Raw genomic sequence first — 56423 nt, 5'->3', positions numbered from 1 at the left:
TTGGCGATCGCGTCGATGTCGGAGGGAATGCCGAGGGTCACGACATCGGCGGGGATGCCGTCGATGACTGTACGAGCCTGCGCACCCGAGCCGCCATGGGCCGCGCGCACGGTGACCGTCTCGCCGGTCTTGGCCTTCCATTCTTCGATGAAGGCCGCGTTGATCTCGCGGTAGAGTTCGCGCGTCGGGTCGTAGGACACGTTGAGAATCTCGGTCTGCGCCCGGGCGCTGCCGGCCGATACGAGGCTGGCGGCCATGGCAAAGCCGAGGAGGGCTGCGCGCCGGTGGAGCTTTTTGCCCAGCTTGATCGGATGTCCGTCGAACACGTCGTCTCGTCTCCACATCGCGGGTCTTCACCCATCCATGAGGAGGAAGTGTTCTTTTTAAAGAACGATGTCAAGCTCGGCGCTATGCGCGATATGTCGACTTCAATCCCCTCCTCGGGCCATAGATAGGCCGATTAGCAAGTTTTTTCTCCCACTGCTCGGACATGCGAGAAGGAAGATCCATCAGTGCTCCGTTCTGAAGAAAGAACGTTTGGTGCAACGACGCGGGTGCGGCCGTCAGGCGGAAGCCCATTCGACCGCCAGCCAAACGCCGCGGGCCACGATGAACCACCAAGCCACGGTAACGACGAGAGCGCCGAGCAGACCGAGAACGGCGAAGCGGCGGCGAACCGGGCCTAGAAGGAGGCCGACAGTGTTCTTCATACAGGGCCACTCCTGATCTGGCAGAGAGTTCGGTCTCGACAAGGACCTTCAGAGCGTCGCCACAGGCGTGGCGGCGTGCCATCGCGACACATTCCGCGTCAGCTCGCACGGCTTTCGCTCCGCAGTGGCAAACGGTGAGCCACGGTTGCAGGCATTGCCATGGCGAGCCCCCTGACTCTGTCGCGCGACAGGCGCTTCAGGCTTCGGATTTGCAGCGAGGCCGATCACCGTCCCAATTTCGGACGATCCGATCTGTCCTGGAGAAAGCTTTTGGAAATGCCGCTGCCGGCCCTCGCGATGAACGCCTCGAGCGACGATGCGCGACCGATTCTCTTCGGTCTGCTCGCCGACGGGTCCGCCGAGACGCGCTTCATCGGCCTCAAAGATGCCCAGTGGGGCGACGGCCGTGCGGCGTCGGCGCGGCCTCGCTTCTCGCCCTCGGGCGACTGGTACGGCCGCTGGGCGATACAATCGCTGCACGGTACCCTGGGGCCGTACGCTGCGCCGATGGATCGCGGCGTGCGGCCGGAAGACATTGTGGTTCTAGGACCGCGCCGCCACGTCCGACGCTCCTGAGGCGGCCGGGCCGCGGCAAATCAACGAACCCATCCGCCGCGCTATGCTCGGTCGGTGGCATCGCTTAAGCTCTGGCCATGGACAACCAAGAGCTACGCGAGTCGCGGGCGGCCCTGATCCTGATGGCGGTGGCAGTGCTTGCCGTGCTGCTGTTCGGGGCCGTGACTCTGCTCGTGCAGGCCGCCGGATAGGGCATCGTGCCGAACGATGGCGCCGGTCTTTTTGAGAGACGATCTGTGCCGCGCCCTCACGGACGGTCTCTGGAGCATTGTCCTTGCATCGTCTTTTTCCGAAAGCCGGTGGCCACCTTTCGGGACGATGCTTTAATCCGCGAGCGAGCGGAGCTGCCGGTCGAGCGCTTCCAGGGCGCGAGCCTGATCGGGCTCGGGCTCGGGGCCGCTGACATAGGCGAGCGTCACCCGGGCGATGCGCAAGGCCGTCGCGAGATCGCGACCCTCGCGCTGCGCCTGCTCGATCACGGCGGCGACATCCGCCATCACCTGGGCGTTTCCCTCGTATCCCCGCATCGTCTCAGGGTCATCGATGTCCCGGCCGCGACCTGTGCGGCACCGCGTTCCCTAACATTTTCCGTCCTGTGATGAAACGCTTGGGGGGGCGACCCCTGTGCACCGCTCCGTCGCGCCGGCATAGTTCTGGCTCAACGAGACGGAGCATGGGCCCATGGACGAGGAGCAGGCAGCCGGCCACGGGGTGTTCGACGTGGCCGAGAGCGTGCGTCGTCTGCCCGAGACAGCGACGACGATGGTCGCCGATCACCGGTTCACCGACGACGAGACGGCCAGCGCCCGCGTCTTCCGGGTCTACCGGCCGACGCCCCCGCACTATCACACCACCTGCGATGAGTATCTCTACGCGCTCTCCGGGCGCTGCCGGATGCAGTTCGGCGATGCGCCGCCGGTCGAGGTCGGGCCGGGCACGCTCGTGTTCTTCAAGCGCGGCGTGGTGCATTCGGTGCCCGAAATCCTGGAGGAGCCTGTGGTGTTCCTCTCCGTCGATACCCCCCGCCGCGAGCCGCGCGACATTCGGTTCGTCGAAGCCGGCACCGGCACGCCGGAGAGCTTCATGCGGCAATCCGGGTAAGAGTGCCTCACAAAACTCCCGGTCACGACCGTTCTCGCTCTGGCGAGAACAGCGCGACGGGCGTCTCGTGAGAGACACGAAATCTCACAGCACGTCGCTGCCGGCCGCCGCGGCGGGCCGCGCCGTCTCCGCCGCCTCGGCGGCGCTCTGGAACAGGCGCTCGCTCGTCAGCTTCAGGAAGTAGAAGCCGAATTCTGGGTTCTGGTAATAGAGCTGCTTGACCTCGGAATAGGACAGGCAGCGCGCGGTGCCCGCCTCCACGCAGGCAAGCGACCCGGTCCGTTGGTTGCCCGGCGAGAGCATGCCGAGTTCGCCGACGATCTGGCCCGGCCGGATGTCGAGGCCCTGCTCGGCGATCCGGAAGCGTCCGCTCTCGATCAGGTACATCTCGTGCGCCGGGTCGCCCTTGAGGAACAGCACCTCGCCGGCCCGGAAGCGCCGCAGGGTGCCGAAGGGTTTCAGCCAGTCGAGGGAGAGGTCGCCGGAGGCCGCCCGCTCGGTCTCGCGCACGAGGCGGACCATCTCGTAGAGCCGCCACGCATTGAACGGGATCTGGATCGCCTCCGTCAGCATCACCGGCACGCTGCCGATCAGGAAGCCGTAGGTGATGACGGCGCAGCTCGCACAGAGCGCCACGATGCGCAGCGGGATCATCGTCCCCATCGCCGAGGAGGCGACGGTGAGTGCCGTCCCCAGATAACCGATCCCCTCGACCCAGTTCATCGTGATGCCCCCGCTCTCGGCCGGCCCTGGTCCGGCGGGCGCTTGCGCGCGCCTGTCGCACCGGCGGTTCGCGCATCCGGGCGGGGGATGCAAGGGGAAGCGGGAGGGGAGCGGTGCGGGAGCGCTCAGGCGCTCGCGCGACGATCCGGCAGGCACGCCGCGTCGGTGAGGGTGCCGGCGACGTGGTCGGCGGCGCGAAGCCCTTCTTCGTAGGCGCCGCCCGCGGTGCCCCATTGCGCACGGGAATTGGCCTCGCCGGCAAACCAGATCCGCTCGCCGACCGGTTCCTGGAGCATTGTCCGGGCCGCAGCGTGGCCGGGGGGAACCACCGCCCAGGAGCCGCGCGACCAGGGGTCGTGCCGCCAAGCGGTGACCGCCGGAATCGCGAGGTCGGCAAGAGCGCCGCGGCCGAAATGCTCCGCCAGCACCGCGCGGGCGAGGCGACGCGCCCCGTCGGGACCGGCCCCGGCGGCATCGAGGGCGCGCGTCAGGGCGGTGTCCAGCTCGAGATAGTGGAAGGGCGCGCCGTCGATCCGCGTCAGCATTCCCGGCGGCTTGGAATGTCCGCCGACCACGCTGGCGAGCCGGTCGCATCCGCTGAACGGGGCGGAGGGCCAGTGCAGCACGACGTGCTCATAGATGCCCGAGAGGAAACCACCGATGGCCTCGCGGGCGCGGTCGGGCAGGGGCGGCTCGAAGCGGAAGGCCTCTTGAAGCACGAACACCGGCACGGTGACGATGGCGGCCCGCGCCGCGATCTGCCCGCCATCGGCGAAATGCGCCCGCACACCCCGTCCCGACCAGTCGAGGCCGGTGACCGGGCAGCCGAGCCGGATCGGCAGTCCGAGGGCGAGCCGTGCCAGATAGGCGCCATAGCCGCCCGCGATGAAGAAATTGTCGCCGTATTCCAGACTCGGCCAGTCGTGCAGCGAGACCTCGTCGAGGGGCCGGCCCGAGACCAGGGCATGAACGAGAGCGATGCGCGCGCCCCAGGGGCCGAGATGGCGGGGCAGGGCGCGCGACGCCGGCCCGTCCTCGCTGCGGGCGGCCGCGTGCGTGATCGCCCGGTCGGCGACGCCGAAGGCGCGGGAGAAGGCGGCCTCCTCGGCTGGCCGTCCCGGACGGCGCCCGATCCAGAGATGCTCGTGCTGCGGGGCACGCCGCAGCGGCTCGCCGCGCGCTTTGCCCAGAGCGACGAGGGGATTGATCGGCCCGGCATGCAGCCAGTGCGCGCCGAGATCGACGGCGTGGCCCCGCAGCCGGGTCGTCATCGCTCGCCCGCCGACCCGGTCGCGTGCCTCGAGAACCGCGACGGACAGCCCGCGCTCGGTGAGCCGGCGGGCGGACGCGATGCCGGCCGCGCCCGCACCGATCACGATGACGTCGGGGGCTGTCGGCAGCGGCGCGAGGCGCGGCGTGACCGTCTGGCGGAAGCGGGCGTGCTCGGGGACGATGAGCATGGTCTCGATGCGAATCTGGGAAGGCGGCCCTGATGTCGTCCGCCGACCCGGCCGCGGCAAGCGCCTGCGTGATGGCTCATCGTGCGGGTGCGGTGCCGTTCGGGTCGAGCACCTCCACCGTGCTGGATCGGTCGCCGCCGGGCCGTGGACTCCCGGTCAGGGTGTAGATGCGGCCCTTGTAGGTCACGGCGCCGAAACCGTGCCGAGCGGTGGGAAGCCGGGCCAGAGCACGCCAGAGATTGGCCGGCAGGTCGAAGGCTTCGACCTCGTCGTAGGTTCGGCGGTTCGATTCGCCGCCGATGACGAAGACCTCGCGGCCGAGCACGGCGGAGGCGACGCCGCTGCGGGCGGTCGGCAGGGGCGCCGCCTCGCTCCAGGCGTCGCGCGCCGGATCGTAGACCTGGTTGGCCGAGAGATTCTTGCCCGAATCGCCGTCGATCCGGCCGCCGCTGGCGACGAGGCGGCCCTCCACGGCCTGCACCGCGAGGTGGTCGCGGGGCGTCGGCAGGTCGGCCGCCTTGCTCCAGCGATCACTGACCGGATCGTAGATTTCGTGGCTGCGCACGTTGCCGCGCCCCGAACCGCTGCCGCCGACCACGTGGATCCTGTCCCCGAGCAAGGCCGCTCCGCCGGCCGCCCGCGGGGTCGGCATCGGCGCACGGGGCTCCCAGGCGTTCCTCGCCGGGTCGTAGGCCCAAACCTTGTCGCTCGCCTCCCAGCCATTCACGTAACCGCCGAAGACGTAGATCCGACCGCCCTTCTCCGCCGCCATGGTATGGTGGACGGGGTAGGGGAAGGGCGCGCCCTTGTCCCACTTGTCCGCGGCGAGATCGTAGATCAGCAGTTCGGTCGCGCCGTTGTAATCGCCGATGACGTAGGCCTTGCCGTCGAGCGCCGCGACCGCAACCTCGGAACGCTCCGCTGGGGCGGAACTGGCGCCGGCCCAGGCGCCGACCTCGTGGGCGGTGGCGGGTGTGGCGGCGAGCAGGGCGGCAAGCGGAAGGAGACGGAGGAGGGACGGGCGTGCCATGCGCGGGGCTCCGGCGGATCTCGTTCCCGGAGCAACGCGTCAATCGCTCTCAAGAGCCCGGCTTTGTCGGCATTCCTCCGGAAACGACACTTGCGCCGCGGGAGCAGGGCGGCGAAAACCCAGCCTGGGCGGGCAGATCATCGAAAAGGACTGAAGGGCGCGATGCTCATGAAGGCCGCCGCCGCTGCCCTGCGGCAGGTATTCTCGCCCGCCCTGCGCGGAATCCTCTTCAAGTCGCTGGCGCTCACGGTCGGGCTGCTGGTGGTCGTCTGGTTCGGACTGACGCGCCTGATCCAGGCGTTTCAGGCGAGCCACCACATCTCGGCCGATTATCCGTTCTTCGACACGCTCGCCTTCTTCCTGGCCGGCGCCGGGCTGTTCGTGGCTTTGGCCTACATCATGCCCGCGGTGTCGATCCTCGTGGCCGGCTTCTTCCTCGACGACGTCGCCGAGGTCGTGGAACACAGCGACTTTCCTACCGACGCGCCGGGGCGGGCGCTGCCCTGGGGGCAGGCGCTCGGCTCGGCTCTGCGCTTCGCCGGCCTTGCCCTGCTCGTGAATCTCGTCGCGCTGATCCTCGTCTTCGTGCCGGGGGTGAACCTGTTCGCCTTCTTCGGCGCCAACGCCTACCTGCTCGGACGCGAATATTTCGAACTCGCCGCCGGCCGGTTCCGGCCGCTGCCGGAGGCGCGGGCGATGCGTGAGCATTACGGGTTCACGGTGATCGCTGCCGGTTGCCTGCTCGCCGGCCTGATGATCGTGCCGATCATCAACCTCATCACGCCGCTCTTCGGCGTCGCTCTGATGGTCCACCTGCACAAGGGGCTCGAGCGCAGGGCACTGCCCGGCCCGACGAGCACGGACACACGTCTGCCGAACCGGCGCTGAGCCGCGCCGCGGTCATCGAAAGCGACATCGTCACGAACCGAGGCCGGGGCCCTGGCCGGTCGTGCTGCGTCCGCGACGCGCAGCAGGCCGTTTCCCGTGATGCTTCAACCGCTTCCGATGAGGAAGGTGCGAGACAAGTCGAGGCCCGAATTTAATCCCTGACGGTGAGTGTGGCTCGGCACGTCATGCCAACGAATGAGCGTCTATATCAATACTACCAAAGGAGAAGTGCACTTTTCCTGACGGACCAATCGCAAGAAAGAGAATTATCTTTCAATGAATACAAAGTCCTTCGCCATTGCTGCCGCCATCATCGTCGGCATTGCTGCCCCGACCTCATCCGCCATGGCCTTCGACTACGAAAGCCGTCGGACCGCGCCCTACGACGTCGAGACCACGGGCTCGCTCGGTGTCCATGACAGCCCGAAGTACACGAGCTGCCCGATGAGTTCGGCGGCCGAGGGTAACGCGAACCAGCAGAATTTCCCGGTCAAGCAGTATGGCCAGACGGCCGGCGGACCGCGCTGCTGAAGCAACGATGAATGAAGTAAGGCGTGAGGCTGTCGTAATATCGTGCAAATCCCGAAATCGTTCGGAATTTTATCGATAGATGAGTCGGCGTTAGCCTCACATCCTCGCGATTAGAGCCGATCTTCTTCGTTTCGACCCAATTTTTCATCTCTTCTGATGGAATGGTCCGGCGTCCCCGTCGTTGATGGAGGTGCCGGGCCATTCTGGCCTCTTACCTGTCTCTCACCGTCTCCCGGCCATCCCCGCCACGCCGTGGGATCGGCTCGTCCGGAGGCTGTCAATGATCGCAAGGAGTTGACTGCGCATGCAGCTGAAGCCCGTGTCCTACGCCATGATTGCCGTGTTCGCCTGTGGCCTCGTGATGACCGTTGTCGGATCGATGAACGTCCTCCTCGGCGGCATGTGAGGACGGGGCGCGGCCGATCTGTTTGATTTCGTCTGGCGATCCTTCGGGACAGCGGAGTTAAGCCTCGGCGGGATCCCATCGCGCCAGCGCGATGGGCTTTCTTCAAGCGCCGGGCGGGCTGAACGAGACGCTTCCCGCTCGTATTAGACGGAAACCGCTTCAGGCGTCCGATCGGCGCTGCCGCAGCCCGGCATCCCGGTCGAGGCGCAGCAGCAACGCGACGGGGATCAGACCCGTCATGACGATCAGCAGCGCGCTCGCGGCACCGTCCTCGTAGGTGCCGCGGGCGGCCTCGCCGTAGAGGTGCGTGCTCAGGGTCTCGACGTTGAGCGGTCGCAGCAGCAACGTCACCGGCAATTCCTTCGCCATATCCACGAAGGCGAGCAGCGCCCCGCTCAGGACGGCGGGCCATGCCAGCGGCAATTGCACTGCGAGCAAGGTGCTGAAACGCCCACGCCCCAGCATCCGCGCCGCATCGGGAAGAGTCGAGGGGATGCGGGCGAAACCCGCTTCCGTCGCGCCGACCGAAATGGTGAGAAAGCGCAGCGTGTAGGCGATGACGAGCGCCGCGCCCGTGCCGAGGCCCACGGCCGGAACCCAGCCGAGCCCCGCGCCGGCCAGATGGCTCACCCCTGTATCGAGTAGGGCGAGCGGTGCGAGCAGCCCCACCGCCAGCACCGTACCGGGCATCGCGTAGCCGAGGCCGGCCGCCCGGATCAGCGCCGTCCCGCTTCGCCGCCCCAGCAGGTGCGGGGAGGCGGCCACCAGCAGCCCCACCGCGACCGTCACGAAGGCCGCGGCGCCGGCGTAGAGCACGGTGTTGAAGGCCTGCGCGGCCAGCGTCTCCGGCAGCCCCGTGGCCCGCAGCCGCTGCCAGGCGGAGCAGGCGAGATAGCCCGCCGGCAGGCCGAAGCCGAGGAGAACGGGGGTGAGTCCGAGGGTGAGGGCGAGACCCGCCCGCCAGCCGGAGAGGACCCGGCGCGCGGTCGTCCGGTCGCGATGGCCCGTGCCGGCATAGCCCCGGCCGCCGCGCGCGAGCCGCTCCAGCGCGACGAGACCGACGACGCCGACCAGCATCACCAGAGCAATCTGCGCGGCGCCGGGCAGGTCCGAGCGGTTCACCCAGGTCGCGTAGACCTGCACCGTCAGGGTGCGGACCCCCAGGAACTCGGCCGCGCCGACATCGTTGAGCGCCTCCATCAGTGCGAGGCCTGTGCCGAGGGCGATGGCCGGCCGGGCCAGGGGCAGCGCGACCCGGAAGAAGGTTCGCACCGGCCCGGCGCCGAGCATCCGGGCGGCCTCCAGCAGCGTCCCCGCCCGCATCAGGAACAGCGCCCGTGTCGGCAGGTAGACGTAGGGGTAGAGAACGAGGCCGAGGAGCAGGATGCAGCCCGGCAGCGAGCGCAGATCGGGGAAGCGGAGGTCGCGCGGGCTCGACAGGCCGAGGAGCGCCCGCAGGCCGCTCTGCACCGGCCCGAGCGGGTGCATCAGGTCGAGATAGGCGTAGGCGACGACGTAGGTGGGTACGGCGAGCGGCAGCAGCAGGGCCGCATCGAGGAGCCGGCGGCCGGGGAAGGCGAAGGCCGAGACGAGCCACGCCGTTCCGGTGCCGAGCCCGATCACCAGGAGTCCGACGCCGGCGAGCAGCAGGCCGGTGTCGCGGATCGCCTGGGGCAGGACGTAGGCCGCCAGATGCGGCCACAGCTCGCCGGTCCCCTCGGCCGCCGCGACGGCGAGCGAGACGACCGGCGCCAGGAGGATGACGGCCAGCAGCGCCGCCGCAGCATGAAGGAGGCCACGTGCGGGCTTCATGGATGCGTCTTGGGTCCGTTCCTTCGGCCGGCCGCCTCGGGAACGGACCGGTATCAGTTCAGAGCGGTCAGTTGTCGAAGCCGACCTTGTCCGCCAGCAGGCTCGCCGCCTTGCGGTTGCGGGCGATCTCGACGAGCGGCGTCGTGTCGAAGGTCAGGGGACCGAGAGCCTGCAGCATCGGATCGGCCGCGACGCCGGCCTTGACCGGGTATTCGAAGTCGGCCTTGGCGTAGAGCGCCTGCGCCTCGTCGGAAACGAGATATTCGAGGAGCTTGACCGCCTCCTCGCGATGCGGCGCGTTTTTGGCGACGATGGCGCCCGACACGTTCACGTGGGTGCCGCCGCCCTCGAAGGTCGGCAGCACGACCTTGATGGCCTCGCCCCATTTCTGCTGGTCCGGTCCGCCGCGGCCCGAGCGCATCAGCCCGACATAGTAGGAGTTGGCGAGTCCGATCTCGCAGAGGTCGGCGGCGATGTCGCGCGCCACGTCCCGGTCGCCGCCGGCCGCCTTGCGGGCGAGGTTGGCCTTGAGCCCGCGCAGCCAGCTCTCCGTCTTCTCCGGGCCGTGGCGGACGAGGAAGGCCGCGATCAGCGCGGTGTTGTAGGGGTGCTGTCCCGACCGGAGGCAGATCTTGCCCTTCCATTTCGGGTCAGCGAGCGATTCGTAGGTCGCCGCGTTCAGGTCACCGAGCGCCTTGTCGGCGTAAAGCACGCGGGCGCGCATGGAGAGGGCGAACCAGCGCCCGTCCCCGTCACGCAGGGGCGCGGGAACAGCCGCCTCCAGAACGGAGGACCGGACCGGCTGCGCGAGGTCGCGGTCGACCAACTCGATCAGGTTGCCGATATCGACCGTCATGACCACGTCGGCGCTGCTGCGGGCACCTTCCGCGGCGATACGCTCGGCCAAGCCCTTCTCGACGAACACGGTGTTCACCGTCACGCCGCTCTTGGCGGTGTAGGCGTCGAGGAGGGGACGGATCAGGCCCGGCTCGCGGGTGGTGTAGAGATTCACCTCCGCGCCCTGTGCTTGGCCAGCCAGAGCAAGGGCGAGGCTGAAACCCACGAAACAACCGAACTTTCGCAGCCGCAACATTCAATTCCCCCGAGCATCGTCGATGCTCGTTGGGTGTTATAGACGGTCAAGTGGGCCGACAAGTCTGATGATTTATAGTTATTCCAGATAAAATGAGGGCATCAGGCGGGCTCGGTCTCGCGAAAGACCAAGACCCTTCCTTCCACGAGGCCCAACTCGACGATGTCATCCGTAATCTCATCCGGTCCTGCGGTGAGGCGCAGGGGCGCGTCGAGGCCCGCGACTTCGACGACGATGCGGGAGCTCGCTCCGGCAAAGCTGCGGCGCAGGACCCGGCCCGGCACGCCTTCGCCGCGCGGCACGATGCGGATCGCCTCCGGCCGTAGGCAGGCTTGTACGGCGCCGTCGGGCGCGGGGGAGGGCAGGGCGACGCTTCCGAGCGGCGTCGTCAGGCGGCCGCCGGAGACGAGGCCGGCGACCATCACCACGTCGCCGAGCGCCCGCGCGGCGAAGGGGCAAACGGGTGCGCGATACAGCGCTTCGGCGGTGTCGCACTGGACCAGCCGACCCTTCCGCATCAGGGCGATGCGGTCGGCGAACTCCACGGCCTCGGCGGCGTCGTGGGTGACGAGGATAGCGCCGATCCCGTCCTGGCGCAGGACGGCGAGGGTGTCGGCGCGAACCCGCTCGCGGGTGCCGGCGTCAAGATTCGAGAACGGCTCGTCGAGCAGCAGCAGCCGGGGGCGCGGTGCGAGGGCGCGGGCCAATGCCACCCGCTGCGCCTCACCGCCGGACAGCGTCGCCGGATAGCTCGCCTCGCGACCCGCCAGCCCGACCTCGGCGAGGCGCTCTCGCGCCACCTCCCGCGCCTGCTTGCCCGGCAGATGACGCAGCCCGAACCGGACATTGGCCAGAACGGTGAGATGCGGAAACAGGGCGTAATCCTGAAACATCAGGCCGACGCCGCGGGTCTCCGGCGGTTCCTCGCCGCCGCGACCGGCGACGGACCGGCCATCGATGCGGATCTCGCCGGTATCCGGCGCATCGAGCCCGGCGACCAGCCGCAGAAGGGTGCTCTTCCCGCAGCCGGAATCGCCCAGTACGGCCAGGATCTCGCCCGCCGACAATGACAGCGACACGTCGTCGAGCGCAAGCGTCCGGCCGTAGCGCCGGCTCACGCCGCGGATGTCGAGGCGCGCGGATTCAATCGACGCGTCGTCATGGATGTCGATTGGGGGAGGGACGGGCTTGCGGCGATGAAACAACGGTGGATCCGACGAACGGGCCAGAACCGGGGGCTCGCCCGGCGATCCGCTCTCCCTGGCACAGCTTCCACATGAGGGCGAGAGCCCGGTTCGCGCTTCTCAAACAGGCCCAGCCGTGCTATCGCCGCGCTGCAACGCCGCTCCGCGCGGAAAGAACCTGTGCAACCGGTTCTTCAGTGTGAGTTTCGGTCTGCGGGTGTAGCTCAATGGTAGAGCAGCAGCCTTCCAAGCTGAATACGAGGGTTCGATTCCCTTCACCCGCTCCACTCCTCCCCATCGTTCGGCCTCACGGGCAGGTCTGAGAGGGCGGCTTCGAGCGAAGCGCGATCTTCGGCATCAGATGACCGACGTGCGAAGCGGATCGTAGGTGGCGCGGTAGCTGCGCGGGCCGACGACCGGAAGCAGCAGGTTTCTCGCCCAATCCGGCCACCGTGCCGTGCGCGACAGGCGATCCGTCATCCGCTGGACATGCTCGACGCGGGGACGGCGCAGGCGCTCGTACTCCGCTCCGACACCGGTCCAGTCGTTTCGCTCCGCCAGCAGTCGGGCCAGCACCAGCGCGTCCTCCAGCGCGAGTGCCGCGCCCTGGGCCCAGACCGGCGCGGTCGCGTGGGCTGCGTCTCCGAGCAGGACGACACGGTCGCGTGCCCAGGCCGCGATGCGAACCTCTTCCAGCGGCGAGTGGTAGATCGCACCCAGCCGCGCGACGGCCGCATCGAGCGTGTCGCGAACGAGACGTGGGAAGGCGGCGAAGGCGCCGCGGATCGCCGCCGAGTCGGTGCTGTCGCTTCGCTCCGTGGTCGCTGAAACCCAGACATAGGCCTCGCCGCGATCGACCGGGATCAGCAGGAAGAGCGCTCCGGTTCCGGCCCAGAGGGTCCAGGCTTCGATGCCGGGATTGGGTGTCATGAAGCGCCAGCTCTGGCTGGCCAGCATCGCGGCGCCGAGCGCCCGATCGCCGAACAGGTCGCGGCGAACCGTCGAGTGCACGCCGTCCGCGCCGACCAGCAGGCCGCCCGATTCGATCGTGCCGTCCTCTCGCTCGACCCGAGCCCCCTCTGTGCCCAGCTGAATACCGGCGATCCCGGCTCCCTGCTGAATGTCGTCGTCCGGCAGGTCGCGCTGCAGGAGGCACAGCAGGTCGGCGCGGCGCAGGCAGTGGGAAACGGTCTCGCCGCCCCAGAAGGCTTCCTCGTCAACCGCGAAGAGAAGACGCCCGCGCGCGGTGCGGTACTCGCGGCGGCGCACCGGCGAACCGGTCTTGCGCAGCCCGTCGAGCAGGCCGAGCCGGCTCAGCGCCTGCACCGCGTTGCCGGGCAGGTTGATCGCGAGCCCCGCCTCCGCCTGCACCCCGCGCCGCTCCAGCGTGAGCGAGGGGATGCCCCGCTGATGCAGGGCCCGCCTGAGGGCGAGCCCGGCGATGCCGCCGCCCGCGATGAGCACCCGGCCGGCCTGTTGCGTGTCCATGCGGCTGCGTGCCCTTCCCGCCCATGCGCCGGGGTGGGCCTTGGGGGCCGTCCCGGTTTCGGGAGCCCGATTGACGCCGGATCGCGCTTCGCTGCAAGCCCGCCCGTGTCTCGGCGGCCGGCGTCCCGTTCAGTGCGGTGCCCCGCTCTCCCGGCGGGTCTCGTAGGGCCACTTCCAGCCCTGGATCTCGGGCATGTCCTCCCCGTGCTCGCGGATGTGGAGCTTGTGCGCGGTCAGGCGATCGCGAAAATCCTGCTTGGCCCGCGCCGCCCGCGTGACCAGCCCCGGCACCCGGTCGATCGCCGCGATGGCGAGGTGGAAGCGGTCGAGTTCGTTCAGCACCACCATGTCGAAAGGCGTCGTCGTGGTGCCCTCTTCGATGAAGCCGCGCACATGCATGTTGGCGTGGTTGGTACGGGCGTAGGTGAGGCGGTGAATGAGATAAGGGTAGCCGTGATAGGCGAAGATCACCGGCTTATCGCGGGTGAACAGGCTGTCGAACGCGGCGTCCGAGAGCCCGTGCGGATGGTCCCTGTCCGATTGCAGCGTCATCAGATCGACCACGTTGACGACGCGGATGCGCAGGCCCGGCACCGATTGCTTCAGCAGATCGACGGCGGCGAGGGTTTCGAGAGTCGGCACGTCGCCGGCGCAGGCCATCACGACATCGGGTTCGAGGCCGCTGTCGTCGGTGCCGGCCCAGTGCCAGATGCCGATGCCGGCCTCGCAATGCAGCCCGGCGGCGTGCGCGTCGAGCCATTGCGGCTGCGGCTGCTTGCCGGCCACGATCACGTTGATGCGGTCGTAGGTCTTCAGGCAGTGGTCGGCGACCCAGAGCAGGGTGTTGGCGTCCGGCGGCAGGTAGACCCGGACGATGTCCGACTTCTTGTTGGCGACGAGGTCGATGAAGCCGGGATCCTGGTGGCTGAAGCCGTTGTGGTCCTGCCGCCAGACATGGGAGGTCAGGAGGTAGTTGAGTGAGGAGATCGGCCGCCGCCAGCCGAGTTCGCGCGACACCTTCAGCCACTTGGCGTGCTGGTTGAACATCGAATCGACGATGTGGATGAACGCCTCGTAGCAGGAGAAGAAGCCGTGGCGGCCGGTGAGCAGGTAGCCTTCGAGCCAGCCCTGGCAGAGATGCTCGCTCAAGACCTCCATGACGCGGCCCTCGTGGGCGAGGCTGACGTCGTAGGGCTCGATGTTCTCGATCCAGACCCGGTCGGTCGCCTCGAACACGGCGTCGAGCCGGTTCGAGGCGGTCTCGTCCGGGCCCATGATGCGGAAATTGCGCGCCTCGGCGTTGAGGCGGACCACGTCGCGCAGGTAGTGCCCGAGCGTGCGGGTCGCCTCGCCGACAGCCGCGCCGGGCTGTGGCACCGCAAGCGCAAAATCCTGCCAGCGCGGGAGCCGCAATTCGCGGCGCAAGAGACCGCCATTGGCGTGCGGGTTGGCGCTCATGCGCCTTTTGCCCTCGGGCGCCAGCGCCGCGAGCTCGGAGCGCAGGCGCCCGGTTTCGTCGAACAGGGTTTCGGGCGCGTAGCTCCGCATCCAGTCTTCGAGGATCTTGCGGTGCCCGTCATCGGTGCGGGCGTTGCCGACCGGCACCTGATGGGCGCGCCAGAAGCCCTCGACCCGCTTGCCGTCCACGGTCTTCGGCCCGGTCCAGCCCTTGGGGCTGCGCAGCACGATCATCGGCCAGCGCGGGCGGCGAAAGCCCATGCCGCCGCCACGCGCCTCGGCCTGGATGTCCCGGATGCGGCTCACCGCGCGGTCGAGCGTCGCGGCCATGGCTCGGTGCATCGGCTCGGGCTGGTCGCCCTCGACGAAGAACGGTTCGTAGCCGTAGCCGGTGAACAGCGCCTCCAGCTCGTCGTCGCGCATCCGGCCGAGCACGGTCGGGTTGGCGATCTTGTAGCCGTTGAGATGCAGGATCGGCAGCACTGCGCCGTCGGTGACCGGGCTCAGGAACTTGTTGGAGTGCCACGAGGCGGCGAGCGGCCCGGTCTCGGCCTCGCCGTCGCCGACGACGCAAGCGGCGATCAGGTCGGGGTTGTCGAACACGGCGCCGAAGGCATGGACGAGGGCGTAGCCGAGTTCACCGCCCTCGTGGATCGAGCCCGGCGTCTCGGGGGCGACGTGGCTCGGGATGCCGCCGGGGAAAGAGAACTGCCGGAACAGCTTGCGCATGCCGTCCGCATCCTGCGAGACGTTCGGATAGATCTCGCTGTAGGTGCCCTCCAGATAGGTGTTGGCGACGATGCCGGGCCCGCCATGGCCGGGACCGCAGATGTAGATCGCGTCGAGGTCGCGCGCTCTGATCACCCGGTTGAGGTGGACGTAGATGAAGTTGAGGCCCGGCGTGGTGCCCCAGTGGCCGAGAAGCCGCGCCTTGATGTGCTCCGGCTTCAAGGGCTCGCGCAGCAGCGGATTGTCGAGCAGGTAGATCTGGCCGACGGAGAGGTAGTTCGCCGCCTGCCAGTAGCGGTCGATCAGGGCGAGTTCCTCGGCCTCCAGCGTCGGGGCCGGTCGCTGCGCGGTCTGGGGCTCGGTCACGGGGCTTCTCCTGGCTGGCGGGGCGCATCCGGGTGACCGGAGCGCGGCTTGGAGCATCGTCCCGAAAGATGGTCACCGGCTTTCGGTAAAAGACGATGCAAAAACAAGGGAATAGCGCGTCGTCGGTCAGACCCCGAAGATCACGCGGCGGAAGCGGGCGAGGGCGAAAACGAAGTAGACGCTGCCGAGAACGGCGAGCGCGAGCAGTTGCGGCCAGACTACGGACAGGCCCGCGCCGCGGTAGAGGACGGCCTGGGCCAGCGCGACGAAGTGCGGCGTCGGGCTCACGATCTGCACCAGGATCTGGAGCCAGTACGGCATGCTCTCCATCGGCGTACTGCTGCCCGAGAGCAGCTGCATCAGCAGCAGGATCGGGATGACCAGCAGGCCGAACTGGCCCATGGAGCTGGCGATGGTGCCGAGCAGAATGCCGAGTGCGGCCACCGCCAGCGCGTAGAGACCGCCTCCGAACAGGAAGAGCGGGATCGAGCCGGCGATCGGCACGCCGAGCCAGCCCTCGACGACGAAGACCAGGGACAGACCGGCGCCGACGAGGATGACGAGCCCGTTGGCGATCACCTTGGCGAGCATGATCTCGACGGGCACCAGCGGCATCACCAGCAGGTGCTCGACCGTGCCCTGCTCGCGCTCGCGGATCAGCGCGGCGCCGGTGAGGATGACGGTGAGCAGCGTGATGTTGTTGATCACCTGCATCACCGAGGTGAACCAGCTCGTCTGGAGGTTCGGGTTGAACTTCGCCCGCGTCACCACCTGCACCGGGGCGGTGTCGGTGAGGTCTCTGCGCGCGGCGAAGCGGGCGACCTCCTGGGCGATGATGGTCTGGAGGTAGACTGAGCCGTTGCCGGCCTGGGTCATCGCCGTGGCATCGACGCCGAGCTGGACTTCGGCCGGACGGCCGGCGAGCACGTCCTTCTGCAGGCGCGGCGGCAGCTCGACCGTGAAGACGAGGCGGCCTGTATCCATGGCGGGGTCGATCTCGGCCGGAGTTAGCGCGATGACGCTCTTCACCAGCGGCGGGTTGAGCGCGCTGACGATCTGCCGCGAGAGGTCGGACTGATCCTCGTCCACCACGCCGACGGTCAGGTTGCGCACCTCGGTCGAGGCGCCGGAGGCGACCGAGTGGACGGCGAAGGTGAAGGCGTAGACGACGAGGAACAGCATCACCGGATCGGCGCGGATGCTGCGCAGCTCCTTGACGATGAGGCGGAACACGTTGGCGGCATGCGTGCCGAAGCCCAGCGGCGCGGGGGCGGCGGCTGCTTGGTCAGGGGCGACGCGCTCGGAAGGGCCGCTGTTGCGGACGGGGCCCGCCATCTCACGCCTCCTGCTTGCGCAGGAGGAGCTGCGACAGGATCAGGAACAGCAGCGCGAAGCCCGCCAGCACGAGGATGTTGCGATCGAGTTCGGCAAAGGGCAGGCCCTTGGTGAAGGTGCCGGCGGTCACCGGCTGGTACCAAGCCGGCGGGAGCGACAGCCCGATCAGCCGGGCACTGCCCGAGAGCGACGAGATCGGGACGAGGAGTCCCGAGAAATTGACGGCCGGGATGATCGACAGGAGCGCGGTGGCGAAGACCGCCGCGACCTGGGTCTTCATGAAAGTCGAGATGAATTGCCCGAAGCCGGTGGTGGCCGAGACGTAGAACAGCGTTCCGAGGCAGAGCGCGGCGAATGAGCCTTTGACCCGCACGTCGAAGACGAAGAGCGCCACGAGGACCAGCAGGCCAAAGCTGATCATGGCGATGCCGATATAGGGAAGCTGCTTGCCGAGCAGGAACTCGAACTTGGTCACCGGCGTCGAGCGGAAGTTGGCGATCGACCCCGTCTCCTTCTCGCGCACGACTGCGATGGCCGACATGATCGCCGGGATCAGGATGAGCAGCAGCATCATCACGCTCGGCACCATGGCGTTGACGCTGCGAAAGGCCTGATTGTAGCGAAAGCGCGTCTCGACGCTCACCGTCTTCGAGGCGTCGATGCCGAGGCGCTCGATGGCGAGCTGGTGGGCGTACTGGTTGGCGAGCCCCGTGACGTAACCGCGGCTGGTCTCGGCCCGGAACGGCATCGCCCCGTCGAGCCAGACGGCGACCTCCGGCGCGCGGCCCGATTGGAGGTCGCGGCCGAAGCGGGGCGGAATCTCCACGGCGATCTGGACGCTGCCGTTGCGGAAGCGCCGGTCGAGTTCGGTCGCGGAGCGGATCGGCGCCTGCTCGCTGAAATAGCGCGAGCTGGTGAAGGCATCGACGAGCTGACGGCTTTCCGGGCTATTGTCCTGGTCGAAGGCCGAGAAGCGCAGGTTCTCGACGTCGAACGAGATGCCGTAGCCGAAGGCGATCATCAGCAGCATCGGGCCGATGAAGGCGAAGGCGATGCGGATCGGATCGCGCAGCAGCTCCATCGTTTCGCGCCGGGCATAGGCCCAGAGGCGCCGCGGATCGAAGCGGTGGCGGTGCGGGGCCGCGCGGGGTGGCGCCGGGGAGGGCGGGGCGTCCGGTTCGGCCGCCTCTTCCGCCGTCTCAAGCCCCGCCTTCTCCGCCGCCTTCGGGTCGAGCCCGGCGGCCTCGGCCAAGTAATCGATGAAGCATTGTTCCAGCGAAGTGCTGCCGCGCTCCCGCACCAGCTCGGCCGGCGTGCCCACCGCCAGAACCCGGCCGGCATGCATCAGCGAGATGCGGTCGCAGCGCTCGGCCTCGTTCATGAAGTGGGTGGACAGGAAGATCGTGACGCCCTCGTCGCGCGAGAGGTCGATCAGCGTGCGCCAGAAGGCGTCGCGGGCGATGGGATCGACGCCCGAAGTCGGCTCGTCGAGGATCAGCATCGCCGGCCGGTGTAGCACGGCGACCGCGAGTTGGAGCCGTTGCTTGATCCCGAGCGGAAGGCTGTCGGGCCGCGCGTTCTTGACCGGTTCGAGTTCGTAGCGCTCGAGCAGCTCCTTGATCCGCACCGGGCGGTCTTGCGGCGGCAGGTGGTAGAGCTGGGCGTGCAGCTCGAGGTTCTGCAGCACCGTCAGCTCGCTGTAGAGCGAGAAGGCCTGGGACATGTAGCCGACGTTGCGCCGGGTCTCCATGTCGTTGTCGCCCACGGGGTGGCCGAACAGCTTGGCGCTTCCTTCCGAGACCGGCAGGAGGCCCGTGAGCATCTTCATCGTGGTGGACTTGCCGCAGCCGTTGGAGCCGAGGAAGCCGAAAATCTCGCCGCGAGCGATGCGGAAGCTGACGTCGTCGACGGCGGTGAAGCTGCCGAAGCGCCGCGTCAGGTGCTCTGCCTCGATTGCCGGCACCGCGTCGAGCCGAGGCGGCCGGGGCTTCAGCACCACGGGCCGGTGCTGCGCCTGCTTCTCCGGCGGGAGGAGGGCGATGAAGGCCGCCTCCATGTCGGGCTTGCCCGTCCGGGCCAGCAGGTCGGCGGGGCTTCCGCTGGCGATGACGTGGCCGTCATCCATGGCGATCAGCCGCTCGAAGCGCGAGGCCTCGTCCATGTAGGCGGTGGCGACGATCACGCTCATGCCGGGCCGTCCGGCCCGGATCGAGCCGATCAGCTCCCAGAACTGTCCGCGCGAGAGCGGATCGACACCCGTGGTCGGCTCATCGAGGATTAGGAGGTCGGGATCGTGAATCAGGGCGCAGCAGAGACTCAGCTTCTGCTTCATGCCGCCCGACAGCTTGCCCGCCGGGCGGTCCTCGAACGGGTCGAGGCCGGTGGCGGTGAGCAGGTCGGTGATGCGCCGCCGCCGCTCCGAGGCGCCCTGGCCGAACAGGCGGCCGTGGAAATCGATGTTCTCGAACACGCTCAGCGTCGGGTAGAGATTGCGGCCGAGCCCTTGGGGCATGTAGGCGATGCGCGCCGCCTCCCGCGTGCGGTGGCGGCGCTCCGCCATGTCTCCGCCGAGCACCATGACGCGGCCGGTCTGGATTCGGCGCACGCCGGCGACGAGCGCGAGCAGGGTCGACTTGCCGACGCCGTCCGGCCCGATCACGCCGACCATGCGGCCCGCCGGAAGGTCGAGCGACACGTCGTCGAGCGCGCGCGTCCCGCCGTAGCGATGCGAGACGTGCTCCAGCCGGGCGATGACGGCCGCGTCGCTCATGCCGGCCTCACGGCAGCTTCACGGCGAGGTCGGGCGGCCATTTCGCATCGGCCTCGGTGCGGACGAAGCCCATGCCGCGTACGCCCGTCTTCACCCGACGATGGTATTTCTTCAGGATCTTGGGATCGATCTGGAGCTTGATTCGAAAGGTCAGCTTCTCGCGCTCCTCCTCGGTCTCGACGCTCTTGGGCGTGAACTGCGCCTCGGCGGCGACGAAGCTGATCGTCGCCGGGATCACGTATTGGGGGATCGGATCGAGGATGATCCGGGCATCGTCGTTGAGCGCCAGCGGCCCGGCCTGCGCGGCCGGCAGGTAGATCGTCATGTAGACGTCGGCGAGGTCGAGCAGGGTCAGGATGCGGGTGCCTGCGCCGACCACCTCGCCCTCCCGCGCCAGCCGGTACTGCACCCGCCCGTCGCGGGGCGCCCGCAGCACGAGATCGACGAGAACCGCCTGCAGCCGCTCGACATCGGCCTCGGCGCTCTTCACGGCGAACTTGGCCTGCTCCTCCTGCGCCTTGGCGGCCTCGAGCCCGGCCTTCGCCGCATCCGCCTTGGCCTTGCGCTGGTCGAAGATCTGCTTGGTGAGATAACCCTTGCCGACGAGTTCCTTGCCGCGGTTGTAGTCGGCGTCGGCGAAAGTGAGGTCGCTGGTGCGCTGGGCGATCAGGGCGACCGCTTCCGCGAGGCTCTTCTTGGCCCGCAACACCTGAGCCTGGGCGCCGCGCAACTGCGCCTCGGTCTCGGGTGAGGAGATCGTTGCGACCACCTGGCCCGCGCTCACCTCGTCGCCTTCCTTGACGAGCAGCCTGGCGATGCGGCCGGCATATTTCGCCGCGACGTCGACCTGCGTCGCCTCGATGCGTCCGTTCGATTTGGCGATGCCCTCAGGCATCTTCTGGCCGCGCAGCCTGTCGATGAGCTCTTTCAGGCGCGATTGCGCCTCGGCCGGCGGGGGGACGGCCACGATGAGACCGGCGGCGATTCCGATCGCGAGAAAGGCACCGCACATTCGCAGGCCCGGCGTCGTCTGCCTCATGCCGTCGCTCCCGGCGCGGCGCGGCCCAGCAAGCGCAGCGTGTGTCTCGCGATCATGCGCTCCTCGTCGGTCGGGATGATCCAGATCTGCGCCCGGCTGCCCGCCGCATCGAGTCTTGCGATGCCGGAGCGGTTGGCGTCATTGCTCAGGATCAAACCGGCCCAGCCCAATTCGGCGACGATGCGTTGTCGGATCTCGGGCGCGTTTTCTCCGATCCCGGCGGTGAAGACGAAGGCGTCGAGGCCGCCGAGCGTCACGGCGAGCGATGCCGCCGCCTGCGCCACCCGCCGGCAGAAGAAGGCGACGGCCATGGCGGCTTCCGGCCGGTCGCTCGCCAGCAGGGTCCGCACGTCGCTGCTGAGGCCCGACAGTCCGAGCAAGCCGCTCTCGTGGTAGAGCATGTGCCCGACCTCGGCCGGGGTCATGCCCTTGTGCTCGATGAGGTGCAGCACGGCGCCGGGATCGAGCGCACCGCAGCGGGTGCCCATGGGCACGCCGTCCAGGGCTGTGAAGCTCATGGTGGTCTCCGCGCTCCTTCCCCCCTCCAGGGCGCAGAGCGAGGCGCCGGAGCCGAGATGGGCGACCACCACGCGCCCCTGCGCCGTCTCGGGTGCCAGATCCCGCAGGCGCCCGGCGACGTACTCGTAGGACAGGCCGTGAAAGCCGTAGCGCCGGACGCCCTCGTCATGGAGGAAGCGGGGCACGGCGAAGCGGTCGGACAGCTCCGGATGGCCGCGATGGAAGGCGGTGTCGAAGCAGGCAACCTGCGGCAGGTCGGGCCGGCGCTGCCGCAGTACCCGGATCGGATCGAGATTGCCGAGCTGGTGCAGCGGCGCCAGCGGGATGAAGCTTTCGAGCCTGCGCAGCACCGCGTCGTCGATCAGAACCGGCTCCGCGAAGTCCGGGCCGCCGTGGACCACCCGGTGCCCGACCGCGACGATCGACTCGGCGCCGCGGTGGTGGGCGAACCAATCTTCGAGGTGGTGCTGCGCGGCCGAGGCGTCTGGTACGTCGCCGGGCGTGAAGCGGCGCTCTTCCAGGACGGCACCGCTTCCGTCCTTCACCGTCAGCAGAGGCGTGCCGCCGATGCCGCTCATCCCGCCGCCCAGGAGGGGAACCGGGTCCGCACCGTCGATGCGGTACAGCTTGAACTTGATCGACGAACTGCCGGCATTCACGACCAGGATGCTGTCGTTCATGTCAGCCTCATGCCGGAGGCGTCGATCTCGTCCGTTCGGGTTCGGGGCGTCGCTTCGCAAGCTGGCCGCCGGCTTTCGGGATCGGCGTGAGGCGCAACGTCATCGGGTCGGCTCCGTCCGTCGATCACCGGCACGGCCAGCCGTGAGAGGGCCGATCGAAGCCGATCAATGATTCCAATATTTTCCGCGATGAGGCAGATGACGGTGGGCTCCCAGAAGAAAATTTGAGGGCTGTTGAGAGAAATCTAGGATTATGATCTCACAGCAAATGATGAATAATCACCGATCGCGATCAACGTCGCTCGGTTATTCGATCTTCAACCGCTATTGACACCGTATGGTTGCGTCGATTGTATGAGATGATTGGTCGTGACCCACGGGTATTGCGAGCGGCGTCTGGATCGACGCTGCTCAGGTTGCATGCTCGTAGGCAGTGCCGGCTTGGCCTCGGCCCCAAGGCGGTGCCGATCTGTCCACGTGGGCGGACAGCAGGAGGCCGGCGCTCGGGGACGGGTGTCAGCCCTTTGTCGTCAACGAGACCGCCGGGCCGGCATCCCCCGAGACGGAGCGAACGGACGATCGATGCTGCGCCCGCGCCTGAATCCGCCGACCGATATCTTTCCCCCGAACCCGTGGGCGATCGAGGCCGTCCGCTATGTGCGCGAATTGACCTGCGACTTCGCCGGGCAGGCGGAGACGATGTTCGCCCTGTCGAACGGCTATCTCGGAATGCGCGGGATCGCCGACGAGGGAACACCGGTCCACGAGGCGGGGACCTATCTCAACGGCTTCTACGAGCACCGCCCGATCTCGTACGGCGAGCGCGCCTACGGCTTTCCCACCGTCGGTCAGAGCATCCTGAACTGTCCCGACGGGACGGTCATGTCACTCTCCGTCGACGACGAGCCCTTCGTCCTGGCGGAGGCCGAGATCCTCTCCTATCGGCGCATCCTCGATTTCCGGACCGGAACCCTGAACCGGGACGTGGCCTGGATGACGCCCTCGGGCAAGCGCCTGCGCCTGCGCACGCTCCGCCTCGTTTCCCTTGCGCACCGTCATCTCGCCGCGCTCGAATACGCGTTGACGATCGAGGGCGCGGAGGCGGAGGTGGTGATCGCCTCCGAGTTGCGGAACGACCAGCCGCTCGCCGCCGATACCAGCGATCCGCGCTTGGCGGAGGGGTTCGTCGGCCGCGTCCTACACCCGGCCGGGGTCCGGGCCGCGGCTCTGCGCGCGATCCTCAGCTATCGCACCGGAAGTTCCGGACTGGTGCTCGGCTGCGGCATGGATCACATCATCGCCGCCGACGGGCCGTTCGCCGCGCAGACGAGCTGCGACGACGATCTCGCCCGTGTCGTCGTCCGCGCCACCCTCGCACCCGGCCAGACGATCCGCATCCACAAATACCTGAGCTACCACTATGCCGGCGACACGGCGCCCGAACCGATCCGCTCCCGGGTGGCCTGGACGCTCGACCGTGCGGTGGAGCGCGGCTTCGCATCGATCCGCGCGCGCCAGGAGGCGGATGTCGACCGCTTCTGGCAGCGCGCCGACGTGAGGGTGGACGCCGAAAACCCGAGATTGCAGCAGGCGATCCGCTGGAATCTGTTCCAGTTGATGCAGGCGTCGGAGCGGGCGGAGGGACACGGCATCCCCGCCCGCGGCCTGACCGGGCGGACCTACGAGGGCCATTACTTCTGGGACACCGAGATCTACGTCCTGCCGTTCCTGATCTACACCAACCCGCCGATGGCGCGCAGCCTGCTCAAGGTCCGCTACGACATGCTCGACAGCGCCCGCGACCGGGCCCGCGAACTCGGGCATCGCGGCGCGATGTTTCCGTGGCGGACGATCAACGGACGAGAGGCCTCCGCCTATTATGCGGCGGGAACGGCGCAGTATCACATCAATGCCGACATCGCCTTCGCCGTGCGCCATTACGTCGAGGTCAGCGGTGATGAGGATTTCCTGTGCCGCTACGGCGCCGAGATCCTGGTCGAGACCGCCCGGCTCTGGTGCGACCTCGGCTTTTTCTCAGACCGCATGGGCGGCCGCTTCTGCATCCACGGGGTGACCGGGCCGGACGAGTATACGGCGATCGTCAACAACAACTGCTACACGAACCTGATGGCACGGGAGAACATGCGCACCGCCGCCGCGACCGTGCGCAGGCTGGAGCGCGACGACCCCGAGAGCTTCGCGAGCCTCGTGCGTCGCACCGGCCTCGAACCTGACGAGCCCGAGGATTGGGATCAGGCGGCGGAGCGCATGTATCTGCCCTACGACGAGCGGCTGAAGGTGCATCCACAGGACGACGCCTTCCTCGATCTGGAACGATGGGACTTCGCGGCCACGCCGGACGACCATTACCCGCTGCTGCTGCACTACCACCCGCTGAACCTGTACCGGTGTCAGGTGATCAAGCAGGCCGACATGGTGCTGGCCATGTTCCTGCTGAGCGAGCAGTTCTCGCACGAGGCCAAGCGGCGGAATTTCGAATATTACGATCCGCTGACCACGCACGATTCGTCGCTCTCCGTCTGCATCCAGAGCATCGTCGCCAACGAGATCGGATTGCGCGAGAAAGCGATCCACTACTTCAACTTCGCCGTGGCGATGGACCTGTCCGACATCGGCGGGAACATGATGCACGGCGCGCACATCGCGGCGATCGGCGGCACGTGGCTCGCCCTGGTCTACGGTTTCGCAGGGCTGCGCGACTCGGGCGGACGCATCGGCTTCCATCCCTGCCTGCCCGAGGCCTGGGGCCGGATGAGCTTCACGCTCCGCATCCGCGGCCGGACGATCCGCGTCGAACTCGACCACGACGCGGCCACCTACAGCCTGCTGGAGGGCGAGGAACTGACCCTATGGCATGAGGGCGAGCGCCTCGGCCTGTCGGCGGCGGAGCCCTCGATGACGCGCACGATCCGCCGGCCGGCCGGGGAGGACCATGGCTCGAAGCCCTGACGCCGTGGCGGAGCCCCTGCGCGCGGTGATCTTCGACGTTGACGGCGTGCTGGTCGATTCGCCCCACGAGCAGGCTTGGCGCGAGGCGCTGGCCGATTTCGCCGACCCGAGCGGCTTCACCACGGCCTTCTATCAGGCCCATGTCGCGGGCAAGCGGCGGCTGGAGGGCGCGCGAGCCACGCTGGAGCGTCTCGGCGGTGCAGGGGCGGCGGCAGAGGCCGCTGCCTACGCGCAGAAAAAGCAGGCGGTGATCGACCGGCTGATCGCGGAAGGCCGCTTCGAAGCGTTTCCCGATGCGATCCGTCTCGCCGAGGCGCTGCGGGAGTTGCCGCTGCGCACGGTGCTCGCCTCGGCCTCGAAGAACGCCGACGCGCTGCTCGCCCGCGTGAACCTGTCCGAGGGCCGCACGCTGCTGTCGCTGTTCGACGCCGATGTGAGCGGGCGCGAGGTGCCGCGCGGCAAGCCCGATCCGGCCCTGTTCCTGCTCGCCGCCGCCGCCGTGGGCACGCCTCCCCGGCAATGCCTCGTCGTCGAGGACGCGCCGGCGGGGATCCGGGCGGCGAAGGCCGGCGGCATGGCCGGGCTCGGCATCGCCCGGCTCGGCGACGAGGCCCTATTGCGGGCAGCCGGTGCCGACCTCGTCCTCACCTCGCTCGATGCGCTCGATGTGCGCGCCTTGCCGAGCGGCGTCTTACGCACCCGGCCTGTTCCCTCTCACACCTGAGGAGAATCGCGGCGTGGCGACGTCACGGGTTGCGCAGTGCCGGGACCATCTTCGGTGAGCCGAGATCGAAGGTCTTGTTGCGCAGGGGGTCGAGACGGGTGCCTTCGGAGGCGTCGAAGGCCTTCGGGCGCGCTCCGCCGTCGGCCGCCCCGCCGTCCAGCGCCGCGTTCGAGCCCGGCGCGTAGGCCGAGGAGCGACCGGGGATCGCGCCCGGCTGGCCGGCATTCGGCTCGGCGGTGTTCGGATCGACCTTGTCGACGGCCGTGGGATCGGCCTGCTGCGACTGCTGGCGGGAGCGCTCCACCTGGCGCCAGCGGGTCACGTTGCGCTGGTGACCCTCCAGGGAGTCGGCGAAGGCGTGGCCGCCGGTGCCGTCGGCGACGAAGTAGAGGTCCTTCGTGCGCGAGGGATTGGCGACCGCCTCCAGGGCCGCTCGGCCCGGATTGGCGATCGGACCCGGGGGAAGGCCCTCGATCACGTAGGTGTTGTAGGGGGTCGCCCGCTCGATCTCAGAGCGCAGGATGCCACGCCCGAGGGTGCCGCGCCCGCCGACGAGGCCGTAGACGATGGTGGGGTCGGATTGCAGCTTCATCCGCTTCTGCAGGCGGTTGACGAACACGCCCGCCACCCGCGGCCGCTCGTCGGCGCGGCCGGTCTCCTTCTCGACGATGGAGGCCAGCGTCACCATCTCGGCCGGCGTCTTCACCGGTACATCGGCGCTGCGGCGCTGCCAGATCTGATTCAGCACCTCGCGCTGCTTGGCGCGCATCAGGTTGACGATCTGCTGGCGCGTGGCGCCGCGCTCAAACTTGTAGGTATCGGGCAGGAGCGAGCCTTCCGGCGGCGTCTCAGCGATTTCGCCGGAGAGCACGTCGTTGTCGTTGAGCCGGGCGACGATCTGCTCGGAGGTGAGGCCCTCAGGGAAGGTGATCGCGTGCTGGACCTGACGCCCGTTGGTCAGCGTCTCGATCGTGTCCTTCACGCTGGCATGGGCCTTGAACATGTACTCGCCGTGCTTGAGCGGTCCCTTGCCGCCGAAGCGGGCGGACATCTCGAACAGGCTCGGATGCTCGATCACGCCCTCGCGGGCGAGGATGCTGGCGATCTCCGAGGTGCCGCTGCGGCTCGGGATCACCACGACCTTGTCGGCGGCGAGCGGACCCGGCTCGGAGGCCTGCCGGTTGATCAGGGTGAGACCGATCAGGGCGCCGAGCGCCAGCACGACGCCGAGTGTCAGGAACCCGCTGATGGTGGCGAGCAGGCCGCCGCGGCGGCGCTCGGGTCTCTCGGGCGGGGGAGGGGCGACGGTGGGCTTGATCGCCTCGCTCGGGCTGCGCGGCGACGGCCGGTTCGGCAGCGACGGCTCCTCGGAGGCGGGCGGCGGAGACGGCGGATCTTGTCGTCTGCGAAACATCCGGAATCCTGCTGTGGCCCTGTGCGGTGCCCCGCTCAAGGCACCGTGTTCCGCTCGTCGCGCGTTTGACGGGCGGAACCTTGAGCGTCTCTCACAAAGTCCTGGCCCGGTGGCGAGCCAGGCACTCCGCGAGGCAGTCTAAGCTGTTTTGTGGCGAAATGGCGTTGCCTGCGACCGGGACGCCACACATCGCCCGCGGTCGGCGGAGGATCGGGCCTCTACTGCGCACCGTTGTGTCCCGAAAGGTGCAGGCCGCCTTTCGGGACGATGCTTTAGGCGACCCTGCGCATCAGCAGCGAGGCATTGGTGCCGCCGAAGCCGAAGGAGTTCGAGAGGACCGTATCGACGCGCTTGCGCTTGGCCTCGTGCGGGATGAGGTCGATCGCGGTCTCGACCGACGGGTTGTCGAGGTTCAGCGTCGGCGGCATCACCCCATCGCGAATCGCCAGCACGGAGAAGATCGCCTCGACGGCGCCGGCCGCGCCGAGCAGGTGGCCGATCGCCGACTTGGTCGAGGACATCGACGCCTTGGAGGCGGCGTCGCCGAGCAGGCGCTCGACAGCCTTGAGTTCCAGCTCGTCGCCGAGCGGGGTCGAGGTGCCGTGGGCGTTGATGTAGTCGATCTCGGACGGGTCGATCCCGGCCCGCTTCACCGCCGCCTTCATGCAGCGGTAGCCGCCGTCGCCGTCCGGAGCGGGCGAGGTGATGTGGTAGGCGTCTCCCGACAGGCCGTAGCCGATCACCTCGGCGTAGATCTTGGCGCCGCGCGCCTTGGCGTGCTCGTACTCCTCGAGCACGACGATGCCGGCCCCCTCGCCCATCACGAAGCCGTCACGGTCGCGGTCGTAGGGCCGGGACGCCTTGGTCGGATCGTCGTTGAAGCCCGTGGAGAGCGCGCGGCAGGCCGCAAAACCCGCCAGCGACAGCCGGTTGACCGGCGCCTCGGTGCCGCCGGCCACCATCACGTCGGCATCGCCCAGCGCGATCAGCCGCGAGGCGTCGCCGATGGCGTGCGCGCCGGTGGAGCAGGCCGTGACGACCGCGTGATTCGGGCCCTTCAGCCCGTGCTGGATCGAGACCTGCCCCGAGGCGAGATTGATGATGCGCCCAGGAATGAAGAAGGGCGAGATGCGCCGCGGACCCTTCTCGTGGAGGGTCACGGAGGCGTCGTAGATCGTGCCGATGCCGCCGATGCCCGAACCGATCAGGACGCCGGTGGCCTCCTGGTCCGCGTCGGATTTCGGGTGCCAGTCGGCATCGTCCAGCGCTTGGCCGGCGGCGGCCATGGCGTAGACGATGAAGGGGTCGACCTTGCGCTGTTCCTTCACCTCCATCCACCGGTCGGGGTTGAAGGTGCCGTCGGAGCCGTCGCCGAAGGGCAGCGTGCAGGCGATCCGGCAGGCGAGATCGTCGGTCTGGAAGGCAGTGACCGCGGAGGCACCGCTGTCACCGGCGATGAGGCGGCTCCAGGTATGCTCGACGTTGCCGCCCAGCGGCGACACCATCCCCAGACCCGTGATCACCACCCGACGCATTGCCTGATCCCAATGATCCGCTCAGTCCGCAAGGGACTTCATGGTTCGTCCCGACGGACGACGGTTCTTCGAAACATGGTGGCGCGCGGGGTCTTGTCGACCCCGCCCGCGTGAGGACACCGCCTTAGGCGGAGTTCTTCTCCAGGAACTTGATCGCGTCGCCGACGGTCTGGATGGTCTCGGCCGCGTCGTCCGGAATCTCGACGTTGAACTCCTCCTCGAACGCCATCACCAGCTCGACGGTGTCGAGGCTGTCGGCGCCGAGATCGTCGATGAAGTTGGAGGCCTCGGTGACCTTCTCAGGCTCGACGCCCAGATGCTCGACGACGATCTTCTTCACGCGCTCGGCGATATCGCTCATCGTTGTTGGTCCTCGTCTTTTCGATCGTGATGGTGTGTGCTTCTGACGAAAGCGCCGTGGCCGCCTTCCCGCTTCGGGGGTTTTTGGGACGGCCGGTGTTCGATCGCGCGTGGTTTGGAAAAGCCGCAACCCGCTGAACCGTCAACTCCCCTGCACGGCTGAGCCGGGTGTTAACACAGGGTTTCCGCTCTGGCGAGGGGCGGTTCAGAAAGCATTCATGGCCGTGGTTTTCCGGCCAGAACACCCCTTTGTGGATAGTCTCAATACATCGCCATGCCGCCATTGACGTGCAGCGTTTGCCCCGTCACGTAACCCGCTTCCTCCGAAGCAAGATAAACCGCCGCCGCGCCGATCTCGGCGCCGGTGCCGAGCCGGCCCGCGGGGACGCGGGTCAGAATCGTCTCGCGCTGCTTCTCGTTCAGCGCATCGGTCATCGCCGAGGCGATGAAGCCCGGCGCGATGCAGTTCACGGTGATGCCGCGCGTCGCGACCTCCGCCGCCAGCGCCTTGGTCATGCCGACGAGGCCGGCCTTGGCCGCCGCATAGTTGCCCTGTCCCGGATTGCCGGTGGCGCCGACCACCGAGCTGATGCCGATGATGCGGCCATAGCGGCGCTTCATCATGCCTCGGAGCGCGGCGCGCGACAGGCGGAAGGCGGCGGTGAGGTTGACGTCGAGAACCGCTTCCCACTCCTCGTCCTTCATCCGCATGAAGAGGTTGTCGCGGGTGATGCCGGCATTGTTGATCAGGATGTCGAGACCGCCGAGCGCTGATTCGGCCGCCGGCAGGAGCGCTTCGACTGCGGCCTTGTCGGCGAGGTTGGCCTCGACCACCGCGACACGCTCGCCGCCGAGTTCGGCTGCCAGCTCGTCGAGCACCGCGCGGCGGGTACCGGACAGCGCGACATGCGCGCCCTGCGCGTGCAGCGCCCGGGCGATCGCCCCGCCGAGCCCGCCGGTCGCGCCGGTGACGAGGGCCTTGCGGCCGGTGAGGTCGAACATGGTGTCGGCTCTTCTCGATCGGGAAAAAGGGGTCAGGCGTAGGCGGCGACGTCGTCGGGCGTGCCGACGGCGCCTGCAGAAGCGCCCGGCGCGATCCGCTTGACGAGCCCGGTCAGAACCTTGCCCGCGCCGAGTTCGTGGAAGCGGTCGACGCCGGCCTCGGCCATGGCGGCGACGCTCTCGGCCCAGCGCACGGTCCCTGTGACCTGGGTTACCAGCGCGTCGCGGATCGCGTCCGGCTCGGTGAGCGGGCCGGCGGTGACGTTGGCATAGACCGGCACGATGGGCGCCTTCATCGCCACCTCGGCCAGCGCCCGGCGCATCGCTTCGGCCGCCGGCGCCATCAGGGCGCAGTGGAACGGAGCGGAGACGTTGAGAAGCACGGCCCGGCGCACGCCGCGCCCCTGAGCCAGCGCCATCGCCCGTTCGACGGCCTCCCGGTGACCGGAAAGGACGACCTGACCGGCGCCGTTGTCGTTGGCGACATCGCAGACCATGCCCTGCGCTGCCTCTTCCGCGATGTCGCGCGCAGTCGCGAGGTCAGGCCCGAGCAGAGCGGCCATCGCACCGATGCCGGGCGCGACCGCCCGCTGCATCGCCTCGCCGCGGATGCGCAGCAGGCGGGCGGTGTCGGAGATCGTGAAGGTGCCGGCGGCAGCCAGCGCCGAGTACTCGCCGAGCGAGTGGCCGGCCACGAAAGCCGCGTCGCGCGCCAGATCGAGTCCGCGCTCAGCCTCCAGGGTGCGCAGCACCGCGAGGCTCGCCGCCATCAGCGCCGGCTGCGCGTTGGCGGTCAGCGTCAGTTCTTCCGATGGGCCCTCGAACATCAGCCGCGACAGGTTCTGGCCGAGCGCCGTATCGACCTCCTCGAAGACCTGCCGGGCCGCCGGTGACGCCTCGCTCAGCGTCTTGCCCATGCCGACCGCTTGGCTGCCCTGTCCCGGAAAGATGAAGGCTCGCGTCATGACGTCCCGTCGCCTTGAGCACCGGGACGGGTGCCCCGGCGCAATCGGGGTCGGCCCGCCGTCACGCCGCACGCCTGCAGCCACGAGATGGACTGCCGCTGACCGGGATCGCCTGGAGACCCTGTTTAAGGTGCGGCGCAGTCGCATCACGTGCGGCGAGTGTCAACAATGCGATGCACAAGATCAGACCGGAAAAAAGCCAAGCTGGACCGGAGATTACCGGAGCCGCCGGCAGAACCCGGAACGATTCCGTGCATTGATCGGGTAGTCCCTCGCGAGACACCTGCCATGTTCCGTACGACGTTTCCCCAGGAGGCGGTCGGGCATGCCCACGCCCTGATCGGCGCCTACGAATCCGCCCATGCCGGACTCGCCCGGATCTCGCAGGAGTTCCGCCGCGACCTGTGCCGCACCCTCGACCGGCTCGGCCCCCGCGGGATTCCCTATCTGCGAGTCGTCCGCAGGGATCTCGAAGGCCGCACCCAGGAGGCGCGGGAGACCTGGCCGCTCTGGATCGACCGGCTCACCGATCCGATGATCGACCGCCGTCTGATCGCGTCCCGCGCCCTGCTGGATGCAGTCGAACGGGAGGCGGACGCCCGCGGAATGGTTCTCTGACGTCGCTGTTTGGTTCGCCGGCCGCGCTCGGAACGTCGGATAACGTCCGTCATTCGGCTGCGCGACCCCGGAATGACGGTCTTCGTTGATTGCAAGACGCTCCGAGGCTCGTGAACCCCAGTTCCCGGCCTGAGGCTGCCGGCTTCCCGAGGAAACCTTCCGGATGCGTTCCAGTGCGGCGACGCCTACGCGGCGGCCTGCAGGCGCGGGCGGCGCGATGGAGGAGCGATCTCGGCTTGCGCCCGATCGAGCGCGACCGCGACGCAGGAGGCGGCCCGCACGATCTCCGCATCCGACTGCCCGGCGGTGACGTGCAGCCGCAGGCGGCCGGTCTCCTCCAGCGCGCCGAGGTCGACCAGCAGGCCGAGGTCGGACAGGTGAGCGGCGAAGCGGCGCGCCCGCTCGCCGAAACCGATCTCGACGCAGACGGAGGTGCAGGGCTCGCCGCAGACGCTCAGCCCCCGCTCCCGCAGGGCCGTGCGCAGGTTGAGGACGTTGCGCATCAGGCGGGTACGGCGCTGACAGCCCTCGGCCGCGTCGATGACGGTAAACGCCTTGAGGATGACCGCGAGCTGGATCGGCGAGAGCGCCTGGGCCGCCTCGCCGACGCGCAGGCACGCCGTCACGGCGCGGGTGCGGGCGGCGATGAATCCGCCGTTGGAGGCGAAGCTCTTCGAGAAGGTGCCGATGACGAGATCGGCCCTGCCCAGCATGTCCTGAAGGCCGAGATGGCCGCGACCGTCCTCGCCGAGGCATCCGAGATCCTGGGATACGTCCACGAGGAGCGTCGCACCGTACTCGTCGCATAGTGCCCGCAGGGCGGCGAGGTCAGGCGTCCCGGAATCGAGCGGCGACAGGCTCTCGGTCACGACGAGGATGCCGTTCTCAGCGTCGCGGGCGCGGATGGCCCGGAGACGCTCGCGGCAATGATCGGCATCGAGGTGGCGGAACAGCTGGATGTTGTTCGTCCCGGCCTCGGCCTCCTCCCGAAGGCCTCCGCGGATCGCGGCATCGATCACGACGTGGTCGGCCGGGCGCACGAGACCGCGGATCACGACTTGGGCAGCGGCCCGGCTGGTCGGGCAGAGCAGGGCCTCGTCCATCTGAAGGAAGTCGGCGATCCGGCGCTCCAGCGTCACCGCGAGGCCGGTATCGCCGGCTTCGGCTCCGGCGCAGACGCTGCGCACGCCGAGCCGGCGCAGAGTGTCGGCGGCTGCGGCGACGATCTCCGGGTGGGTGGAGAGGCCGAGGCAATCCTGCGAGGCGAAGTCGAGCCCGTGCAGGGCGTGATCCGCGCCGGGAACGGGTACGCTCGGAAGGCGGCGCACGCCGTCCGCGCGTTGCTGGATCGTCGCGTCGGTCTGCTCACGATGTCTCATGCCATCCCGTCCGGTGCCGCGTCGTTACAGGACGGACTGTCGATCCGGTCGGCTTGCCATCGCGTTAAACGGCGCCGGTGTAGGAAAATTGCATCAGGGCGTATTTAACGAATTGCTTCTTTCGCAGCTCCCGGAAGCGGTCTGACTTCCGCTTTGTCCGGAGAACATCGACGATTGAATTCGGTAAACTTAGCGAAACGTGAAGGGCGCGTTGCGGACATCTTGGCTCCCTGAATTCACGCGTCGCGCCTCACAGTGCCAGCCCTGCTCCGAACCGTCGCATCGAGAACACGGAACCGGCGCGGGGGTGTCCCTCGCGCAAGGGGCACCCCCGAAGCATCCTTCGTGCAGCCGGCCTCGGCTCAGATCACCGGAATGCCGCCCATGGCTGTGCCGATCCCGTAGCTGTCGCCGTAGAGGGTGCTGTGGGCGAGGTAGTAGGCGCCGAGGAACAGCATCAGGGCGCTGGCATAGTAGACCGGGGCGAGGACCACGTCCCGGCGGGTGGCGGGCACCCGGGCATCGTCCGCGGCGATGGCGATCAGGACCGCGATGATGCCCGAGTGGCCGATGGCGTCGATCTTGCCGAATTCGACGATCGCCGAGACGAACACCGCCGTCAGGATGATCGCAGAGGCGCGGCGCACCAGGGGGGTCCAGATCAGGGCGAAGGCCAGAGTGAACTCGATGACGCCCGCGGCCTGCATGAAGAGTTCCGGCGAGGCGCCCATCGTCATGGCGGGCTTGGCGGCGATGAGCGGGTCGGTCCAGTGGGGATAGGCCCACTTCTCGACGGAGGCCCACATCAGGGTGATCGCGGCGGCGATGCGCACCACGTCGATGGGGCGCTGGCCGAACAGGGTGCGGTCGAAGGCGGTGAGCGCCAGGAAGGCCGCCACACCGAGGAAGACCGGATAGTCGGCAAGGTGGAAGATGCCGTAATTCCAGACGGCGAAGCCGAACAGGAACACGATGCCGGCGGCGGTGAACGGCAGGGTGCGCTTCCACAGCAGGCCCGCGGCCATGGCCAGTTGCAGCCACGGGATCCAAGCGACGTCCGTCTTCAGTTCCGGCGTCAGGATGATCCCGCCGAGGTTCCACAGCGAGACGAGGAAGAACCCCACCACCGCCCGAACGATCAGGACGCTGTTGAGCCGGGCTGCCGCGGTAACGCGGTCGAGGGCGTTGAGGATTGCGGTGCCGAGATGCGTTCCTTCAGCCAGGCAGCCGAACATCAGGCAGACGAGGGCGAGACCCGTCAGAATTTCGAAGTCGGTACAAAGCACCTGTTCGAGACCGCGCGGCTGGCCGGCGACATCGAAAGCACAGAACCATTTGACGTGGGCGCTGGCCGCCCCCGTTCCGATGAAAAGAAAGCTCGCTGCGCCTGCAAGCATGACGGAAGAGCGCACCCAGAAGCTGGACACGTAAGGCATGAGGCCGCCGAAACGGGAGGGAAGTTCGTTGTGCTAAAAATATTTAACCGAAGTTGAGGGGTCCCGCTAAGGCTTTGTTTACACACTTGAACGAATGGTTAATGCGGATTGTGCAACAAAGGTTATGTAACCGGCTAAAATCTCGACATCGGTTGTCAGTGACTGTTCCGAAGGTCTCTCAATCGAGCTGTGGAAGTCGGGAAGAGCGGGGAAGCCCGCTGGCGGAGCGCGCGCGTTAACGTCTTCGAAGACGGCGTGATGACGGCTGGGACGGCGCTGCGGCGAACGCTCGATTGGGAGGATGGATGATTGCGTTGCTCAGTCTCGTGAGCTTGTCCTGCGGGCTGGTTCTGGCCGGCCGCGCGCCGCTCTATCCGGATTGGACCGCTCGGATGGAGATGGCCGGCGGCCTCTCCCTCGTGACGGGGCTCGCCATGGCCGGCGCAGGCCTGAAGGCTTTTTGCTGCTGAGGTCTCGATACGAGGCCGCAGGCCTCCGGATCACATGTCGGGCTTCAGACTGTTCCAGTCTCAGCCTCGCCGTCGCAGGACACTCGCGAAGAAGCCGTCGAGGCCGCCGGCCCGTCCGGTGCCGCCGCCGAGATGGCTCGGCAGGGTGCGCAGGTCGCCGGATGCGTCGATCAACTCGGCATGGCCGGCCAATTGGTCGGAGGTGATCGCGATCCGCTCGAAATTCGGGTTGCGCTTGAGAAAGTCCGCGACCTGTCCGCCGCCCTCTTCGGGTTCCAGGGAGCAGGTGCAGTAGACGAGCCGTCCACCCGGCCGCGTCAGCCGCGCGGCCTTATCGAGGAGGCGGCGCTGGAGGCCGGACAGCCGCATCACATCGGTCTCGCTCTTCGTCCAGGCGACATCGGGATGGCGGCGGATCGTGCCGGTCGCCGAGCAGGGGGCGTCGAGCAGCACCGCGTCGAAGGGTGCATCCTCCGGCAGCCCCAGGGCATCGGCCGTCACCACCTCCGCCGAGAGGCCGAGGCGTTCGAGATTGCGGCCGAGCCGTTCCAGCCGCGCGCCCGAACGGTCGACGGCCGTGACCGTCGCGCCCGCCGCCGCGATCTGTGCCGTCTTGCCGCCGGGCGCGGCGCAGAGGTCGGCGACGCGCTCACCCGGAGCGGGGGCGAGCAGCCGCACCGGCAGGGCGGCGGCGGCGTCCTGCACCCACCATGCGCCTTCGGTATAGCCGGGCAGTTCGGCCACCGAGTCCCGCACCTCGACCAGACGGAGCGACCCGATGTCGAGGCGGAGAGCGCCGAGCCGCTCGGCCCAGATGTCCGCGGCGCGCGCAACGGTGAGATCGACCGCCGCGCCCTCCAGATGGGCCGCGGCGATGCAGCGTGCCGTCTCCTCGCCGTAGGTTGCCCGCCAGCGCCGTGCGAGCCAGTCCGGGGTGTTGTGGGCGAGCGGATCGTTCTCCTCCGCGCGGATCACGTCGCGCTCGCGGGCGATTCGGCGCAGCACCGCGTTGACGAGGGGCGCGAGGTGCTGGAGCTGCGGGTCGGCCTTGGCGAGGCGCACCGAGAGATCGACGGCGGCGTGGTCGGCCACCGCGAGGTCGAGGATCTGCGCCGCGCCGGTCACCAGAAGGGCCAGGAGGTGCGGCCGGTCCTCGGGAAGGCCGTCGCGCAGGCGGGCAGCGAGTGCTGCCCGGATGAAGCCGAGGCGGCGGAAGCTCGCCGTGGCGATCGCGCGGGCGAGCGCGGCCTCGCCGGCCTCCAGCCGGGCCCCGCGCCCGGCCTGGGCGAGAGCATCTTCGAGCGCCAGACCGCGGGCGGGACCGAGTAGGGTCGTGACCGCCTCGCGCGCGACGTGGCGTGCGGCGAGACCCGGCACGGACGGGTCGAAGGCGGGCGGCATGCGGTGGTTGGGGGGCGTTGCCAAGCGGGAAGGGCCGTTCTGGGATAAAAGGGGTCGGTGGGGTCTCGCCCCTGGGCCGACGGAGTCACATCTGTCGGCAAAGGATGCAAGACGTGATGCGAGCGAGGATGGAGATCGGCATGACACAGGCGGATGCCAAGGACGAGGCCGATGCGGCGGGCGCCGCGCCGCGCATCCTGTCCCCGGCGGCGCAGCGGGCGCTGGCGGAGGCGGCCGAGCGGCGCGCTGCCATCGACGCCCGTGCGGCCAAGATCGCCGAGCGTCCCGAGGCGCTGGGACGCGGCGGCCTCGAGCCGGTCCGCTACGAGGATTGGGAGGTGAAGGGCCTCGCCAGCGACTTCTGACGCGGCAACCGCGCGGATCGACGGCCGGTCTCCGGAGCGGTCAGCCGAATTGTTCGCGCAGGATGCGCTCTTCCAGGCTGTGGCCGGGGTCGTGCAGCAGCACGAGGTTGGTGGCGTGGTCGAGCCACGTCTCCACCGTGCAGACCCGGCGGAACTCGGTATGATCGGCTACCGCCGCGACGGGGCGGTGCTCGGCGTCGATCACGTCGATGCGGATGCGGGCGTAGTTCGGCAGCAGCGCGCCGCGCCAGCGCCGGGGCCGGAAGGCCGAGATCGGCGTCAGCGCCAGGAGATGAGCGTTGAGCGGCAGGATCGGCCCCCCGACCGAGAGGTTGTAGGCGGTCGAGCCGGCGGGCGTGGCGGCCAGAATCCCGTCGGCGATGAGTTCGGGCAGGCGCACATGGTCGTCCACCGAGACCCGCAGCTTGGCGGTCTGGTGGGTCTGGCGCAGCATGTAGACCTCGTTGATCGCCCGCGCCGTGTGGCTGCGCCCCTCCGTATCGGTGGCGATCATCGTCATCGGGTGGATCGTCGAGCGCTTGGTGGCCTCCAGCCGGTCGAGCAGCCCGTCCTCGCGGAACTCGTTCATCAGGAAGCCGACCGTGCCGCGATTCATGCCGTAGATCGGCTTGGGCGCGTTCATGAAGCGGTGCAGCACCTGCAGCATCAAGCCGTCGCCGCCGAGTGCTACGACGACATCCGCCTCCTCGGGCGGAACGTGGTCGTAGCGGCGCATCAGCAGGTCCGCCGCCTCCCGCGCATCGGCCGTGGGGCTCGCCACGAAGGCAATCCGTGAAAAGCGGCGCGGCATCCGTGCTGTCAGCCCTGTTGACGGGAAGAGGCCGAGCCGGTCTCACTCGGGGCACGCGCCGGACATCCGAGGTTGGACGCCGGTCTGCCGAGGGAGAGCCATAGCATGGAGCGCCCGCTCCTCGTCTACACGACCTTTCCCGATGCCGCGATGGCCCTCGATGTCGGGGAAGCTTTGGTCCGCGCCCGCCTCGCGGCCTGCGTGAACGTGATCCCGGGCATGCAATCGGTCTACGCCTGGAAGGGGGCGATCGAACGCGGCACGGAGGTGGTCGCGATTCTCAAGAGCCGGGAAGGCTTGGCCGATGCCCTCGCGGCTGAACTGAAGCGGCGCCACCCCTACGAGACGCCCATCATCCTGCATCTGCCGGTCGCGGACGCCGATCCCGATACCGCTGCCTGGATCAGCGCCGAAACCGGCGCGGTTTAGAGCATCATCCCGAAAGGTGGTCACCGGCTTTCGGAAAAAGACGATGCTCTAAAAGTCCCTCATGCCGTTTCCGGTTGATCGCTTCGGTTCTTGCCCGACGCCGTCATCGCGAGGCGAAGCCGAAGCGATCCGGCGGAGACCGTATCACACCACTCCTGGTCATCGACCGTCCTCACTCCGGCGAGAGCAGCGCAGCGGGAGCTTCGTGAGAGACACTGAGCAAGCGGACATGCGAAGGGCGCGGACTCCTCGTCGGAGCCGCGCCCTCGAACCGTCGATGGAGCGCCTCAGGCGCCGACGAGGGGCGAGAGCCCGCGCTGCTGACGGGCAATGCTCGCCTCGTAGCGCTCGGCCTGCAACCTCGTCAGGCCCGAAACGAGGGCCATAGATCCACGATAGACGGTGTAGGTGCCGTCGTGGGTTGGTTTCACGCGAATGAGCTCGGACATGGGACCGCTCCCTGCCAGGGGTCAAACATCGAACGCGTTACGATAGGGGTACGTTAATCAGCTGTTCATGTGTTGCAAGCCCGTTCGAGCTCTGCTTCATGAACTATTTTCGTTGCATCGCAAGAAGAGCCGGCTCTTTTTTGCGGTGCGAATAGCAAAAAGGAAAGACAGACCGAACGATCATTTGACAAGCGCGTTTCACGCCGTATGGGCGCCCGCGGAAGTGATGTGGCCGGCAAGTCTTTGTCGCGGCTGCGATATGAGATCGGCGCGTCGAAAACGAAACTGTGATCGGATCCCGGTGGAATCACTCCGACGCAGGGTGCGGCCTGCCGCGATGCACATCTTGCATCAACACTTTCCCGATAGCGTGGGCTTCGAGACGCCTCATGCCGTGGCCCCCATGCCGAGCCCCCCTCCATCCGTCATCGATTTTCCATCCGAGCTCATCTCGGGGGACGGCGCAGAGGGGGTGGAGGCCTCTCTCGTCGCGCGGCGCGAAGAGCGGACGGTCACCAACTGGATCGCGATGATCCGGTTGTTCGACGGCACCGAGATTCCCTGTAACATCAAGGATATCTCGAAATCCGGTGCCAAGCTCGGCGTTCCTGAGGCCTACACCCTCCCAGCGTCGTTCATGCTCAGGATCCTGGGTCGGGATTTCGTACTGAAGGTCAATCTGGCCTGGCGGAGAGGCAACTACGCCGGTGTCCGCATCGAGCGCATCGCCAAGCTGCCGGTTGCCGAGGAGAAAAAGCCGGTCACCGTCGAGCAGACCCCGAATTACAGCTCGATCGGTTCACGCCGGAGCCGCGACTGATCCGGTTGACAGGATCGCCCGCCGCGGTCGGCCTTCGTGTTCGAATGCTGCCGGTTTGCGCAGCCAGCCGCCGTTACCGGCGACGAGCAACGAAATCTTCGGCGGTGGTCCGCGCCCGCTGCGTCGAGGGGCCGATCGTTTGTTCGGCAACGCACTTGCAAGCCGTCACTGCGAACCGATAACCCACCGAGCCGGGCGTCGCAGGGCGTTCCGGCAGATGGTCGGGTCAGAGGCGCGGAGCCGCGGGAATCTCTCTCCGACAGGCATCTGCGGTTCGAAACCCGCACGAATCATGGGAGCCGTGCTTGGCCACCATCATCCCCGTTTCGCCCTTCGACTATGTCGTGTTCGGCGCCACCGGCGACCTGACGCAGCGCAAGCTCCTGCCCGCGCTGTACCAGCGCTACCGCGACGCCCAGATTCCCGAGACGAGCCGCATCATCGGCGCCTCGCGCAGCCACATGAGCCTGGAGGAATTCCGGGAGCATGCGCGAGACGCCCTGAAGAGCTTCGTGCCGGCGGCCGAGATCGACGAGTCCAAGCTCACCGGCTTCCTCGATCACCTGTTCTACGTGGCGGTCGATGCCCTCGGGGATGACGGCTGGGATGAATTGAAGGCCCTGCTCGACGAGCGGCCCGACCGGATCAGGCCCTATTATCTTGCCACCTCGCCCGATCTCTACGGCTCGATCTGCCGCAACCTCGACCGTTACGGACTGATCGGCGAGAACAGCCGCGTCGTGCTCGAAAAGCCGATCGGCAAGGATCTGAAGTCGGCCCGCGCCATCAACGACGCGGTCGGCGCGGTCTTCCCCGAAAGCCAGATCTTCCGCATCGACCACTATCTCGGCAAGGAGACGGTGCAGAACCTGATGGCCCTGCGCTTCGCCAACACGATTTTCGAGCGGCTGTGGAACGCCGACGTGATCGATCACGTCCAGATCACGGTGGGCGAGACGGTCGGCGTCGAGGGACGCGGCGGGTACTACGACACCTCGGGTGCGCTGCGCGACATGGTGCAGAACCACATCCTCCAGCTCCTCTGCCTCACGGCGATGGAAAGCCCGATCTCGCTCGACGCCAATTCCGTTCGCGACGAAAAGCTGAAGGTGCTTCGCGCCCTCAAGCCCATCACGGCCGCCGACGTGCAGAGCGTCACCGTGCGCGGGCAATACGCGGCCGGCGCCGTCGGCGGGCGACCGGTCGAGGGCTATCAGGCTGACCTCGGCAGCGGCACGCCGAGCCGAACCGAGACCTTCGTCGCCCTGAAGCTCGAAGTGCGCAGCGGGCGCTGGGCCGGGGTGCCGTTCTACGTCCGCACCGGCAAGCGCCTGCCGAAGAAGCTGTCCGAGATCGTAGTACAGTTCCGCGCCTCGCCGTTCTCGATCTTCCCCGCCGACGCCTTCGGGCGCGAGCCGAACCGCCTCGTCATCCGCCTTCAGCCCGAGGAAGGCATGAAGCTCGAAGTGATGACCAAGGATCCGGGCCCCGGCGGCATGCGCCTGCGCCCGACCAACCTCGACATCTCCTTCGAGGAGACGTTCAAGCAGCGCTATCCCGATGCCTACGAGCGCCTGCTGATGGATGTGGTGCGCGGCAACGCCACCCTGTTCATGCGCCGCGACGAGGTGGAGGTGGCCTGGGCCTGGGCCGACTCCCTGCTCAAGGCCTGGGCCGACCGTCCCGACCCGCCGCGGCCCTACGCCGCCGGAAGCTGGGGCCCGACCGCCTCGATCGCCCTGATCGAGCGCGACGGCCGCACGTGGCATGAGGAAATCGGCTAACGCCCCAGGGGCAAGAGCAAATCGGCTGACGCCTCAGAGGCATGAGGCGATCGGCTGACGCCGTTCACGCCTCCAGCGGCGCCACCTCCGTCGGCCGATCGATGATGCGGCTGCCGAACAGGTGAACCTGGGCCGGGTCGCGGAGGATGCGGCCGCTCGGCATTCTCGGCCGCGCGCCGCCCAGGGCCGGGAGACGCGCCGCTTTGGATGGGCAGGCTGATCGTTACAGGGGCACGATCATCTCGCCCTTGGCCCGCGTGGCGCCGGCCAATTCACTGATCGCCGTCAGCGTGTCCCGCTCCGCCTCCCGGCCGAGCTCGGCCATGCGCGCGGGCGTCGGCATCGGAAGCCGCACCAGCACCAGGGTGCCGACCCCTTCCTCCGAGCGGATGCGCAGCGAGCCGCCATGCAGCTCGGCCGTGGAGCGGGCGATGGCGAGGCCGAGGCCGGAGCCCTTGTAGCTGCGGGTGAGATTGGTCTCGACCTGCTCGAAGGGCCGCCCGAGCTTGGAAATCGCCGCTCGCGGAATACCGATGCCGGTATCGCCGATGAAGAGGTGAGCGAAGCCGTTGCAGGAGCGTCCTCGCAGCGCGACCCGACCGCCCTCCGGCGTGAACTTCACCGCGTTCTGGATGATGTTGAGCAGGATCTGCTGGAGCGCCCGCTCGTCGGCCAGCACGCTGAGAGTCCCGGCCAGCTCGATATCGATGGAGACCGCTTTGCTCGCCGCCTCCTTGGCCACCAGCGTCACCGCGGCGGCGATGGCCGTGTCGAGGTCGAGGGGGCGGCGCACGAGCTTCACCCGCTTCGCCTCGATGCGCGACATGTGCAGGATGTCGTCGATGACCGAGAGCAGATAGGTGCCGCTCTGCTGGATGTCGCGGCAATAGTCGGCGTAGCGGGGTGAGCCGAGCGCACCGTAGACCTCGCTCTCCATCAATTCGGCAAAGCCCATGATCGCGTTGAGCGGTGTGCGCAGCTCGTGGCTCATATTGGCCAGGAACTCGGACTTGGACTGATTGGCGATCTCGGCGCGGGCCTTCTGGTCGAGGTGGCGTTCGGCGAGGTCGGCGAGCTGCTGCGTCTGGGTCTCCAGAGTCCGCCGGGAGCGCTTCAGGTCTTTGACGGTGCCGATCAGCTCGCGCTCGGAGGCGACGAGCTGCTCCTGATGGCGCTTGAGGCTGGTGATGTCGGTCCCCACCGAGACGTAGCCGCCGTCCTTGGTGCGGCGCTCGCTGACTTGGAGCCAGCGCCCGTCGGTGAGTTCGACCTCGAAGGTTCGCGACGTGCCGCGCTCCGGGCCCGGAATGCCCCGCCGCACCGGGGGGAGGGCGCCCTGTCCCATGACCTCGTCGTAGCGGCGGCCCGGTACCGCGTCGTCGCTGGCGAGCGCGTGCAGGTCGCGGAATTTCGAGTTGCACAGAACCAGCCGGTTGCCGGCATCCCAGAGCACGAAGGCTTCGGAAATCGCCTCCACCGCGTCGCGCAGGCGCATGTCGGCGGTGGCGGTGAACTCGGCCAGCCGTCGCTGCTCGGTGACGTCCATGGCGATGCCGACCAGATGCCGACTGCCGTCGGCCGCATCCTCGACGATCTCGGCGCGGGTGCGCAGCCAGATCCAGTCGCCGGAGGCGTTGCGGATGCGGAACTCGTGATCGACGGTGGCGTGGCTCGCGGCGAGGTGGCGGGCGAGGCTGTAGAGGTCGCCGTCCTCGGAATGGAGCAGGGCGTTCACGTCGCCGAAGGAGAGAAGGTCCTTCTCCGGCGTGTAGCCGAGCAGGGCGTACATCGAGTCGGACCAGAAGATCGTGCCGCGGGCGATGTCCCAGTCCCACAATCCGCAGCGTCCGCGTCCGAGCGCCGTATCGAGGCGCTGCTTGACCAGATCGCAGACCTCGTCGGCGGCCTGGGCTCGCTGGGTCTGAAGGATGTAGGCGGTGGCCATGCCCGCCAGCACGAGGGCGATGGCCGAAAGCGAGACCGCGTGGTGGCTGAACATCCGCCACCAATCGGCGGTGATCGGCTCGAAGCGCTGGAGGACGGCGACCTCGCCCGACCCATCGGCCAGGCGCCGCGCCGCGACGACGGCCTGTCCGCCGGCCTGGAGGTTGACCGTCATGGCCCCGGCGCTCTCGCCGAGCATGGCGATGGGCTCGCCTTCCGCGAGATAGCCCGCGAAAGTGTCGGCCGGTGCCGGACGGGGATAGGCGGCGCGAATCCGACCGGACGGATCGATCACCAGAACCTCGCAGCCGGCCGGCAGGAGGTGGACGGGAAGCACGCGGTCGAGCCGCGTCTCGGCGGCGGCCGGATCCTTCGACAGGGACAGGGCGGCGAGACGGGCGAACGCCTCGACCTCGCGGGTCGCCACGCGCATTCCCTGCTCGTGGCGTCCGCGCATCTCGAGGGCCGCCACGCCCAGCAGCGTGAGCATGAAGAGGACGAGCAGAGCCGGCAGCGCATAACGGAGCCACGTCTCGGCCCGGATGAGGCGGGCTTGAGCGGTGCCGGTCGTGCGCTGGATCCCGAGGATCGTGTCCGCGCGCGCGCGCGCGGACAGGGACGCGGAAGCCGCCCCCGACATATCGCCACCTCTGTACTGTCTGGAAACGGCGCCTCGGCCTGGGCCGCGCCGGCGGTCTCGAATCGTATTCACATTGGACATCGGGGGCGGACGTTTGTCCACGCGGTTTTTGGGGCAGGGCGTTGACACGGAAAGACGCTCGGAGAGCGCTCCCGGCGGTCGCGACTCGCCGAAACACCTTCCTCAACAGAGTCTTAACTAGCCGGCGAGGCTTCGTGTCGCGATGTCGGCGACATCACGAGAAAGTCCGGGCGTGGCAACGATGCGACGCAGGGCGGTTTCGGCCGCGGCCCGGCGGCCCGGTTCGAGGCGGCGCCACGGGCCGAAGGCGGTCATGAGGCGCGCGGCGATCTGCGGATTCGTGCCGTCGAGCGCCAGCACCGTCTCGGCGACGAGGGCATAGCCCGCGCCGTCCGGACGGTTGAACTGCGTCGGGTTGGCGAGGCTGAAGCTTCCGATGAGGGAGCGCACGCGATTCGGGTTGGTCATGGCGAAGGCCGGATGGCTCTGCAGCCTCCGGATTCGCGCCACCGTGCCCTCCTCGGGGATCATCGCCTGGATCGCGAACCATTTGTCGAGGACGAGAGGTTCGTCGGCATAGCGCTCGGCGAAGGCGGTCAGCGCCGCCTCCCGCGCCTCGCCCGGCAGGAGCGCGAGGGTCGCGAGCCCGGCGAGCCGGTCGGTCATGTTTGTGGCTGCCTCGATCTGCGCTTGACTGAGCCCCGTGCCGGCCTCCGCGTCGGCGGCGGCGATCAGGTCGAGGGCGGCGTTGCGGAGCGCCCGCCGCCCCGCGGCGTCGGCGTCCGGCGAGAAGGGCGTGCCCGCAGGCTCGGCCAGCGTCTCGCGCAGATGCGTCAGGCGCTCGCGCAGGCCCGTTCCGAGGCGGCGGCGCAGCGTCTGACGCGCGGAGAAGATGGCGTCGGGGTCAGTGTCCCTTCCGATCTCGTCGGCGAGGTCTCCCTCGCTCGGCAGGGCAAGGATCTGGGCGGCGAAGGCCGGATCGCGCAGAGCCTCCGCGTCGAGGAAGGCATCCAGCGCGGCGACGAACGCATCGGCGGCGGCGGGCTCAGCAGTCTCACCGCGCGCCTGTCGTGCCATCAGGCCCAGGGCGATGCGTTGGGCCGCCTCCCAGCGGTTGAAGCTGTCGGGATCGTGGCGCAGCAGGGTGAGGCGAGCCGTGTCGTCGAGGGCGCTCTCCACGCGAACCGGTGCCGAGAAGGCACGAAACAGCGAGGGAACGGGCTCCTCCGCCACATTCTCGAATGTCACCTCATCCTCGGCCGCGTCGAGCACGTACACGCCGGCCTCGACGCGCGCGCTCGTCACCCCATCGAGGGGGCCCTCGTCGCCGACGAGTCCGAGGCGGATCGGGATGACGAGGGGCGGCGCATCCGCCCCGGCGCCGGGGCGCGTCTGCCGGAAGGTGAGGCGGTAGGTCCCGGCGTTCGGTTCATAAGTGCCGGAGACCGTGACGCGTGGCGTTCCCGGCCGCTCGTACCACTCGGCGAAGCGCGAGAGGTCGCGGCCCGTCACCGCCTCGAACGCCTTCAGGAAGTCCTCGACGGTCGCGGCGGTGCCGTCGTTCTCGGCGAAGTAGCGGTCCATCCCGGCGCGGAACGCCGTTTCGCCGATCAGCGTGCGCAGCATCCGCACGATCTCGGCGCCCTTTTCGTAGACGGTGGCCGTGTAGAAGTTGTTGATCTCGGCATATTGCTTCGGCCGAACGGGGTGAGCCAGAGGGCCGGCATCCTCCGGGAACTGGCGGGCGCGCAGGTTGCGCACCTCGGCGATCCGGTGAACCGCGCGCGAGCGCATGTCGGAGGAGAATTCCTGATCACGGAAGACGGTGAGGCCCTCCTTCAGGCAGAGCTGGAACCAGTCGCGGCAGGTCACGCGGTTGCCCGACCAGTTGTGGAAGTACTCGTGGGCGATGATCGCTTCGATCGCCGCGTAATCGGCATCGGTCGCGGTCTCGGGCGAGGCGAGCACGTACTTGTCGTTGAAGATGTTGAGGCCCTTGTTCTCCATCGCCCCCATGTTGAAGTCGGACACGGCGACGACGTTGAACACGTCGAGATCGTAGGCACGCCCGAACGCGGTCTCGTCCCAGGCCATGGAGCGTTCGACCGCATCGAGGGCGTAGGCAGCCCGGTCGGCCTTGCCCGGCTCGACATAGACGGCGATCTCGACCGGCCGGCCCTCCATGGTGGTGAAGGGCTTCGAGACGCGGTCGAGCCGCCCGCCCACCAGCGCGAACAGATAGGCGGGTTTGGGCAGCGGATCGTGCCAGACCGCGTAGTGGCGCCCGGTCCCCGTCACCTCGCCCGACTCGACCGGATTGCCGTTGCCGAGCAGGACCGGGGCAGCCGCCTGCTCCGCCTCGATGCGGGTGGTGTAGATCGAAAGCACGTCCGGCCGGTCGAGGAAGTAGGTGATCCGCCGGAAACCGTCGGCCTCGCACTGCGTGCAGTAGACCCCGTTCGAGCGGTAGAGGCCCATCAGCCGGGTGTTCGCCGTCGGGTCGAGCCGCGTCTCGATCCGAAGGGTGAAGGGGCGCTGCGGCGGCGTGTGCAGCGTCAGGCCCGATGGTTCGGCGCGGTAGGCCTGCGGTGCGAGCCCCTGCCCGTCGAGTTCGAGAGCCAGCAGGGTCAGCTCGTCGCCGTCGAGAACGAGGGGCGCGCCCGCGCGGCCCGCCGGATTCGGGCGCAGCGCGAGCGTCGCGGTCACGCGCGTGTCGCGCGGGTCGAGGCGCACGTCGAGCTCGACCCGATCGATGAGGTGATCGCTCGGGCGATACGCTTCGAGGCGGACGGTCGGGGGCGTCTCGGTGCGCATCAGGGCAGGGCTCGCCGTCGTGAGAAAGGTCCCGCCTTCTAGAGGCGAACGGCGGCGAGCGGAATGCGTCGCGGTTCGATCAAGCCGCGGAGCGTGCCTGTTCCGCCTGATGCCGCAGGGCGAGCCGGTAGGTGAGGTCGCTCTGCGCGAGGCTTCCGGCAATGAAGCGGTCGAAGGCCGCGATCCAGTGCGGCGTGAGTTGGATGTAGGCGTTGCGCGGCCCCGAACGGACGAGGAATTTCCGCTCCCGCGCGACCGACAGGATATTGCGGACATGGCTGCGCGAGACGGCGAAGCGCGGCGCGAGCTGGACAAGATCGGCCTCGCGGATGTGGCTATCGGGTTCGCTGCCGCCCATCTCGAACAGCGACAGCAGGATGATCAGCGCGCTCGTGCTGCTGAGGAAGAAGACGATCTCCAGGTTGCTCCACATCATCGCGATGATCGCGTCGAAAGCCGCGATGGCCGAGCGGGCATGCGCCGCCTGAAAGGCGGGGTCGCGCTGTCGCGGCGGGCCGAAACCCGGCTCGGGATAGAGGGCTTCGAGGGCTGCGTAGTGGGCCGCCATCCAGTCGCGATCCCAGGCCAGAAGGGGCTCGGTCGGGAACAGCAGACGTACCCGGTTATCCTCCGGTTGCTGCTGGAGTTCGAGGTAGCCGGTCTGCACCAGACGCGCGACGAAGCTGTCGATCAGTCGCGGACTCGCGAAGCCGAAACGGGCCACGGTGTCCTTGAGGTGGCCTAGCGTCGGCCAGGTTGCGCGGTCGGTCGGATCGTAGCCGGCATGCTGGCAGACGATGATGGCAAGGGTGGTGACACGCCCGGCATCGGCACCGAACTGGCCGGGAAACATGCCCGCCTGGTAGACCCTGGCGGTTTCCGACACGAAGATCCGGCGCGCCGCCGGGAAGGCGGGATGTGCCAGGATCTGCTCGGGTGTGGCATGGTCGATCGCGCCGATCCCACGGATGATCGAGCCCGTCACGCGTCACGCTCCGACGACGGCGCGCTCCGCCGAGACATCTCGGAGTGAAGAGCGAAAAGGAATTCACTCGTAAAACTTCGCCGGCAAGTCGACATTTCCGAGGTTACTTGGTGAGATCTTGTCGAATCAATGGAGAAAAATTTTCTCCAAATACTCAAATCCATCTTCTTTATCGTCAAGTAATGGTTTCGCGTTGTTCGGTAGGTGATGTGACTGGGTCGATCAATTCCTATGATAAGGCCGATTTGTCAAATGTATGTTACCCCCAGTCGTTTGGGTCGTTCTGAGGCGGTGCTGTCCGCCCCAGGGCTGGCTCCGATCGACCCGCGACTCGGGCTCCCCATCGCAGACGCCCGTTGACGGGGGGCTGCCGCGGGCCAGATAGCCGGCCATCCCTGTCATCATCCGGTGTGGCCATGGAATACCTGCACACGATGGTTCGCGTGGCGGATCTCGACCGCGCGCTCGCCTTCTACGTCGACACCTTCGGCCTGAAGGAGGTGCGTCGGGTCGAGAACGAGAAGGGCCGCTTCACCCTCGTCTTCCTCGCCGCTCCGGGCGACGTCGAGCGCGCCGAGGCGACGAAGTCGCCCCTGATCGAGCTGACCTACAACTGGGATCCGGAGGAGTATTCGGGCGGGCGCAATTTCGGGCACCTCGCCTATCAGGTCGAGGACATCTACGCCTTCTGCCAGCGACTGAAGGACGCCGGCGTCACCATCAACCGGCCGCCCCGCGACGGGCATATGGCGTTCGTGCGCTCGCCGGACGGCATCTCCATCGAGATCCTGCAGAAGGGCGGATCGAAGCCGCCGCAGGAGCCCTGGCTGTCGATGGAGAATACCGGAACCTGGTAACGCGACGGGGTGGGCGCCCGGGCGTCACGCCGCGGGCGTCCATCCGGATCGATCAGGCCTCGACCTTCGGCGTGATGCCGAGCTCGGCGAGCTTGGCGCAGACCGCATCGACCGGCCGCTTCAGTCTCAGGCTGATGACGGAGACCGACACGCCCTCACGGGCCATGCTGCGCAGGCTCTGAACGGCGTCGAGGCTCCAGTTGGTATCGACCGACATGGCTTCCTCCTCTCTTCTCAGGCCGCGAGACGATCCGTTGGGTCAGTCCTCGGATCGCACCGCTTGAACGAGGTGGATCGCGGCCACATCCCCGGCAACCTCAGGCCGAACATCTGTGCATGCCCGCGACTTGGGCAGCACGCAGCGTCGGTCGCCCCTGAAGCGGGCTGCGGAAGGCGAAGCGCAGGCTGGGGCGTTCGACCTTGAGAAGGATGTTGCAGCCCCCGACCACGGCGCCGCATGCGTCGTGAAGTGCGGTCGGGTAGGGCATGAACGCCATCCGGCTCCCGTCCGGCCGTTCGAGGCCGATCTGGATGCCGCGGGGCGCGCGGCCTTCTCGGAGGGCGACGGCCATCGGCGAGAGATCGTGCGGGAGCGGTCTCCCATCCGCCTCGAACAGCCGCCACGACCCGCACCAGCGCGCCTTGCCGAGCACGGGGCGAAACCCCCAGAGCCGCGCGGCGGCGTCATTGTAGAAGGTCAGCCATCCGTCCGCGTCGGTGGTGTAGAGCGGGGCATCGATCTGCCGAAACAGATCGGCTCGTGACGGCTCGTAGTTCCAGTCCGAGTCCGGCGCGTCGAAATCGTAGATGAAATCGTCCGTATTCATCAGGCTCCCCACGACGTGCAGGCATTCGAAATGCCCGCGGCCAGCACTTCGTGCCCCCCTCTGTCGTGGGTTCCTGGGGACCCGCCGGCCTGAGACCAGCTCGATGGGCCCTTCGGAGCGGCGCCGGAGCGTCACCCTTCAGATCGTCCAACCCTTGCGGGATTGTGCCTCGAAGCTTCCGGGGGCGGTCGCTCCTCGACGCCATGAACGGCCGGTAGGCCGGACTGGGCTCTCTCGCCGGGTCTGATGCGGACGAGGGGTAGAATGCACGTCTTAACGAATGAGGCAAGCACTTTGCTCACATTTCGTTGAACGGACGCCGTTCTCATCCCTGCCAATCCTGTTGCGGCGCGAAATAGGATTGTATGTCGTATAAAGTGGGATGGTTCTCGTCTTGAGGGCGGGAGTGAATACCACATTTGTTTCATTGGGAGTTCGGATCGTACTCACGAACGCTTCCAAGGCCGATGCAGGTGTGGGGCGTTCGGCACCGCCCTGACTGCTTTCGCGCGCTGCTTTCCGGCAGTGATTCGGCGGAAGTCTGTTCAGAATGCTGAAAGGTCCAGCTTGGGCTGACGGCTGAAGCGATGCGCGCGAAAAGCCCAGCCGGTGCCACCCTGTCGTCCGTGACACCGCAAGACCTCGCTGACCGGGCCCGCACTCGACGTCGCCGGTCGGCCACTGGTGAGCCTGAGACCCTTCTTGCGTGAACGCCGCCGCCATCGCTGTCGGCGGTGCGTGAGCGGACGATCCAACCCGGACATGCCAATCCATCCCGAACCCGCGCCGATTGAACGATCGGCCGCGCGCATCCTTGGGGTGATCGAGCATTCGTGAAGCTTGATCGGGCCGCACGGTGCCGTAGGGACTTGCCCGGCCGAAAGGATTTATCGACTTGTGGACGCCCCGGAACGGCCCCACACCGCGGACGTTGTCCGGCGCATAGGTGAAGTCGTTTTCGGGTTGCGACGAGCGAACAGACGAGCGGTATGGGTGCTGATACGCCAGAAGGCGGCTTTTCGGGGAATGGCGGGCCGGAGACCCCGTTTGACCTCGGCGACGGATTCCGTCGATTTGCCGACCATGTGCCGCTGATGATGTGGCGTACGGATGAGTCCGGACACTCCACTTATCACAACGAGTGCTGGCTCCAGTTCACCGGCCGCCCCTTGTCCGAGGAGATTGGCGACGGCTGGCGCAAGGGACTGCACCCGGACGATTTCAAGCGTCATGCCGAGATCGTCGAGAAGGCGTTCGAGTCGCGGCTTCCGTTCACCATCGAATTCCGTTTGCGCCGCCACGATGGCGCCTATCGCTGGCTGCTCGATACCGGCCGTCCGCTCGAGGAGAACGGCATCTTCTACGGCTATCTCGGTTCGTGCTTCGACATCACCGACCGCAAGAACGCCGAGGAGCATGCCGAGCACGCGCTTCTGGAGAAGGAGACGCTGCTGGCGGAGATCTATCACCGGGTGCGCAACAACCTCCAGGTGATGGTGAGCCTGATCGGCCTCTACGGCCGCGCCGCGCCGGAATCCTGTCGCGGCAGCTTCGATGCCCTCGGGCAGCGGGTGAGGGCGATCGCCCTGGTGCAGCAGCACCTGCACGAGGCGCCCCACATCGCGTCGATCGACTTGCGGGACTATCTGCGGCGGCTCGCCTCCGGGCTCGGGCAGCTCCGGCGGGCCGGACGGATCAGTGTGACGATCGAGGGGGAGGGGACGAGTCTGGTCGAGCCCCGCACCGCCAACGCCCTGGGCATGATCGTCGCCGAGATCGTTGCGGAGTGCCTCGATGCCACGGGCGAGACGGTGACGTGCGGCATCGTGATCGGCATCGATGCGGGTGTCGGCGGACCGGTGCGGCTCTCCATCGTCTCCAGCTCCGGTGAGGCCGCCGCCGCGGGGCGGGAGGGTGTGCCGAAGCTTGGCCCCCGCCTGATCGCGGCCTATGCCGCCCAGGCCGAGATCGCCGTCAGCGGCACGGCGACCGAGACCGATCCGCTGCTGCTGCAACTGCCGGAGGCGCGGGCCTACGTCCCTCCCTCGCTGCCGCCGTCCCTGCGCTGACGCCTCGACGCAGGAAGAGCCTCGCGGCCCCAGCCCGCGGTCGCTATATCGGCTGAAATCGCCCGACGCTCCTGAACGCGTGTGCCATGCTGCCCGACCTCGACACCATCATCGAAAACTTCGAACTCATCGACGACCCGCACGAGCAGCTCGTCTACGTGATGGAACTCGGCCGCGCCCTGCCGCCCATGCCGGAGGCGTGGAAATCGGATCAGAATCTCGTCCGTGGATGCGAGAGCCAAGTCTGGCTCGTGGTGTCCACGGAGGACAACGGCCGCCGAGTGACGATCGTCGGCGACAGCGACTCGCATCTGGTGAAGGGCTTCGTCGCTCTCATGGTCGCGCTGTATTCTGGCAAGAGCCCGGATCAGGCGGCGAAGCTGGACGGGCTCGATCTGCTCAAGCAGCTCAATTTCGGCGCCCACGTCACCTCGAAGCGATCGAACGGCGTCCGCGCCATGGTCGAGAAGATCCAGCGCGACGCCAGCCGGGTCTCCTGACCGGGAGAAGGCACGCCCGCAGGGCCGCGTGCCGTCTCGGCGGATCTTTCCAGCCTGCCGGCCTGCTTCTTGTCGGGGAGGGAGGCCGCGGCCGCTTGAACCTTCCGCTACCCGAGCGGAGGTGAGCGCCATGCGCGGCTGCGGGCCCGTTCCGGGCCGGTCGCCTCGCGGCCGATCCCGTAATGCTCGGCGAGCCGCGCCAGGGCGATGCGTGCCACCACCTTGGCCGAGCGCGCCGGCCAGCGCCGCTCCGCCTCGATCCGCTCCAGGCCCTTGAGGAAGCCGCACAGGTCGATCAGCAATCCCGACAGGTCCGAGCCCACTGCCGCCAGCGCAAGATCCACCCGTTGCCGTGCGGCGATGATCCGGTCGGAGGCCGAAGACGGATCGCGCGGGCCACCCCCGTCGACGCGCGGCGCGGTCCAGTCGGTCGAGAGCTGCGGCAGCATCTGTGCCGATGTGAGGTCGTGGCGCAGCCGCTCCCCCGCCGCGAAGGCGGCCGCATCGATCATCGGCTCGCCGTCGCGTCCGCGCCGGCGGGCCATCCACGCCAGAGGACTCTCGGCCGTGTCACGCAGCCGCTCCGCCTCGCCCGACCCTTCTCGTACAACCGCGAGATGCTGCATCCGGAAGCCGTCCGAGCCGCCCACCTCGGCGCGGCGCAGACGCGCCCGCCCGGCCGCGCCGATCACCAGCCGGTTGCGTCGCCCGTCGTCCCGCGAAGCGAGATCGGCCGCGACAAGCGTCGCGCCGGCCCGTGCGGAGAACCGCCCCGCGCCGAGCGACACGCCGCCACCGCCGCTGCGCACGATCAGCGTCTCCGGCGCACTCGGATCGGGAAAGGCATACGCACCCTCGGGCGCCAGCGCCGCCAGCAGGCGTTCGGCCTCGCGACCGAGAACGCCTGCTATGTTCATGTTTTGTTCTTTACTCATATTGCCACCCGAACCGGACCAATGTCAGGAGGCTAAGGGAAAATCGTCCTAATACAAGTCTTGACAGCGTCATGTGCTGCCTGAGGTTGCACCGTCACGCTGTTCAAATCCGCGTTTCAGCCGCGCGGCGGACGGGTCGGTGGCTGTTTCAGCACCTCGGTGATCTCGTCCACCGACTTGTCGCGCACCTCGTAGCCCATCCGCTCGAAGCGCTCGATCAATGCATCGCTCTCGCAGGCAGAGCGGGCGGCCCACTCTGCGAGAGCCGCGTTGGTCTTGGACAGTCGTTCGGAGAGGTCCTCGTCGCTCATGTCGAAGGAATGCAGCAACGGCTGCTGCGTTCCGCGACAAATTCATGACGAAGCTGTTGATAAGTCGATTCGATGCGGTCCGCGCACGCGGTCGGCCGCCCTGGGCTCAGCGGCCCGCGGCACCGCCGGAGCAGGGCGGCACCGCGGGTGCTGGGGGCTGAGAGAAATCAGGCGGCCGCGTCGTAGTCTGGGCGCACTTGGCCGAGACCGATGGCCTTGGCAAGATCCGAACGGGCCTTGGCGTAGTTCGGCGCCACCATCGGATAGTCGGGCGAGAGACCCCACTTGGCGCGGTACTGCTCGGGGGAGAGATTGTACTTGGCGCGCAGGTGCCGCTTCAGCGACTTGAAGGTCCGCCCGTCCTCCAGGCAGACGATGTAGTCGGGCTGGATCGACTTCTTGACCGGCACGGCCGGCTGCTGCGGTTCTTGGACGGCGGGCTGCGGTGCGGCGACGCGGCCGCTTCCGACTTGAATCAGGGCGCCGTGAATGCTGCCGATGAGGCCGGCGAGTTCAGCGGCCGGCACCGGGTTGTTGCTCACATAGGCGGTGACGATGTCGGCTGTGAGAGCGACGTAATCGACCGACGGATCGGTTTCGTTCATGATCTCGGTTGTCCCTTCGCGGTGCATCGCGCGCAATCGATCTAGCCCAGTGTCCAGCGGGAACCGGGCAGGCAAAGGACCGTCTTGTGCAATCGTGCCGCTTGTTTTCGGTTTGGAGTGACGCCCCCTCAGTCACGCGATCTACCTAGGACATCTACATTAGACCTGCAAGACAGGACGGGTATGCACAACTGAATGGGTCCAGGGCGTCCGGGACGTGCGCAATTTACCGTGAATGCTCCAGCTTCCTCCTCTCGGGCCGGCTGTATGGATGGGCTTTCCGTGACGTTCGATCGGGGTCGGGCCGCGTTGCTGGCGGCCTTGCGGGCCGCCTCGCGGCGCGGCACACCGCCTGTCATCCCGCATGATCACCTCTCACGCGTTCGACCGGAGTTCGGCGATGACTTTCGAACCGCCCGCCTTTTCCCTGCCGCCCGAGGCACCCGCGGCCGAGGCGCGCCCGCACGCCTTCGAACTCTTCGGCCGGCGCGTCGAGGATCCGTTCGCCTGGCTCAAGGCCGAGAACTGGCGCGCGGTGTTGAAGGATCCGTCGGCGCTGGCTCCCGATATCCGCGCCTACCTCGAGGCCGAGAACGCCTATGCCGAGGCGGCGCTCGGCGGCGCTACGGCTCTGCGCAAGGCCCTCGTCGCCGAGATGCGGGGGCGCATCCGCGAGGACGACGCCTCGGTCCCGGAGCCCGACGGCCCCTTTGCCTATTACTCCCGCCACCGCGAGGGCGGGCAGCACCCGCTGGTTTGCCGCCGCCCGCGCACCGTTCACCGCATCGCCGAGGAGCCGGAGGATGGCGAGATCGGCGAGCAGATCCTGCTCGACGGTGACAAGGAAGGCGAAGGGCTGGCCTTCTTCGAGATCGCCGGCGCGGCCCACTCCGACGATCACCGCCTGCTCGCCTGGGGCGTGGACACCAAGGGCTCTGAGCTCCACACCATCCGCGTGCGTGACCTCGACACCGGCGAGGATCGCCCGGAGCGCGTGGAATCGACCGCGGGCGACGCGGTCTGGAACGCGGCCGGCACCGCCTTCTTCTACGTGGCGCTCGACGAGAACCACCGCCCCGCCCGCGTGATGCGCCACCGCCTCGGCACGGATCAGGCCGAGGATACGCTCGTCTACGAGGAAGCCGATCCGGGCTTCTTCGTGAATATCGGCCGCACCCAATCGGGCACCTATCTCACCGTCACGGCGAGCGACCACGAGACGGCGGAGGTCTATCTGCTCGACCGCGCCGACGACGAGGGCGCGCTGGCTTGCGTCGCGCCTCGCGAGGAGCGGCTGATCTACTCCGTCGAGCACTGGGGCTCGTATCTCGTCATCCTGACGAACGCCGACGGCGCGGTCGACTTCAAGATCGTCACCTGCCCCCTCGACGCCACGGCGCGGGAGAACTGGCGCGACGCGGTGCCCTACCGGCCCGGCGTGATGATCCGGCACCTGCACGTCCTCGGAAACCATCTCGTGCGGCTCGAACTGGAGAACGCGCTGCCGCGCATCGTCGTGCGCGACATGAAGGGCGAGGAGCACACGGTCTCCTTCGCGGAGGAGGCGTACTCCCTCGGGCTCCTGCCGGGCTATGAGTTCGAGACGGCGCGAATTCGCTTCACCTACTCGTCGATGACGACGCCGGCCGAGACCTACGACTACGATTGCGTCACCCGCGCCCGCATCCTGCGCAAGCGCCAGACCGTGCCGAGCGGCCACGAGCCTGCCGACTACGTTACCCGCCGCTTGTTCGCGACGGCGCCGGACGGGGAGAGCGTGCCGATCTCGCTGCTGCACCGCCGCGGGCTCGCACTCGATGGCTCGGCGCCGCTCCTGCTCTACGGCTACGGCTCCTACGGCACGCTGATGCCGGCGGCGTTTCGCACCAACCTGCTCAGCCTCGTCGATCGCGGCTTCGTCTACGCCATCGCCCATGTCCGCGGCGGCACGGAGAAGGGCTGGAACTGGTATCTTGAAGGTAAGCGCGAGAAGAAGCCCAACACCTTCACCGATTTCGTCGCCTGCGGCCGGGCGCTGATCGAGGCGGGCTATACCGCGCAGGGACGCATCGTCGCCCACGGCGGCAGCGCGGGCGGCATGCTGATGGGTGCCGCCGCCAACATCGCGCCGGAGCTCTTCGCCGGCATCGTCGCCGACGTGCCCTTCGTCGACGTGCTCAACACCATGCTCGACGCCGACCTGCCGCTGACCCCGCCGGAATGGCCGGAATGGGGCAACCCGGCTGAGAGCGAGGCGGCGTTCAGGACGATCCTGTCCTATTCGCCCTACGACAACGTCGCCGCGAAGGCCTATCCGGCGATCCTGGCGCTCGGCGGCCTCACCGATCCGCGCGTGACCTATTGGGAGCCGGCCAAATGGGTGGCCCGGCTGCGCGCCACCATGACCGGCGGCGGTCCCATCCTCTGCAAGATCAACATGGAGGCCGGGCATGGCGGCGCGGCCGGCCGCTTCGACCGCCTGGAAGAGGTCGGGCTGATCTACGCCTTTGCCCTGATGGCGGCGGCGCGCGCGGCGAAGCCCGCCTGAACAGGATCGGTGCCGGCCGGGAAAGGCCGCGCGGCCGGCGCTTCGACAAAGCGTCGCAAAAAGGGCAGAACGGCGCCCGCGCCTCTGCTGTGATGGTACAGCAGAGAATAAGATTAAAATAATAGTCGAACACGACGCCCAGGGAGAAACCCGATGAAGTACGTCGCGATCGCCGCCGCGATCCTGTTCGCGCTACCGCTCGCTGCGCAGGCTCAGGAGCCGGCGCCGAAGCCGGTCGCGCCCGAGGTCGGCGCGACCGCCCCAGAGGGGGCTCCGAAGGCGCCGCAGTCCGCCCAGGAGCGTCAGCAGGCGAATGCCGTGAAGCTCGCCGGGCTCGTGCGCTTCGTCGGCGAGTCCTGCAAGGAGGCGCAGCCCGATTACGAGCGGTTCAAGGCGGTGGTCGCCGCCATGGGGGTCGATCTCGACGCGATCTCCAAGGGTGAATTGCTGATGCGCAGCATGGGCTACACCGAAGCCTACCGGAAGAACGTCGATGAGAGCTGCCGGAAGGCGCAGGAAATGTTCGGCGAGAGGGGC

The 56423-nt window shown here is 68.1% G+C and carries 50 protein-coding genes and 1 tRNA gene (2 of these 51 only partly in view); 18 read left to right on the top strand and 33 right to left on the bottom strand.

The genetic code is table 11. The annotated features are described in order from the left end of the window. A protein-coding gene (locus LPC10_RS02980; protein WP_231345399.1) for a sulfate ABC transporter substrate-binding protein crosses the window boundary here: on the bottom strand, window positions 1-344 show its 5' portion. The gene continues 724 nt to the left of window position 1, outside the view; only the first 344 of its 1068 coding nucleotides appear in the window; it begins with the start codon at window positions 342-344; its stop codon lies off the left edge, out of view. Window positions 345-563: 219 nt separating this feature from the next. Then, window positions 564-710, bottom strand: coding sequence for a hypothetical protein (locus LPC10_RS02975; protein WP_231345398.1), 147 nt, complete (start codon window positions 708-710; stop codon window positions 564-566). Between the two features lie 159 nt (window positions 711-869). Between LPC10_RS02975 and LPC10_RS02970 the strand changes: the two genes are divergently transcribed. Beyond that, window positions 870-1286, top strand: a complete 417-nt coding sequence (locus tag LPC10_RS02970) for a hypothetical protein (protein ID WP_231345397.1) — start codon at window positions 870-872, stop codon at window positions 1284-1286. 323 nt (window positions 1287-1609) lie between these two features. Here the strand turns inward: LPC10_RS02970 and LPC10_RS02965 are convergent, their stop codons facing one another. Then, window positions 1610-1813, bottom strand: a complete 204-nt coding sequence (locus tag LPC10_RS02965; protein WP_108938633.1) for a hypothetical protein — start codon at window positions 1811-1813, stop codon at window positions 1610-1612. Between the two features lie 154 nt (window positions 1814-1967). Here LPC10_RS02965 and LPC10_RS02960 point away from each other — a divergent pair, with 154 nt between their 5' ends. After that, complete coding sequence (locus tag LPC10_RS02960) at window positions 1968-2387, top strand: cupin domain-containing protein (RefSeq protein WP_231345396.1); 420 nt, start codon at window positions 1968-1970, stop codon at window positions 2385-2387. 84 nt (window positions 2388-2471) lie between these two features. On the opposite strand, the gene LPC10_RS02955 is transcribed toward LPC10_RS02960, so the two are convergent. The 3 genes from LPC10_RS02955 to LPC10_RS02945 form a co-directional block, all read right to left on the bottom strand. Beyond that, window positions 2472-3110 carry a Crp/Fnr family transcriptional regulator gene (locus LPC10_RS02955; RefSeq protein ID WP_231345395.1) on the bottom strand — a complete coding sequence of 213 codons (639 nt, stop codon included), beginning with the start codon at window positions 3108-3110 and terminating at the stop codon, window positions 2472-2474. Between the two features lie 125 nt (window positions 3111-3235). After that, window positions 3236-4570 carry an NAD(P)/FAD-dependent oxidoreductase gene (locus tag LPC10_RS02950; protein ID WP_231345394.1) on the bottom strand — a complete coding sequence of 445 codons (1335 nt, stop codon included), beginning with the start codon at window positions 4568-4570 and terminating at the stop codon, window positions 3236-3238. Between the two features lie 76 nt (window positions 4571-4646). Further along, the gene (locus LPC10_RS02945) at window positions 4647-5600 is read right to left on the bottom strand and encodes a kelch repeat-containing protein (RefSeq protein ID WP_231345393.1); all 954 of its coding nucleotides are present in this window, start codon (window positions 5598-5600) and stop codon (window positions 4647-4649) included. Window positions 5601-5762: 162 nt separating this feature from the next. Between LPC10_RS02945 and LPC10_RS02940 the strand changes: the two genes are divergently transcribed. Next, window positions 5763-6488, top strand: a complete 726-nt coding sequence (locus tag LPC10_RS02940) for a sulfate transporter family protein (protein WP_231345392.1) — start codon at window positions 5763-5765, stop codon at window positions 6486-6488. Between the two features lie 276 nt (window positions 6489-6764). Then, entirely contained in the window at window positions 6765-7019 is a 255-nt protein-coding gene (locus tag LPC10_RS02935; protein ID WP_231345391.1) for a hypothetical protein, read from the top strand. A 565-nt stretch (window positions 7020-7584) separates the two neighbouring features. Here the strand turns inward: LPC10_RS02935 and LPC10_RS02930 are convergent. The 3 genes from LPC10_RS02930 to LPC10_RS02920 form a co-directional block, all read right to left on the bottom strand. Further along, complete coding sequence (locus LPC10_RS02930) at window positions 7585-9237, bottom strand: iron ABC transporter permease (RefSeq protein WP_231345390.1); 1653 nt, start codon at window positions 9235-9237, stop codon at window positions 7585-7587. A gap of 67 nt (window positions 9238-9304) precedes the next feature. Then, window positions 9305-10330: an extracellular solute-binding protein gene (locus LPC10_RS02925; RefSeq protein WP_231345389.1), complete on the bottom strand. Its 1026-nt coding sequence runs from the start codon at window positions 10328-10330 to the stop codon at window positions 9305-9307. A gap of 101 nt (window positions 10331-10431) precedes the next feature. Continuing rightward, window positions 10432-11535: an ABC transporter ATP-binding protein gene (locus LPC10_RS02920; protein ID WP_370644636.1), complete on the bottom strand. Its 1104-nt coding sequence runs from the start codon at window positions 11533-11535 to the stop codon at window positions 10432-10434. 192 nt (window positions 11536-11727) lie between these two features. Between LPC10_RS02920 and LPC10_RS02915 the strand changes: the two genes are divergently transcribed. Further along, window positions 11728-11801: transfer RNA gene (locus LPC10_RS02915), tRNA-Gly, on the top strand. A 70-nt stretch (window positions 11802-11871) separates the two neighbouring features. Here the strand turns inward: LPC10_RS02915 and LPC10_RS02910 are convergent. The 6 genes from LPC10_RS02910 to LPC10_RS02885 form a co-directional block, all read right to left on the bottom strand. Continuing rightward, window positions 11872-13002, bottom strand: coding sequence for an NAD(P)/FAD-dependent oxidoreductase (locus tag LPC10_RS02910; protein WP_231345388.1), 1131 nt, complete (start codon window positions 13000-13002; stop codon window positions 11872-11874). Between the two features lie 129 nt (window positions 13003-13131). After that, window positions 13132-15555: a phosphoketolase gene (locus LPC10_RS02905; RefSeq protein WP_231345387.1), complete on the bottom strand. Its 2424-nt coding sequence runs from the start codon at window positions 15553-15555 to the stop codon at window positions 13132-13134. Between the two features lie 126 nt (window positions 15556-15681). Then, window positions 15682-16890 carry an ABC transporter permease gene (locus LPC10_RS02900; protein WP_231345386.1) on the bottom strand — a complete coding sequence of 403 codons (1209 nt, stop codon included), beginning with the start codon at window positions 16888-16890 and terminating at the stop codon, window positions 15682-15684. A 1-nt stretch (window position 16891) separates the two neighbouring features. Continuing rightward, a complete protein-coding gene (gene rbbA, locus LPC10_RS02895) occupies window positions 16892-19660 on the bottom strand; it encodes a ribosome-associated ATPase/putative transporter RbbA (RefSeq protein WP_231345385.1) in 2769 nt (922 codons plus the stop codon). 7 nt (window positions 19661-19667) lie between these two features. Beyond that, window positions 19668-20699, bottom strand: a complete 1032-nt coding sequence (locus LPC10_RS02890) for an HlyD family secretion protein (protein ID WP_231345384.1) — start codon at window positions 20697-20699, stop codon at window positions 19668-19670. Further along, window positions 20696-21898: an acetate/propionate family kinase gene (locus LPC10_RS02885; protein ID WP_231345383.1), complete on the bottom strand. Its 1203-nt coding sequence runs from the start codon at window positions 21896-21898 to the stop codon at window positions 20696-20698. The genes LPC10_RS02890 and LPC10_RS02885 overlap by 4 nt, the downstream gene beginning before the upstream one ends. Window positions 21899-22480: 582 nt before the next feature. Here LPC10_RS02885 and LPC10_RS02880 point away from each other — a divergent pair. Continuing rightward, window positions 22481-24868 carry a glycoside hydrolase family 65 protein gene (locus LPC10_RS02880; RefSeq protein WP_231345382.1) on the top strand — a complete coding sequence of 796 codons (2388 nt, stop codon included), beginning with the start codon at window positions 22481-22483 and terminating at the stop codon, window positions 24866-24868. Then, window positions 24852-25592: an HAD family phosphatase gene (locus LPC10_RS02875; protein WP_231345381.1), complete on the top strand. Its 741-nt coding sequence runs from the start codon at window positions 24852-24854 to the stop codon at window positions 25590-25592. The genes LPC10_RS02880 and LPC10_RS02875 overlap by 17 nt, the downstream gene beginning before the upstream one ends. 22 nt (window positions 25593-25614) lie before the next feature. On the opposite strand, the gene mltG is transcribed toward LPC10_RS02875, so the two are convergent. The 5 genes from mltG to fabD form a co-directional block, all read right to left on the bottom strand. Further along, window positions 25615-27006, bottom strand: a complete 1392-nt coding sequence (gene mltG / locus LPC10_RS02870) for an endolytic transglycosylase MltG (RefSeq protein WP_231345380.1) — start codon at window positions 27004-27006, stop codon at window positions 25615-25617. Window positions 27007-27278: 272 nt separating this feature from the next. Then, the gene (gene fabF / locus LPC10_RS02865; protein ID WP_133090781.1) at window positions 27279-28541 is read right to left on the bottom strand and encodes a beta-ketoacyl-ACP synthase II; all 1263 of its coding nucleotides are present in this window, start codon (window positions 28539-28541) and stop codon (window positions 27279-27281) included. Between the two features lie 124 nt (window positions 28542-28665). Further along, window positions 28666-28902: an acyl carrier protein gene (locus LPC10_RS02860; RefSeq protein ID WP_003599981.1), complete on the bottom strand. Its 237-nt coding sequence runs from the start codon at window positions 28900-28902 to the stop codon at window positions 28666-28668. Between the two features lie 260 nt (window positions 28903-29162). Next, entirely contained in the window at window positions 29163-29903 is a 741-nt protein-coding gene (gene fabG, locus LPC10_RS02855; protein ID WP_108938583.1) for a 3-oxoacyl-[acyl-carrier-protein] reductase, read from the bottom strand. A 32-nt stretch (window positions 29904-29935) separates the two neighbouring features. Then, window positions 29936-30868 (bottom strand): ACP S-malonyltransferase, encoded by a 933-nt coding sequence (gene fabD, locus LPC10_RS02850; protein WP_231345379.1) that lies wholly within the window; start codon window positions 30866-30868, stop codon window positions 29936-29938. A 288-nt stretch (window positions 30869-31156) separates the two neighbouring features. Here fabD and LPC10_RS02845 point away from each other — a divergent pair, with 288 nt between their 5' ends. Beyond that, window positions 31157-31486 carry a hypothetical protein gene (locus LPC10_RS02845; protein ID WP_108938581.1) on the top strand — a complete coding sequence of 110 codons (330 nt, stop codon included), beginning with the start codon at window positions 31157-31159 and terminating at the stop codon, window positions 31484-31486. A 185-nt stretch (window positions 31487-31671) separates the two neighbouring features. Here the strand turns inward: LPC10_RS02845 and LPC10_RS02840 are convergent, their stop codons facing one another. Continuing rightward, window positions 31672-32865: a pyridoxal phosphate-dependent aminotransferase family protein gene (locus LPC10_RS02840; protein WP_231345378.1), complete on the bottom strand. Its 1194-nt coding sequence runs from the start codon at window positions 32863-32865 to the stop codon at window positions 31672-31674. Between the two features lie 362 nt (window positions 32866-33227). Next, entirely contained in the window at window positions 33228-34301 is a 1074-nt protein-coding gene (locus LPC10_RS02835) for a hypothetical protein (RefSeq protein WP_231345377.1), read from the bottom strand. Window positions 34302-34606: 305 nt separating this feature from the next. Here LPC10_RS02835 and LPC10_RS02830 point away from each other — a divergent pair, with 305 nt between their 5' ends. Continuing rightward, window positions 34607-34771: a hypothetical protein gene (locus LPC10_RS02830; protein WP_231345376.1), complete on the top strand. Its 165-nt coding sequence runs from the start codon at window positions 34607-34609 to the stop codon at window positions 34769-34771. Window positions 34772-34831: 60 nt separating this feature from the next. Here LPC10_RS02830 and LPC10_RS02825 read toward each other — a convergent pair whose 3' ends face one another. Continuing rightward, a complete protein-coding gene (locus LPC10_RS02825) occupies window positions 34832-36196 on the bottom strand; it encodes an RsmB/NOP family class I SAM-dependent RNA methyltransferase (RefSeq protein ID WP_231345375.1) in 1365 nt (454 codons plus the stop codon). Between the two features lie 116 nt (window positions 36197-36312). Between LPC10_RS02825 and LPC10_RS02820 the strand changes: the two genes are divergently transcribed. Continuing rightward, on the top strand, window positions 36313-36537 hold the full coding sequence (locus LPC10_RS02820) for a DUF1674 domain-containing protein (RefSeq protein WP_231345374.1): 225 nt from the start codon (window positions 36313-36315) through the stop codon (window positions 36535-36537). Window positions 36538-36577: 40 nt separating this feature from the next. Here LPC10_RS02820 and LPC10_RS02815 read toward each other — a convergent pair whose 3' ends face one another. Continuing rightward, entirely contained in the window at window positions 36578-37348 is a 771-nt protein-coding gene (locus LPC10_RS02815; protein WP_108938578.1) for an NAD kinase, read from the bottom strand. Window positions 37349-37453: 105 nt separating this feature from the next. On the opposite strand from LPC10_RS02815, the gene cutA reads away from it, so the two are divergent. Continuing rightward, entirely contained in the window at window positions 37454-37777 is a 324-nt protein-coding gene (cutA, locus tag LPC10_RS02810; protein WP_231345373.1) for a divalent-cation tolerance protein CutA, read from the top strand. A 287-nt stretch (window positions 37778-38064) separates the two neighbouring features. On the opposite strand, the gene LPC10_RS02805 is transcribed toward cutA, so the two are convergent. Further along, window positions 38065-38226 carry a hypothetical protein gene (locus LPC10_RS02805; RefSeq protein ID WP_173807866.1) on the bottom strand — a complete coding sequence of 54 codons (162 nt, stop codon included), beginning with the start codon at window positions 38224-38226 and terminating at the stop codon, window positions 38065-38067. A gap of 370 nt (window positions 38227-38596) precedes the next feature. Between LPC10_RS02805 and LPC10_RS02800 the strand changes: the two genes are divergently transcribed. Then, window positions 38597-39046 (top strand): PilZ domain-containing protein, encoded by a 450-nt coding sequence (locus tag LPC10_RS02800; RefSeq protein WP_231345372.1) that lies wholly within the window; start codon window positions 38597-38599, stop codon window positions 39044-39046. 305 nt (window positions 39047-39351) lie between these two features. Further along, entirely contained in the window at window positions 39352-40830 is a 1479-nt protein-coding gene (gene zwf, locus LPC10_RS02795) for a glucose-6-phosphate dehydrogenase (RefSeq protein ID WP_231345371.1), read from the top strand. A gap of 223 nt (window positions 40831-41053) precedes the next feature. Here the strand turns inward: zwf and LPC10_RS02790 are convergent, their stop codons facing one another. The 3 genes from LPC10_RS02790 to LPC10_RS02780 form a co-directional block, all read right to left on the bottom strand. Further along, the gene (locus LPC10_RS02790) at window positions 41054-43414 is read right to left on the bottom strand and encodes a PAS domain-containing sensor histidine kinase (protein WP_231345370.1); all 2361 of its coding nucleotides are present in this window, start codon (window positions 43412-43414) and stop codon (window positions 41054-41056) included. A 198-nt stretch (window positions 43415-43612) separates the two neighbouring features. After that, window positions 43613-46249, bottom strand: a complete 2637-nt coding sequence (gene pepN / locus LPC10_RS02785; protein ID WP_231345369.1) for an aminopeptidase N — start codon at window positions 46247-46249, stop codon at window positions 43613-43615. 79 nt (window positions 46250-46328) lie between these two features. Then, on the bottom strand, window positions 46329-47234 hold the full coding sequence (locus LPC10_RS02780) for a hypothetical protein (protein ID WP_231345368.1): 906 nt from the start codon (window positions 47232-47234) through the stop codon (window positions 46329-46331). A 416-nt stretch (window positions 47235-47650) separates the two neighbouring features. Between LPC10_RS02780 and LPC10_RS02775 the strand changes: the two genes are divergently transcribed. After that, window positions 47651-48091, top strand: coding sequence for a VOC family protein (locus LPC10_RS02775; protein WP_231345367.1), 441 nt, complete (start codon window positions 47651-47653; stop codon window positions 48089-48091). 52 nt (window positions 48092-48143) lie between these two features. Here the strand turns inward: LPC10_RS02775 and LPC10_RS02770 are convergent, their stop codons facing one another. Next, on the bottom strand, window positions 48144-48308 hold the full coding sequence (locus LPC10_RS02770) for a hypothetical protein (RefSeq protein WP_231345366.1): 165 nt from the start codon (window positions 48306-48308) through the stop codon (window positions 48144-48146). A 100-nt stretch (window positions 48309-48408) separates the two neighbouring features. Continuing rightward, the gene (locus LPC10_RS02765; protein ID WP_231345365.1) at window positions 48409-48918 is read right to left on the bottom strand and encodes a hypothetical protein; all 510 of its coding nucleotides are present in this window, start codon (window positions 48916-48918) and stop codon (window positions 48409-48411) included. Window positions 48919-49907: 989 nt separating this feature from the next. Between LPC10_RS02765 and LPC10_RS02760 the strand changes: the two genes are divergently transcribed. Both LPC10_RS02760 and LPC10_RS02755 read left to right on the top strand, forming a co-directional pair. Further along, window positions 49908-50987: a sensor histidine kinase gene (locus LPC10_RS02760; RefSeq protein ID WP_231345364.1), complete on the top strand. Its 1080-nt coding sequence runs from the start codon at window positions 49908-49910 to the stop codon at window positions 50985-50987. A gap of 86 nt (window positions 50988-51073) precedes the next feature. After that, a complete protein-coding gene (locus LPC10_RS02755; protein WP_231345363.1) occupies window positions 51074-51487 on the top strand; it encodes a SufE family protein in 414 nt (137 codons plus the stop codon). Between the two features lie 107 nt (window positions 51488-51594). On the opposite strand, the gene LPC10_RS02750 is transcribed toward LPC10_RS02755, so the two are convergent. The 3 genes from LPC10_RS02750 to LPC10_RS02740 all read right to left on the bottom strand — a co-directional run bounded on the left by LPC10_RS02750 (window position 51595) and on the right by LPC10_RS02740 (window position 53338). Then, complete coding sequence (locus tag LPC10_RS02750) at window positions 51595-52404, bottom strand: DUF6456 domain-containing protein (RefSeq protein WP_231345362.1); 810 nt, start codon at window positions 52402-52404, stop codon at window positions 51595-51597. A 134-nt stretch (window positions 52405-52538) separates the two neighbouring features. Beyond that, window positions 52539-52733, bottom strand: coding sequence for a hypothetical protein (locus LPC10_RS02745; protein ID WP_231346947.1), 195 nt, complete (start codon window positions 52731-52733; stop codon window positions 52539-52541). Between the two features lie 167 nt (window positions 52734-52900). After that, the gene (locus LPC10_RS02740) at window positions 52901-53338 is read right to left on the bottom strand and encodes a MucR family transcriptional regulator (RefSeq protein WP_231345361.1); all 438 of its coding nucleotides are present in this window, start codon (window positions 53336-53338) and stop codon (window positions 52901-52903) included. A gap of 400 nt (window positions 53339-53738) precedes the next feature. Here LPC10_RS02740 and LPC10_RS02735 point away from each other — a divergent pair, with 400 nt between their 5' ends. Both LPC10_RS02735 and LPC10_RS02730 read left to right on the top strand, forming a co-directional pair. Continuing rightward, the gene (locus tag LPC10_RS02735; protein WP_231345360.1) at window positions 53739-55886 is read left to right on the top strand and encodes a S9 family peptidase; all 2148 of its coding nucleotides are present in this window, start codon (window positions 53739-53741) and stop codon (window positions 55884-55886) included. 153 nt (window positions 55887-56039) lie between these two features. Further along, window positions 56040-56423, top strand: partial view of a hypothetical protein gene (locus tag LPC10_RS02730; RefSeq protein WP_231345359.1) — the 5' portion only. The gene runs 39 nt beyond the window's last position; only the first 384 of its 423 coding nucleotides appear in the window; it begins with the start codon at window positions 56040-56042; the stop codon falls past the right edge of the window.

Origin of the sequence: Methylorubrum sp. B1-46 (genome assembly GCF_021117295.1) — a bacterium.
In the GTDB taxonomy this organism is placed as follows: Bacteria; Pseudomonadota; Alphaproteobacteria; order Rhizobiales; family Beijerinckiaceae; genus Methylobacterium.
The sequence above is the reverse complement of the archived record's forward strand: the minus strand, read 5'-3'. Positions and strand labels throughout refer to the sequence as shown.

Bases quoted from the DNA above. Each gene is read 5' to 3' on its own strand.
- LPC10_RS02900 (WP_231345386.1), bottom strand. From the start codon at position 16,890: ATGGCGGGCCCCGTCCGCAACAGCGGCCCTTCCGAGCGCGTCGCCCCT.
- cutA (WP_231345373.1), top strand. From the start codon at position 37,454: ATGGAGCGCCCGCTCCTCGTCTACACGACCTTTCCCGATGCCGCGATG.
- pepN (WP_231345369.1), bottom strand. From the start codon at position 46,249: ATGCGCACCGAGACGCCCCCGACCGTCCGCCTCGAAGCGTATCGCCCG.
- LPC10_RS02925 (WP_231345389.1), bottom strand. From the start codon at position 10,330: ATGTTGCGGCTGCGAAAGTTCGGTTGTTTCGTGGGTTTCAGCCTCGCC.
- LPC10_RS02975 (WP_231345398.1), bottom strand. From the start codon at position 710: ATGAAGAACACTGTCGGCCTCCTTCTAGGCCCGGTTCGCCGCCGCTTC.
- LPC10_RS02875 (WP_231345381.1), top strand. From the start codon at position 24,852: ATGGCTCGAAGCCCTGACGCCGTGGCGGAGCCCCTGCGCGCGGTGATC.
- LPC10_RS02930 (WP_231345390.1), bottom strand. From the start codon at position 9,237: ATGAAGCCCGCACGTGGCCTCCTTCATGCTGCGGCGGCGCTGCTGGCC.
- LPC10_RS02830 (WP_231345376.1), top strand. From the start codon at position 34,607: ATGATTGCGTTGCTCAGTCTCGTGAGCTTGTCCTGCGGGCTGGTTCTG.
- LPC10_RS02950 (WP_231345394.1), bottom strand. From the start codon at position 4,570: ATGCTCATCGTCCCCGAGCACGCCCGCTTCCGCCAGACGGTCACGCCG.
- LPC10_RS02750 (WP_231345362.1), bottom strand. From the start codon at position 52,404: ATGAACATAGCAGGCGTTCTCGGTCGCGAGGCCGAACGCCTGCTGGCG.
- fabD (WP_231345379.1), bottom strand. From the start codon at position 30,868: ATGACGCGAGCCTTCATCTTTCCGGGACAGGGCAGCCAAGCGGTCGGC.
- LPC10_RS02820 (WP_231345374.1), top strand. From the start codon at position 36,313: ATGACACAGGCGGATGCCAAGGACGAGGCCGATGCGGCGGGCGCCGCG.
- LPC10_RS02890 (WP_231345384.1), bottom strand. From the start codon at position 20,699: ATGAGGCAGACGACGCCGGGCCTGCGAATGTGCGGTGCCTTTCTCGCG.
- LPC10_RS02885 (WP_231345383.1), bottom strand. From the start codon at position 21,898: ATGAACGACAGCATCCTGGTCGTGAATGCCGGCAGTTCGTCGATCAAG.
- LPC10_RS02835 (WP_231345377.1), bottom strand. From the start codon at position 34,301: ATGCCTTACGTGTCCAGCTTCTGGGTGCGCTCTTCCGTCATGCTTGCA.
- LPC10_RS02760 (WP_231345364.1), top strand. From the start codon at position 49,908: ATGGGTGCTGATACGCCAGAAGGCGGCTTTTCGGGGAATGGCGGGCCG.
- LPC10_RS02845 (WP_108938581.1), top strand. From the start codon at position 31,157: ATGTTCCGTACGACGTTTCCCCAGGAGGCGGTCGGGCATGCCCACGCC.
- LPC10_RS02910 (WP_231345388.1), bottom strand. From the start codon at position 13,002: ATGGACACGCAACAGGCCGGCCGGGTGCTCATCGCGGGCGGCGGCATC.
- LPC10_RS02880 (WP_231345382.1), top strand. From the start codon at position 22,481: ATGCTGCGCCCGCGCCTGAATCCGCCGACCGATATCTTTCCCCCGAAC.
- rbbA (WP_231345385.1), bottom strand. From the start codon at position 19,660: ATGAGCGACGCGGCCGTCATCGCCCGGCTGGAGCACGTCTCGCATCGC.
- LPC10_RS02815 (WP_108938578.1), bottom strand. From the start codon at position 37,348: ATGCCGCGCCGCTTTTCACGGATTGCCTTCGTGGCGAGCCCCACGGCC.
- LPC10_RS02740 (WP_231345361.1), bottom strand. From the start codon at position 53,338: ATGAACGAAACCGATCCGTCGGTCGATTACGTCGCTCTCACAGCCGAC.
- LPC10_RS02960 (WP_231345396.1), top strand. From the start codon at position 1,968: ATGGACGAGGAGCAGGCAGCCGGCCACGGGGTGTTCGACGTGGCCGAG.
- mltG (WP_231345380.1), bottom strand. From the start codon at position 27,006: ATGTTTCGCAGACGACAAGATCCGCCGTCTCCGCCGCCCGCCTCCGAG.
- LPC10_RS02945 (WP_231345393.1), bottom strand. From the start codon at position 5,600: ATGGCACGCCCGTCCCTCCTCCGTCTCCTTCCGCTTGCCGCCCTGCTC.
- LPC10_RS02965 (WP_108938633.1), bottom strand. From the start codon at position 1,813: ATGCGGGGATACGAGGGAAACGCCCAGGTGATGGCGGATGTCGCCGCC.
- LPC10_RS02935 (WP_231345391.1), top strand. From the start codon at position 6,765: ATGAATACAAAGTCCTTCGCCATTGCTGCCGCCATCATCGTCGGCATT.
- LPC10_RS02860 (WP_003599981.1), bottom strand. From the start codon at position 28,902: ATGAGCGATATCGCCGAGCGCGTGAAGAAGATCGTCGTCGAGCATCTG.
- fabF (WP_133090781.1), bottom strand. From the start codon at position 28,541: ATGCGTCGGGTGGTGATCACGGGTCTGGGGATGGTGTCGCCGCTGGGC.
- LPC10_RS02765 (WP_231345365.1), bottom strand. From the start codon at position 48,918: ATGAATACGGACGATTTCATCTACGATTTCGACGCGCCGGACTCGGAC.
- LPC10_RS02970 (WP_231345397.1), top strand. From the start codon at position 870: ATGGCGAGCCCCCTGACTCTGTCGCGCGACAGGCGCTTCAGGCTTCGG.
- LPC10_RS02755 (WP_231345363.1), top strand. From the start codon at position 51,074: ATGCTGCCCGACCTCGACACCATCATCGAAAACTTCGAACTCATCGAC.
- fabG (WP_108938583.1), bottom strand. From the start codon at position 29,903: ATGTTCGACCTCACCGGCCGCAAGGCCCTCGTCACCGGCGCGACCGGC.
- LPC10_RS02805 (WP_173807866.1), bottom strand. From the start codon at position 38,226: ATGTCCGAGCTCATTCGCGTGAAACCAACCCACGACGGCACCTACACC.
- LPC10_RS02770 (WP_231345366.1), bottom strand. From the start codon at position 48,308: ATGTCGGTCGATACCAACTGGAGCCTCGACGCCGTTCAGAGCCTGCGC.
- LPC10_RS02735 (WP_231345360.1), top strand. From the start codon at position 53,739: ATGACTTTCGAACCGCCCGCCTTTTCCCTGCCGCCCGAGGCACCCGCG.
- LPC10_RS02840 (WP_231345378.1), bottom strand. From the start codon at position 32,865: ATGAGACATCGTGAGCAGACCGACGCGACGATCCAGCAACGCGCGGAC.
- LPC10_RS02940 (WP_231345392.1), top strand. From the start codon at position 5,763: ATGCTCATGAAGGCCGCCGCCGCTGCCCTGCGGCAGGTATTCTCGCCC.
- LPC10_RS02745 (WP_231346947.1), bottom strand. From the start codon at position 52,733: ATGAGCGACGAGGACCTCTCCGAACGACTGTCCAAGACCAACGCGGCT.
- LPC10_RS02775 (WP_231345367.1), top strand. From the start codon at position 47,651: ATGGAATACCTGCACACGATGGTTCGCGTGGCGGATCTCGACCGCGCG.
- LPC10_RS02955 (WP_231345395.1), bottom strand. From the start codon at position 3,110: ATGAACTGGGTCGAGGGGATCGGTTATCTGGGGACGGCACTCACCGTC.
- LPC10_RS02790 (WP_231345370.1), bottom strand. From the start codon at position 43,414: ATGTCGGGGGCGGCTTCCGCGTCCCTGTCCGCGCGCGCGCGCGCGGAC.